The sequence below is a fragment of the Caballeronia sp. HLA56 genome, assembly GCF_054655155.1.
Genome location: NZ_BAAHOB010000002.1, coordinates 284,242 through 340,944, shown reverse-complemented (window position 1 = coordinate 340,944; position 56,703 = coordinate 284,242). Strand labels below are relative to the sequence as shown.

Genomic DNA, 56,703 nt, shown 5'->3' with positions numbered 1-56,703 from the left:
GTCGTCACGCGCTACGACGACATCAAGGCGATCTTCCGCGACAACCTCACGTTCAGTCCGTCGATCGCGCTCGAAAAGATCACGCCCACGGGTCCCGAAGCCAACGCCGTCCTCGCGTCCTACGGGTTTGCGCTCAACCGCACGCTCGTCAACGAAGACGAGCCCGCGCACATGCCGCGCCGCCGCGCGCTGATCGAGCCCTTCACGCCCGACGAGCTCGCGCATCACGCGCCGATGGTCCGCGCACTCACGCGCAGCTACGTCGATCGCTTTATCGACGATGGCCGCGCCGATCTCGTCGATCAGATGCTCTGGGAAGTGCCGCTCACCGTCGCGCTGCATTTTCTCGGCGTGCCCGAGGAAGACATGGACACGTTGCGCCGCTACTCGATCGCGCATACGGTCAATACATGGGGTCGTCCGAAGCCCGAAGAGCAGGTCGCCGTGGCGCACGCGGTCGGCAATTTCTGGCAGTACGCGGGCAAGGTGCTCGACAAGATGCGCGAAGATCCGTCCGGTCCCGGCTGGATGCAGTACGGCATCCGCAAGCAAAAGGAGCAGCCCGAAGTCGTCACCGACTCCTATCTGCATTCGATGATGATGGCGGGTATCGTCGCCGCGCACGAAACCACCGCAAACGCGACCGCCAACGCCATGAAGCTGCTGCTGCAACATCCCGACGCGTGGTGCGACATCTGCGACGACCCGAGCCTCATTCCGAACGCGGTCGAGGAATGCTTGCGCCACAACGGTTCGGTCGCGGCGTGGCGGCGGCGCGCGACGAAGGACGTGGTCATCGGCGGCATCGCGATTCCGGCGGGCTCGAAGCTGTTGATCGTGACCTCATCGGCGAATCACGATCAGCATCAGTTCGCCGACGCCGACCTCTTCGACATCCGCCGCGAAAACGCCAGCGATCAACTGACTTTCGGCTACGGCGCGCATCAATGCATGGGCAAGAATCTCGCGCGCATGGAGATGCAGATTTTCCTCGACGAACTCACGCGCCGTTTGCCGCACATGAAGCTCGCGGAGCAGCGCTTTACCTATGTGCCGAACACTTCGTTTCGCGGACCCGAGCACGTGTTCGTGGAATGGGACCCGGCGATGAACCCGGAGCGCGCGGACGCGTCGGTGCGCGATGCGCGCGAAGTGGTGCGGATCGGCGAGCCGTCGGCGCATGCGGTGAGCCGGCCGGTGGTCGTCGAAAGCGTGGAGGCGTGCGCGGATCGCGTCGTGCGCGTGCGTCTCGCTTCCGCCGATGGCCGCGCGCTGCCGCGCTGGACGGCGGGTTCGCATATCGATGTCGTCTGCGGCGACACGGAGAGTCGCGGCGGCTCGGCATGGGTGCACGGCAATGTGAAGCCCGGCGCGCATTGGCGCATTCGCGGGCCGCGCAATCACTTCCGGCTCGACGAGACCGCTGACAGGCTCGTGCTGATCGCGGGCGGTATCGGCATTACGCCGATCGGTGCGATGGCGCGGCGCGCGCGCGCCGTTGGCATCGAATACGAAGTGCACTACAGCGGCCGCTCGCGCGCGTCGATGGCGTTCGTCGATGAACTCACCGCGCTTCATGGCGACCGTCTGCGTGTGTATGTGTCGGCGGAAGGCGAGCGCATCGACTTCGCGTCGCTGCACGTCGATGGCGGCACGCAAGTCTATGCATGCGGTCCCGCGCGCATGCTCGATGCGCTCGCCGCAGTCAGCGACGCGTGGCCGGAAGACGCGCTCACCACGGAACATTTCGAATCGACACTCAGTGAACTCGATCCCGGCAGCGAGCACGCGTTCGAAGTGGAACTGAAGGACTCCGGCTTCACGCTGACGGTTGGAGCGGGGGAAACTTTGCTTGCGACACTGAGGCGCGCAAACGTCGATGTGCAAAGCGATTGCGAAGAAGGTTTATGCGGCTCTTGCGAAGTGCGCGTGCTCGACGGAGAAATCGATCATCGCGATGTGGTCCTGACTAGAGCAGAGCGGCAATCGAATCGCCGCATGATGACGTGCTGCTCACGCGCGAAAGGATCGCGGCTTGTTTTGGAGCTTTGATAATCGGCTGGGGCGAACTTTCTGTGCGGCGCTTGAGCGCATATAAAGAGGTCGCTCATACGCCCGATCTTTATCAATCGAAAAGCCGATTAACCCGAAGGTGAAATGTTGATATTCCGCTCCGTCATCGTTCGTATAAGTTTTCGGAAGGTTTTGTGATAACCAAAGCATATCTGTAACGATCCAAATAGTGAATTGTGATCACACGTCTTATTTGCAGATTGCCCGTCCTTATACGGACGGATTAATGTCATGCAAGACTTCGACTGAATAAGATGATTAATGAACGGCCGTGCGGTCCTTTAGACAATGCATCTGCTGCAACTCAAAGGACTTTTTACTCCAACTAGGGTTATTACCTAGTAATATGCAATTTATTGTCCACCTTTGTCGTTTAAAATCAGTGTCAATTGGTGCGACGCACAAGCACCATTCATCGAACAACTTCAAGTCTCCGTTTGCGCATTCGCACGATATCCGTGCGACGGAGTCGCTTGCTCGCGATTCTTGCACAGCCGGAGGTACACGAGGACAAACGCTGAACCTGAGAGATTTTCAATAAGGCCCATTAAATGGACCATTCGATTTTTGCAAGCTAGTTGGTGCACCGTTTGGTGCAAAACTTCCTTAATCGACATTACTGAATTTGTCGTTGCATCGACTGAATGCATAGGCGCGGCGTGCTAAAGGCTGCCACGCCAGCAACTGGAGGACGCTTTCCGAACATTTCGGGCAAGCATGCTTTTGCATGACATCTTCGCGCCGCGAGACTGCAAACCAAAAGTGCGGCGCGAGAAGCAGTTGAACATCATCGATCTGAGAGAAACGTAACGAGGGCTATCATCAATGACCAAGCGAATTGCAGTGGTAACGGGCGGCATGGGCGGACTGGGCGAAGCCATCAGTATCAAATTGCACGATGCGGGTTTCGCTGTCGTCGTGACGCATTCGCCGGGAAACGCGTCGGCGTCCGAGTGGCTCGCGAACATGGATCGTCAGGGCCGCGCCTTTCGCGCCTACGAAGTGGATGTCGCCGATTACGATTCCAGCCAGCACTGCGTCGCGAAAATCCAGCATGAAGTCGGTCCCGTCGATATCCTCGTGAATAATGCGGGCATCACGCAGGACACGACTTTCAAGAAGATGAGCAAGGTGAACTGGGATTCCGTCCTGCGCACGAACCTCGATTCCGTCTTCAATATGACGAAGCCGGTTTGCGAGGAGATGGTCTCGCGCGGCTGGGGCCGCATCGTCAATATTTCGTCGGTCAATGGATCGAAGGGGCAAGTCGGGCAGACCAATTATTCGGCGGCTAAGGCGGGCATGCATGGCTTCACCAAGTCGCTCGCGCTCGAAGTGGCGAAAAAGGGCGTGACGGTCAACACGATCTCCCCAGGCTATCTCGCCACCAAGATGGTGACCGCGATTCCGCAAGACATTCTCGACTCGAAGATCCTTCCGCAGATTCCAGCCGGGCGACTTGGCAAGCCGGAAGAAGTCGCGGCGCTCGTCGCGTTCCTGTGCTCGGAAGACGCGGGCTTCGTGACCGGCTCGAATATCGCCATCAACGGCGGCCAGCACATGCATTGATGAGCAAGGAGCGACGCGTCATGCGTTCAAGCGCGCGTGGCGCGTCGATGACGTCCGACATGTCGATACGGGTGAGTCCATGAACCAACTCAGCGCGGATGCCGCCGTCTACAACATCGGTCATCTCGATTCCGCGATCGAGCATCTCGAACAGGTGCTGAATCTCGAAGGCGCGAATTCGCTTTTTTCGAAGACTTACTGGCGCAACCGCGTCGTGCAGGCGCTATCGACGCCGGGACTCGCGCCGAGTCAGCATACGCGGCTTCAGCGGCTGCTCGATCGCATCGCGCAATCCTGAAGCGCAGGCGCTGTGTTTCCTCTGACCCGTGAAGAAAATCGCGGGCGCTTGTAATATGCGGGCCGTACATCAATCACGGCTCATTTCAAGCGTATGTCTTTACCATTCTTCACACTCGCGCGTCTGTGCGGCGCGCTCGCGTTCGCTCTTTCACTCACCGCGTGCGGGACCACGAGCGAAGTCACGGCCGGCTCGCAGCCAGATGTCTACACCGTGACCGGCAAGGCGACCGGCACTCGCATGTCCTGGTCGACCGCGCGCAGTGCCGCAATGGACGCCGCCAACGACTACTGCAAGCAACGCGATCAACGCGTGTCGATCCGATCCGAAGCGACGAGCGGCATACGCTCGCTCGAAGAACAGACTTCGACGGTATCGTTCAGTTGCGTGGCGCGCGCGGAGCAAGCAGCGCGCGATTAAACTCCCGCACCCGAAGGCGCGGGAGCTTCACAGCGACTTACTGGCTTGCGCCTTGTCCGATGCCCGCTTTCTTCTGAGCGTTCTGGACGTCTTGCGGATACGTGGAATCATCGCGCTTCGCGGGGTTGTAGCCCGCGTCTTCGAGCTTCTTCAGCTCGGCATTCTTCTTCGCGCGTGCCTGCTTGCGGGCGGCTTTACGTTGCGCCTTGGTCGACGGTGCGGCTTGAGTCGCGTCCGTCGTGCTGCTGGTCTGAGCAAAAGACAGCGGCGCGACGGAAACACCGAATGCAGCCACGATGACGGAAACGACGAGCTTACTGGCAAGCGTTGCTTTCATATCCTCTCCAAAAGTCGATTGATTCGTGCGGCCGGGACCGGCCGCCGAGGTCGGTTATAAGCACAGTCACAATCAGAAGCACCAGCGAACAGCCAAAGCCAAGCGACCGGCGTGCGCTCACCATTTGGATTGCGCCGCCCGCCGCTGCCGTGCATTGTAAGGTGGTCCGCGCAATTGTTCAGCAAAGTGAAAGAGCGCGAACGGACGTGCCGGTTTGGGCAACGTCGCGGATCGAAAGGCGCGTTCGTATTGGGCGATGCCATCAAGCGCCAATCAAGCGCCTTCAAGCGCCTTCAAGCGTTTCCAAGCGCCGACCGGTTATGATTCGCACCGGCCTGATTTGAAAAAATCTTCACATGCGCGTCGGCCGAAGCGCGCAAATACGTGCGCCGCGTACCGAGCGTCATTCACGAAACCATATCCATCGGAGTTGTCCATGCCATTGCGGTCCGGTGTCGATGAAACCACGTTTCGTCGCATTCTCTTGCGAAATATCGCGCTGCCGTTGGGGACGGGCATCGTCACCGCGGTCGCGTTCGTCGCTCTCGTGTTGTATCTGCTCTCGGGCATCGACTGGGTCGAGCACTCGGAACGCGTGATCGGCAATACGCAGGAAATCGGGCGGCTCGTCGGCGAGAAGGAAAGCGCGGTACGCGGCTATCTGCTCACCGGCGACGAGAGCTTCCTCGCGCCTTACGAGACCGCCAAACCCAAGCTCACCGCCGATATCGATACGCTCGCCGCGCTCGTCTCGGACAACACGCCGCAAGTGGACCGCATGATCCGCATCCGCGCGTTGCAGACGCAATGGGACAAGGTCGCCGATGCCGTGATCGCCGAGCGTCGCGCCAACGGTAATGCGCTCGCGCAGATGCGTGCCGGAGGCGGTGCGGCGGAACGCGCCGAGACGGTGCGCGAGCTGGACGCGTTTCTCAACATCGAGCAGACGCTGCGAATTCAGCGCGTGGAGTCGGCGAAGGAACTGACGTCCATTACCGTCATCGTGTTTCTCGTGCTGAGCCTGTCGCTTTCAGTGATTCTGGCGGTCTTCGGCCGCCGCGAGCTCTTGCAGCTTTCGAACGCGTATGGCCTGGCACTCAGCGAACACGAGAAGCAGACGCGCGCGTTGCAGGAGCAGGCGTGGCTGCGCGAGGGACAGACGCTGCTCGCGGCGCAGGTGATCGGCAGGCAGTCGCTCGACCAGTTGTGCCAGACGGTGCTCGACTTTCTGGCCGACTACCTCAAGGTATCGATAGGCGCGTTCTACGTCGTCGATGTCGACGGCGCGCTCCGGCGCACCGCGAGCTTCGGCTTCGACCCGGACAGCGAGACGTCGCCGCAGACGCTCGCGGGCGTGAAGAGTCTCGTCGGGCAGGCCGTGCATTCGAAGCGCCTGACGAACGTGGACGAAGTGCCGGCCGGCTATTGGAAGGTCACCTCTTCGCTCGGCTCGGCCACGCCGACGAGCCTCGTCGTCGTCCCGATCGAAAACGAGGGCGAGGCAAACGGCGCCATCGAACTCGGCGCGATGCACGCGCTCACGGAACGCGAGCGCCAGTTCATGTTGTCGGTGGCGGGGAATATCGGCGACTTCGTGGAGGCGGCGCAGTATCGCGAGCGCTTGCAGCAAGTGCTCGAAGAGACGCAGCAGTTGAACGAAGAGTTGCAGACGCAACAGGAAGAACTGCGCACGACCAACGAGGAACTGGAGCAACAGACCAACGCGCTGTCGCAGGCGCAGGTGTATCTCGCGAACCAGAAGGCCGAGCTCGAACAGACCAACGATCAACTCGCGGAACAGGCGCGCGTGCTCGACGAACGCAACGCGGCGCTGAACTCGGCGCAGGAAGTGCTGGAGCAGCGCGCCGAGGCCTTGCAGCGCGCAAGCCGCTACAAGTCCGAGTTCCTGGCGAACATGTCGCACGAGTTGCGCACGCCGCTCAATAGCTCGCTGATTCTCGCGAGACTGCTCTCGGAGAACAAGCACGGCAATCTCACGCAGGATCAGATCAAGTACGCGCAGACGATCTATTCGGCGGGCAACGATCTGCTCAATCTGATCAACGACATTCTCGACTTGTCGAAGGTGGAAGCGGGCAAGCTCGATCTGCACATCGAGCATGTGCCCGTGCAGCGCATCGTGGATACGCTTTCGCGCACCTTCGAGCCGCTCGCCCGTCAGAAGAAGCTGAAGCTCGAACTGCGCAACGACATCGAGCAATATCCGACGCTCACGACCGACTTCCGCCGGCTCGAGCAGATACTCAAGAACCTGCTCGCCAACGCGGTGAAGTTCACCGACTCGGGCACGGTCTCGCTCACGCTGAAGAACGCGGGCAAGGACGCGGTGCAGTTCGTCGTGACGGATACGGGCATCGGCATTGCGCCGGATCAGCAGGAAGCGATTTTCGAAGCGTTCCAGCAAGCCGATGGCACCACGAGCCGTCACTACGGCGGCACGGGTCTGGGCTTGTCGATCTCGCGCAGTCTCGCGCATCTGCTCGGCGGGTCGATTGCGTTGCAGAGCACGCCGGGCGTGGGCAGCACCTTTACGCTTACGATGCCGGTCATCTATGACGCCCTCACGCCGCCCGTGCAAAACGCGCTCGAACTCGTGGCGCCTGTGCCTGCACCCGCGCCCGTTTCGGCGGAGACGCCAAATGCGCCACTCGATGACGTGGCCGCGTTGGTCACACCGACGCCCGTGATCGACGACGACCGGCTCGACGCCGCAGCCGCCGGCCGGCGCCTGGTGCTCGTCATCGAAGACGAAGCGAGCTTCGCCCAAGTGCTGCTCGATCTGGCCCACGAGCTGGGTTATCGCTGCATCGTGAGCGGCACGGCGGGCGAAGCGCTGCGGCTGGCGCAAGAACGTTCGCCGAGCGCGATTCTGCTCGATATCGGCTTGCCGGATCGCTCGGGGCTCGTCGTTCTGCAAGAGTTGAAGGCGAACCCGAAGACGCGGCATATTCCCGTGCATGTCGTGTCGGCGTCGGACAGAAGCGAGGCCGCGCTGCACCTCGGCGCGATCGGCCACGCGGTCAAGCCGACCACGCGCGAACAACTCATGGGCATCTTCCAGCGGCTCGCCGACAAGAGCAGTCAGAAGATCAAGCGCGTGCTGCTGGTCGAGGACGATGCGCGGCAGCGGCAAAGCATCGTCGAACTCATCAGCGATCAGGACGTGGAAATCACGCCTGTCGAGTTCGGCAAGGACGCGCTGGAGTTGCTGAAGACGACCATCTTCGACTGCATGATCATCGACCTGAAGCTGCCCGACATGCAAGGTGGCGATCTGCTGCGGCAGATGGCGTCGACGGATGCCTTGTCGTTTCCGCCGGTGATCGTCTACACGGGCCGCAATCTGACTCACGACGAAGAAGCGGAACTCATGCGTTATTCGCAGTCGATCATCATCAAGGGTGCGCGTTCGCCGGAACGTCTGCTCGATGAAGTCACGCTCTTCCTGCACAAGGTCGAATCCGACCTGTCGGCGGATCGCCAGGCGATGCTGCACGTCTCGCGTTCGCGCGACCGCGTGCTCGACGGACGCCGCGTGCTGCTGGTGGACGACGACATCCGCAACATCTTTTCGTTATCGAGCGCGCTGGAGCATCAGGGTTTGAAAGTGGCGATCGGCCGCAATGGTTTCGAAGCCATCGAGGCGCTCGACCGGCACGCGGACATCGACGTCGTACTGATGGACGTGATGATGCCCGGCATGGATGGACTGGAAGCGACGCGACGCATCCGCGAAGATGCGCGCTTCAAGAAGCTCCCGATCATCGCGATCACCGCGAAGGCGATGAAGGACGATCAGGAGCAATGCCTCGCCGCGGGCGCGAGCGATTATCTGGCGAAGCCGATCGATGTGGATCGGCTGTATTCGCTATTGCGGGTGTGGATGCCGCGGCGAGTCTGAGCGGCTCTAGATGTTGAGCGCGCGCTTGTTCACCGCAAGCGCCGCTTCCCGCATCACCTCCGACAGCGACGGATGCGGGTGCGAGATCATGCCGATGTCTTCCGACGCCGCCTTGAACTCCATCGCCACCACGGCTTCGGCAATCAGATCCGACGCGTTTGCCGAGACGATATGCACGCCGAGAATCTCGTCGGTCTTCGCATCGGCGATCACCTTGATGAAGCCGTCCGTTTCACCAATGCCCATCGCGCGGCCGTTGGCCATCATCGGGAACTGGCCGGCCTTGAAGTCGCGGCCCTCGGCCTTCAGCGCCTGCTCGGTCTGACCGACCCATGCAATCTCCGGATGCGTGTAGATTACCCAAGGAATGCAGTTGTAATCGATGTGCGGCTTCTGACCGTTGATGATCTCCGCCACCAGCACGCCTTCGTCTTCGGCCTTGTGCGCAAGCATGGGACCGCGCACGACGTCGCCGATGGCATAGACGTTCGGCACCTTGGTCGCGCAATGGCCATCGACGGGGATGAAGCCGCGCTCATCGGCGGCGAGCCCGATCGAGTCGAGACCAAGATTGGCCGTATTCGGCACGCGGCCGATGGAGACGATCAGACGGTCCGCATCCAGCGTCGCCGCGTTGCCGTCCTTGTCCTTGTAAGACACGGAGACGCCCGCGTCGCTCGTCTTCACGCTGTCGATCTTCACGCCGAGGTGGATCGTCAAGCCTTGTTTCTTGAATTGCTTGGCGGCTTCCTTTTGCAGCGCGGTGTCGGTCGAGCCTAGGAAGTCCGGCAGCGCTTCGAGTATGGTCACTTCCGCGCCGAGCCGCCGCCACACCGAACCGAGTTCCAGACCGATCACGCCTGCGCCGATCACGGCGAGCTTTTTCGGCACGGAATCGAAGGCGAGCGCGCCTTCGTTGTCGGAGACGATGCGGTTATCCACGGGCACGTTCGGCAAATGACGCGCCTTCGACCCCGTCGCGATGATCACGTATTTCGCCGTGTGGCTGCCGTCCTTGTCGCCGCCGCTCACTTCAATAGTGAAGTTGCCGCCAGCCTTGCCCGCGAGCTTGCCGTGGCCCTTGAGCCAGGTGACCTTGTTCTTGCGGAAAAGGAACTCGACGCCACCCGTGATCTTCTCGACGATCGCTTCCTTGCGGCCGATCAGCTTGGTCAGATCCAAACTCACGTTCTCGACGTTCACGCCGTGATCGCCCAAATGCAGTCGCGCATTCTCGAATTCTTCCGACGATGCGAGCAGCGCCTTCGACGGAATGCAGCCGACGTTCAGGCACGTGCCGCCGAGCTTCGGCTTGCCGGCCGGGTTGATCCACTCTTCGACGCACGCGACCGAATAGCCGAGTTGCGCGGCGCGGATCGCGGCGATATAGCCGCCGGGACCGGAGCCGATCACGATGACGTCGTAATCGGCTTTCTCGCCGGATTCGGCTTGAGGCGCGGGCGCGGGCGCCGCGGCAGCGGCCGGTTGTTCGGCGGCGGGCTTTTCAGGCGCGGCGGCCGGCTTCTCGGCAGCCGGAGCCGGAGCGGGCGCTGCCGCGGCTTTTCCTTCCGTATCGATGGCGGCGAGGATTTCATCCGCGTGGACGATATCGCCTTCCTTCTTGAGAAGCTCGCCCAGCACACCGGACGACGGCGCGGGAACTTCCAGCACGACTTTGTCGGTTTCCAGTTCGACGAGGATTTCGTCTTGCGTCACCGGGTCGCCCGCTTTCTTTTTCCAGGGCAACAGCGTTGCCTCGGTGACAGACTCGGAAAGCTGCGGAACCTTGACTTCAACCCTTGCCATTCAGATTCTCCTTGTGAGCATGCTTGTGCGATGGAAACCGTGCGGCGGCGAGGGGCGGGGCGCTTGCCTCCGTTTGCATATGTTTGCATCCGTTTCGTCCGTCCCGGCCGCGCAGAAGCCACAGGATACGCCGTGTGCGGCACGCTCGCCGCACTGCCGCTTGCCGGACGGCCCTCGCTATATTCGGTGGTATATTGCGAAAACAGACGCGGACCGACCATTCCCGCCCGATCGAACATGAGGTGATCATGCAGGCCCCTCCGTTTCCACTTGCCCGCCCGACTCGCATCGACATGCACGCGCGCACGTCCGACGCATGTTGCGAGCCGCAGCCGCAGCCGCAACGAGTCGCGGCCGTGGCTGCGGACGCGCGCGGCGCGAAGAAGCGCGTGCGGCTCTCCGAGCTGGATTCGCATCTGCATTGCTCGATTATCGGTACTTGTCTCTCCACCAACGAGTTGCGCAAGCTGGTGCCGAAGTTCACGAACCTGGATCGTCATCACGCGAGCGATCTCGACATTCACCACGCGGCGGTCGAACTGGCGATTGCGGGCGGCGCGGGCGCGAAGGCGCTCAACAAGGCGCTCGACGAACGTTATTCAGGCGCGCTCCGCCGTTTCGATGCCGCGCGCAGCAGCGACGCACTCCTCGACCTTTGGTCCGATGCGCTCAAGTCCGGCGACATCCCGCCCGCCTACTGGGCGCTGATGACGCATCCGCACGCGAATATCGAAGTGCGGCAGTCGGCGTTTGGCGAGCTGCACATGCTCTCGCATCTCGTGGGCGCGGCGAATCGCGCGGATATCCGGCGTCTCGTGGCGCTCGAAAAAGAGAACGCGGAGCTGCGCGACAAGATCGAACGGCAGCAGACGCGTCTGCTGGATGTGAGCGGCGAGCGCGACGCGTCGCTGCGCCAGTTGAGCGAGTTCGCGGCGCAAGTCGAACGCAAGCCGGAGACGGACCCGAGCGAACTCGAGGAAGAAGTGCGACGCCTGCGCGAAAAGGCCGAGGAAGGCGAGCGCCGTCTCGCGCTGCATACGAGCCGTCGCGAAGTCGCGGAACGGCGCGCGCAGCAGGAAGAGGACGAAGCCGAGACGCTGCGCGCGCGGCTCGCCGAGGCACAAGCGCTATTGAAAGTCGTGCAGGCGGAATGCGCGGCGCTGGAACGCGCGACGCTCGATAACGCCGAAGCGTCCGACACGCGTCAGCGCGCCTTCGACTGGGTGAACGGCAAACGCATCGTCTATGTGGGCGGCAGACCGAACTCGAACGCCGTGTTGAAGTCGCTCGTCGAAACGGCAGGCGGCGCGCTCACCGTGCACGATGGCGGTATCGAGGATCGCAAGGGATTGCTCGCCGCCGCGCTGCCGAACGCGGACGTGGTGCTGTTTCCGGTGGACTGCATCGACCATGATTCGATGAACACGTTGAAGCGCGTCTGCGACCGTCACGGCGTGGACTACGCGCCGTTGCGCACGGCGAGCGTGGCGAGTTTCGTGGAATTCGTCGCGCGGCTGGACGTCGACGAGCGCGTGAGCCGCACGAGCGCGCCGCCGCGTTCGGCGTTCTGCCTGCGCCACGGTTAGGACTTGAGGAGCTTCGTCAGTGCGCCGATGTGTCCGGCGCACGCGGCGTGCGCTTCGGTTTCGATATCGCGGTAAAGCTGCACGATGCGTTCGCCCACGGGCGTCAACACGCAGCCGCCGCCGCTCTGGCCGCCTTGCTCGGAGACGGTCGCGGGCGACTTCAGCGAGCGGTTTAATTCGTCGATGAGCAGCCACGCGCGCCGATACGACATGCCGAGACTGCGCGCCGCCGCCGAGATCGAACCGTGTTCGCGCACGGCTTCGAGAAGCACCACTTTGCCCGGCCCGAGCGCGATTGCTTCACCTTTGCGGATGCGCATGCGAAAGCGCACTTCGACAGCTTCTTGGGCCGTCGCCGCAGGTTTCGTTTTGAGGGATGTGGCCATGCCCGAGAGAATACACGAACGAGACCCTCCGAACGCTACTGGCGAAACGGATAGCAGAAGCGGTAATCCTCGCAACCCGGACAGCCCGGCGCGCAGGTCGGCGCGACGCCGTTTGCGCTCGCCACCTCGTACGCCAGGAACTTCTTCCAGCGCATTTCGTCGACGTTGCGCGCGGCGAGCGCGGGGTAATGGCGTTCGAGCATGGCGCTGACATCGGCGCGGCCATCGAGTCCGAGATCGCGCCATAAATGGTCGGGACGCAGGCACGCCGTGGCGATGATCATCGCGAGACAATGCGCGTCGTCGGGAGAATGTGTCAGCGTCACGTCATGGTGCATCAGAAGCGCATGAAGATCGTGTACGAACACGCGGTGCGGCGTCGACGGCGGCGTATGATCGCCGTCGATTGTCTGCGTGAAATGGCGCGTGGTCAGGGCATCGAGTTCCGGCTTGTTAAGACCGAGCAACGATACATCGCCGGCTTCCATGCGCGCGCCGATCAACCGCGCGAACAACACCGTATCGGGCACGGCTGCGTGAGCCGCTCGGGCGAGAAGGGCGCGCGCCGCCGCGTTCACGTTCATGGCGAGTGGCCGCTGCCGAGCACGTGGGCATCCACGCGTACCAGCCGCTTCAGGTGGCGCGGCGCGTGCACCGTATCCGCGCCGGCCACCAGCACCGGCAGGCCATCTTCGACGCCGAGTTCGCGGTCCGCACACGCATACGCCACGATCACTTGCTCGCCCACGGGCGTGTTGAAAAGCTCATGCCAGGAAAACGTCACTGCATAGCCATCGTGCGCATGCGCGAGAAACACGGTGCGCTTGAAATCCGTGCTGCCGGGACGGCGCACGCCAGCGGCGTCGAGCAGCACGCGCAACTGCACGCCCTGATATCGTTCCACTGGTCGAATATAACGTCCGGTCGAAAAGCAGACGAGATCGAAGGGATCGATGCTCGCGCTCGCAAACTCGCGCAAGGCGGCGACATCGAGCACGAGCGGACGTTCGACCGCGCCGCCAATCTGAACGACAGGTGAAAGGCTGAGCGAATGCGCGTGATTCATGGCGATGACCGGGCGGATGCGATGTATCGCTGAATATATTACGGCAGATTGTACGATGCCATGCCTTTCGCGGCATGATGATCATGGATGCGGCATTATTCACAACTATCGTTTTCCGGCCAACGGGAGAGCCTTCATGAGCCGTCGTCCTGCGTGGATCGCGATTTTGGCGCTCGTCACCGCCGCATGCACTTCGGGCGGAGGCTCGGTCAGCGCGCCGCAGACGGTCCAGCTTTCCGGCTCGCCGAACGGCGTCGCGGTGCGCGCGTCGGATGGCGCGGTGTTCGTCACCGACGACAAGACCAACAGCATCGTGATGACCTCGAATCTCGACGCTGCATCGCCCGACTTTTCGCTCTACGCGCGCATTCCCGCGCAGGAAGGCGAGCGCGGCGCGCTCAGTCAGATTGCGTTTGCGCCGAACGGACATCTGCTCGTCGAGCGCTTCGGCTTCGGCAAGAACAGCGCGGTGTTCGACATCGCCGCGAGCGGACAAGTCGCACTTGCCGCCGATGCAAACCCGTCGCGACGCCGCCTCGGGCTCGTCGTGCTGGACAGCGGCACGTTTTTGTCGAGCTGGTTCGGCAAGGAAGGCGATGCGCCGTCGATGGGCGGCGTTAGCCTGATCACACGCGGCGCGACGCCGGGCAGCGTGACCGAGCGCGATCTCGTCATCGGCCTGAAGAAGCCGGTGGGCCTCGCGGTCGTCGGCGACACGCTGTTCATCAGCGATCAGGCGGCGAACCGCATCTTCAAGGTCGATCTGCAGGACGCGCGCACGGCGGGCGGCCCGGTGCAGGCCACCAATGTGTTCGCCACCGTCGATGCGCCCGATCTCATGGCCGCATCGCCCGATGGCACGCTCTACACGAAATGCGGCGCGCACGCGTTGTGCAGTGTGTCGAAGCGCGGTACGGCGGCGGTCATCGCCAGCGACTTCGACGCGCCTCGCGGCGTGGCCGTCGATGTCGCGCGCAAGCGGCTGATCGCGGTGGATCGCGCGGGTGCGTCGTCGGGCAAGACGAGCGCGCTGCGCGTGTTGCCGATCAGATGAGCGAGCGCAGGGGCGATCCGAAAAAAGAAGGCGACGCATTCGCCGCCTTCTTTCGCGCCTACGTCACGTCGAACCTCAACGCGGCGACGACCAGCCCTTGTAATTCGCCACGTTTTCGCGCGTGACGAGCGTCGACGGCATGAGGATCATCGTGCTGCTCGGCTTCTTGCCGTTCATCAAGTCATAACCGACGCTCACCGCCTGCTGCGCCATCGACCACGGGTCCTGACTCGCGGAAGCCTGAATCTGCGTATCGGTCTTGAGCGCGTTTTCGATATCCGGCGCGCCATCCACCGACGTGATCACGATATTGTTGCGACGCAGTTGCTTCGCCGCGAGATCGCTGCCGATGGCTTGCGGATCGTTAATCGCGAAGAGGCCGTCGAGCTTCGGAAACCGCGTGAGATAACCTTGCATCGCGTTCATGCCGCCTTCGCGCGAACCCTTCGCGTCCTGGTCGTCGGATAGCACCTTGATGCCCGGATTCTTCGCCAGTTCCGCCTTGCAACCCTTCACGCGATCCGTCACGGCCGAAACCTGCGGCCCGTTCTCGATCACCACGTTGCCCTTGCCGTTGAGCTTCTTCGCGAGGAAATCGCACGCGAGTTCGCCCGCCTGCACGTTGTTGGTCTGCACGGTGGCGTCCGTTCCGGCAGCGGCCACGTCGACCGCGACCACCACGATGCCCGCCGCCTTCGCCTTCTTCACGGCGGGTTCGATCGCCTTCGGATCGACCGCGTTGAGCAGGATCATGTCGACGTGCGCGGAGATGAAGTTGTCGATCTGCGTGAACTGCTTGTTCATGTCGTAATCCGACGATACCGCCGTGACCTTGACGCTCGGATTGATCTGCTTGGCCTTGGCTTCCGCGCCGCGCGAGATGGTCACGAAGTACGGATTGCCGAGCGAGCCGACCGTGATGCCGACCGACTTCAGTTGCTTGTCGGCGGCCTGCGCGGCGGGCAGCGCCGCGCAAAAACCGACTGCGAGTGCGACGCTGGCGAAAAGCTTGTTGTGTTTGCGCATGTTGTTGTCTCCAGTGGGTCCATTCGAGTTGGACGGGCGCAGGCGGACCTGCATGCGCCCGGTGTTTTCAAAGCGAAACTTCAGGTTCGGGCCGAACCGCGCTGGCGGTAACGGTCGAGCGCCACCGCGCCGATGATGACGAGCCCCTTGATGATGTACTGCCAGATATCCGACACGCCGAGCAGCACGAGTCCATTCGACAGCACGGCGATGATCAGCGCCCCGACCAGCGTCCCGACGATCGACCCCACGCCGCCCACGAAACTCGTGCCGCCGAGAATGACCGCGGCGATGGCATCGAGTTCATACGATTGGCCGAGTTGCAGACCGTTCGCCGCATAGAGCCGCGCCGCCGACATCACCGCGCCGAGACCGGCGAGCAGTCCCGACATCGCGTAGACGAAAAGCTGGATGCCCCACACCTTGATACCCGAGAGCCGCGCCGCCTCCGGATTGCCGCCGACCGAATAGATGCGCAGGCCGAGCACCGTGCGGCGCAGAATGAACCACGAAATGGCGACGACCGCAAGTGCGATGATCACGAGCCACGGCACGCCGAGCACCGTGTCGTTGCCGATGAACGCGAACGAAAGTTGCGGGTTGAAGATGGTCGTATCGTTACCGATGAGCCGCGCAATGCCGCGCACCGCCGTGAGCGAACCGAGCGTCACGATGAACGGCGGCAGTTTGAGCAGCGAGATCAGCAGCCCGTTGACCACGCCGAAGCCGAGACCGACGGCAAGCGCGGCCGGAATGCCGAGCCAGCCGAGATGCGGCAGGTTCGACGCAAGCAGCGCGGTGACAGCCGCCGCGGACAGGATCGAGCCGACCGACAAGTCGATGCCGCCCGTGAGAATGACGAAGGTCATGCCCGCCGCGAGCACGATGTTGATCGACGCCTGCTGCGTGACGATCGACATGTTCTGCAGGCTGAAGAAGCCGTCGGTGACGATGCCGAAGCCGATGCACAGCAGAATCAGCACCGGCAACATGCCGGCGGTGCGCATCAGCACCTGCATGCGCTCGCGATGTTCGATGCGCGTCTGCCGTTCCGCCGCGCCTGGCCCGACGTTGTCCTGCTTGGTGGTGTTAGCCATGTCTCTCTCCAATGTGCTTTTATGCGGCCTGATCGAGCTTGACCTTCGAGCCCGTCGCCAGTTCGATGATCCCTTCCTGCGAAATCGGCTTGCCGGAATGTCCGCCGAGTTCGCCCGCTATCAGGCCTTCGCGCATGACGAGCACGCGGTCGGCCACGCCGATCACTTCCGGCAACTCGCTCGAAATAACGATGAGGCCGACGCCCGAGCGCGCCAGTTCGTTGATGATTCGATAAATCTCCGACTTCGCGCCGATGTCGACACCGCGCGTCGGTTCATCGAGGATCAGCACGTGCGGTCGCGTTTCGAGCAGACGCGATAGCAGCACCTTCTGCTGATTGCCGCCCGATAACGCGCCCGCGTTCACCCGCATGTTCGGCACGCGGATGGTGAGCGCGGCGATTGCCTCGCGCGCGCGGTTGTTGCCGTGCGCGATGTCCATCACGCCCATCTTGGAATCGCGTCCGGCGACCGCGACGTTGATGTTGTCGCGCACGCTCATGTCGAGAAACAGGCCCTGACCCTTGCGGTCTTCGGTGAGATAGACGAGGCCAGCGTCGATGGCATCGCGCGGCGTGCGCACCTTGAGCGGCTTGCCGTGCATCAGGATGTCGCCGCGCGTGCGTTCCTCCGCGCCGAAGATGAGGCGCGCGAGTTCCGTGCGTCCCGCGCCGACGAGTCCCGCGATGCCGAGCACTTCGCCCGCGTGCAGTTCGAGACTGCAGCCGCGCACGCGGCGGTTGTCGGCGATATCGCGCACCGACAGCACGATCTTGCCGGGATCGTAAGGCGCGTGTTCCTTCTTGTAGAAGCCGGAGATGTCGCGGCCCACCATCATCTTCACGAGGCTCTCGGCGGAGAGTTCGTCGCGCTTGAGCGTGCCGACGTAGCTGCCGTCGCGCAGCACGGAAACGCGATCCGACAGCTCGTAAATCTCCGCCATGCGATGACTGATGTAGATGATCGCGATGCCTTCCGCGCGCAATGTGCGCACGAGCTCGAACAGCCGGTCCGTTTCGCGCGATGAGAGCGGCGTGGTCGGCTCGTCCATCACGAGAATGCGCGCGTGGGCGTGCACGGCGCGCGCGATTTCCACGAGCTGCCGTTCCGCGATGGAAAGATCGCCGACGAGCGTATGCGGCTTGAACGACGCGCCCAGCCGCTTCAATACGTCCACGCAGCCGCGCTCCATGCCGGCGCGATCCACGACGGACCACGGACCTCGGCCCTTGCGCAGTTCGCGGCCCGCGTAGATGTTCTCGGCCACCGAAAGATTGGGCGCGAGACTCAGTTCCTGATAAATCACGGCGACGCCGAGCGCACGCGCCGCGAGCGGACCGTCGATGACGACCGGCTTGCCATCGATGAGAATCTGCCCGCCTGCATCGGCCTGATACGCGCCCGACAGGATTTTCATGAGCGTGGATTTGCCCGCGCCGTTTTCGCCCATCAGCGAATGCACTTCGCCCGGAAAGACCGAAAGACGCACGTCGTTCAGCGCGCGCACGCCCGGAAACGTCTTGCTGATGCCGCGCATTTCCAAAAGCGGCGTACGCGGGTCCGCGGTGTCATGCGGCATGGTTCACCTCTTGCGTTTTGATGCCCGCGTGGCGAAAGCCGGCGCGCGGGGAGAAGTTGTAGAACATGGGCAACGTGGCGGCGCCGATCGCGCCCGCATCCGGGCCGAAGGTGCCGCGCACGAGCGCGGGCGTGCCGCGTGCCTCGGGCGCGTTGGCGGTCATCGTGGTCCGGAGGCGTGCAACGAGCCGGTCGAGCAGGCCGCCGTCGATGTCGGAATCGATCACGACCATCGGCACGTCGAGCACGCACAGGGTTGCGCGCAACGCGGGCGCGAGGGCTTCGATGCAGTCCTCGATCCATTCGTCGACGGCGGGCAGGCGTTGTTCGATGCACGCCTGCAAGTCGACGCGGTTGTCCGCCGCCGCGCCGCTGTAGTGCAGATGCCGCACGAGCGCATTGAGCGAGGCGCGCGACAGCAAAATGTCCCACTGCCCAGCGGGTTGCGGGGCGGAGGGCAGGCGGCTTGGCGGCACGGGAATCACGCCGATATCGCCCGCGTTGCCGGATGCGCCGCGCAGACAATCGCCGTCGATGGCAATGCCGCCGCCGATCGCCGAGCCCAGGAACAGGTAGATGAAGTCGTCGCACGTGCGGCCGTGACCGTAGAACAGTTCGGCGGTGGCGGCGGCGTTGCCGTCGTTTTCGCTGAAGACGGGCAGGTTGAGCGCGCGCGAGAGGGCGTCGGGGAAATCGGTTTCGTCCCAGGCGCGGAAGTTTTCGGCGGGCAGGCCGAGTTCGCGCAGCCAGCTGCCGAGATTGAACGGCTGCGCGATGCCGATGCCCGCGAGCCGTTCACGTTCGGACGCGCTAAGCAGCGCGAGCATCCGTTCGACATCGCGCCGCACGATTTCGAGCACGACCGACGGATGCGGCAGCACCATGTCGATGGCGCTGCGCCCGAGCACGTCGCCCGCGAAATTGACGAGCACCGTCTCGATGCCGGTGCGGTCCAGCCGCACGCCGATACCGAACGCGCCGCGCGGATCGAGCCGGATCAGCGCGGCCGGCTGACCGCGCTGGCCTTCGATCCGGCGTCCGGTGTACTCGATGAGCCCGGCCTTGCCGAGCGATTCGATGATGCTGCCAACCGCCGTGCTCGTCAGATTCGCGTGACGCGCGAGATCGGCCTTCGATGCGGGCTCGGTGCGCCGCAGCGCCTGCAACAGCAGGCGTTCGTTGTAGCGCCGGACGTTCGCGGAGTTGCTGCCTCTGCCGCTTGCTGGTTTCACGCGCCTGTCTCCTGTCGAGTCAGCACATGAAGCGCTGCTCGTTGTCTCGTGTCGCCCTCATGCGGGGCATTAATTAAATCAAGTTGATTTATTTAAAAACGGCGGCGCGTTCTTGTAAAGTGAGGGAATTCCCCAAGCCTGCTTTTAAGCAGCGAATGAAAACCATCCGTGGCATGCGATGCAAGCAACGCTCCCGACGAATGTGCGCCTTTCACACTAGGCGATAGACCCTTCAGTTCCAAGTTTCGGGCGTCCGTGCCTTTGCCTGCGTGGCGATGAGCGTTGTGCTATCGTCGGCGACACTTTTCGACATTGCGGTTGCGCCATCATGTTTTCGATCTCTCAGTCGGCCCACGCGAGTAAAACTGCCCAGTACGACGATCTGCTTCAACAGGTGCGCTCGCTGCTGGCGGACGAAAGCGATTTCATCGCCAACGCGGCTAACTTTTCGGCGCTGGTTTTTCACTCGCTGCCTGATTTGAATTGGGCGGGCTTTTATCTTTTCGACGGCGCCGAGCTCGTCGTCGGGCCGTTTCAAGGCAAGCCGGCGTGCGTGCGAATTGCGCTTGGACGCGGCGTGTGCGGCACGGCGGCACGCGACCGGCGCACGCAAGTCGTGCCGGATGTCGAGGCGTTTCCGGGTCATATCGCGTGCGACTCGGCGTCGCGTTCGGAGATCGTCGTGTCGCTCGTCGATGCCGCTGGCGCTCTGATCGGCGTATGGGATGTGGATAGCCCGATTCCCGGCCGCTTCGACGATGAAGACGCCACGGGCATGGAAGCGCTGTGCACGGCGTTCGTAGCGATTGCGTGGAGCAAGCGCGCGAAGAGCTGATGGCCGTTTCTTTGAAGCGCGCGGTTTTGCAATCGGCGCGGTATGCGCTTGCAGTTCCCGTTTAGCTCGACGCGAGACACGCTCCGGTCGAGATCACGCGGTAGCTCGCTGGACGCTTGCGGCTCTACTCCGCTCAACGCACCTCACGCAGTGGGAGCGATCACGCAATAGTTCGCTGGCCGTGCGCGTCATCACTCCGCTCAACGCAATCCATCCGTCGAACGTGGCCACGCGGTAGTTCGCTGCGTTTCGGCAAGCGTCTTCCCCGCCTGCGGCTACAATGGGGCGACCCTAACGCCCTCCATTCCGATGCCGAGCCTTGCCCGCCGCCGTCTGCTTGCCGCGTGCGCCCTGAGCGCGAGCGGCCTGGTACGTGTTCGCGATGCGCGCGCCGCCGATGGCCGCGCTACCATCGCGCTCGTGATGAAGTCGGTGAACGATCCTTTCGTCGTGTCCATGATCGACGGCGCAAACAACTACCAGCGCCATTTCGCGTCGCAACTGGATCTGATCGCGCGCGGCACGCAGGGCGACAACGACGTCGCCGCGCAAATTCAAATCGTCGAGTCTTTGATCGATGCGAAGGTTCAGGCCATCGTGATCGCGCCGACGGATTCGAAAGCGTTGCTTCCCTCGGCCACGAAGGCGATACGCGCGGGCATCATCGTGATCGCCATCGACAACGCATTCGACGACGACGCCGACGACCCGGCGTTCACCATTCCCTTCGTTGGTCCGGACAGCCGCCGGGGCGCGCGGCTCGTCGGCAATTATCTCGGCTCGAAGCTGAAAGCGGGCGATGAAGTCGGCATCATTGGAGGACCGGCGAACGACCGCAACGCGCAGCAGCGCGCCATCGGCTTCAGGGATGCGATGAACGCGGCGAACGTGCGCGTCGCGGCCGCCGACGCGGGCGACTGGAGTCTCGCGAGCGGCAAGTCCATTGCGCTGCAGATGCTCTACACGCGCCCGACCTTGCGCGGCATGTTGTGCGCGAACGATACCCTCGCGATGGGCGCGATCGATGCCATTCGCATCGCCGGGAAAAAAGGCCGCGTGCTGGTCACGGGCTATAACAACATCGACGCCGTGCAACCGATGCTGGAAGACGGGCGCCTGCTTGCGACGGTCGAGCAGTTCGGTGCGCGTCAGGCGGTATTCGGCGTGGATGTCGCGGTGAAGGCGCTACTGGAGAAACGGCGACAGCGGGATTTGTCGCCGTACATGGAGACGCCGGTGCAGGTGGTGGCGAAGGGGATGAAGCGCCCGCCGAGGCTGGGCGCGTGATCGTAATGCCTGCTGTCGCTCGATGACCTGCGCGTCGCCAGATGGGCCATGCGCGCAGGCTGAAGTTCAGGCGATCCTCTAACGCTCAACCCGCCGCCCCGCCCAACAACCCACGCGCCGCCAGACTCCGATACAACGCGCGCACCCCAAACGTCCAGGGCTCGACTTCCGTCGAAAGCTGCACCGTGTTCACGAGTGCGCCCAGACTCGGCGTGGCAATCGTCACCACGTCGCCGAGATGATGCGTAAAGCCGCCGCCCGGCGTGTCGCGGTCCTTGATCGGCGAAAACATCGTCCCGAGGAACAGCATGAAGCCGTCCGGGTATTGGTGATGCGCGCCATGCGTCTGCTTGACGAGGTCGGCGGGATCGCGGCTGATCTCGCTCATATGGCTCACGCCTTCGAGCACGAAATCGTCGTCCGCGCCTTCGATGCGCAGCGACAAAGTCGTGCCGCGCACCGTGTCCAAAGTGAAGCGCTCGTCGAACAGGCGCACGAACGGGCCGATCGCGCACGAAGCGTTATTGTCCTTCGCCTTGCCGAGCAACAACGCGCTACGGCCTTCGATATCGCGCAGATTCACGTCGTTGCCAAGCGTGGCGCCAACGATCTCTCCGCGCGCGTTCACCGCCAGCACGATCTCCGGCTCCGGGTTGTTCCATTGCGATGTCGGATAAAGCCCCACGTCCGCGCCAAAGCCCACCGACGACATCGGCTGCGACTTCGAAAACACTTCCGCGTCCGGCCCAATGCCCACTTCCATGTATTGCGACCACGCGCCGCGCCGCTCCAGCTCCGCCTTCAACTTGGCCGCGCTCTCCGAACCGGGCTTGATCTTCGAAAGATCCGCGCCGATCAATTTGTTGATGGTCTCGCGAACTTCCTTCGCCTTCGTCGCATCGCCGCCCGCCTGTTCCTCGATCACGCGTTCCAGCAAGCTCACCGCGAAGGTGACGCCGCACGCCTTCACCGCCTGCACGTCGCAGGGCGCGAGCAGGCGTGGACTGTCGGTTGCGGCATCGAGCGTGGCTTGCAGCAAATCTTCCACGGTGCCGAGGCGTTCGCCTTCAGCCGTGCGCGCGATGTTCACGGCGTCGGGATTGTCGAAGAGATCGGCTGTGGTCGGCGCGGCGCGCGTAATGTCGAACACTTCGCCCCGGCGCACGGCAATGACCGCTGGGCCGTTCACCGGCGCGGGACGCCATACGCGGCCGATCAGCAAGGCATCGGCAAAGTCTTCGGGCAGATACGCGGAAAGGGAAACGGGCTGCATGAGTGGGATCACCGTGCACGGGAAAAGGGAAAACGATCGTAGCCCGCAGGTGCGTTAGTGTCCATTGGGTTGCATGTTTATCCAACCTGTTGGAATATGCGTGGTCTCAATCTCGCTTCCGATTTAGTAATAACCGCGACCATCGACATGGATAAAGCCTACGACGTGCCCGCCCTGCGCCGCGCGAACGACATTCTTCAGACGCTCGCCGACGCCGCCAAACCCGTGCGCGCCGCCACGCTCGCCGAGACCACCGGGTTGTCGCGCAGCACGCTCTATTTGCTGCTGGAGACGCTTGCGCGCATGCAGTGGGTCGAGAAGCGCGACGATGGCTACGTGGTCGGCGTCGGCCTGTTCGAGCTCGGCAACGCGTACGTGCGTCACGACAAGCTGCAGGCGGCGTTTCGCGAGGGCGCGGGCGCGTTCATCAACACGCATAACGAGGTCGTGCAGCTTGCCGTGCTGGATGGCGTGCAGGTCGTGTATGTCGCGCGCGAGGACGCGCATCGGCCGGTGCGGCTCGTATCGGATCTCGGTTCGCGGCTGCCCGCGCATTGCTGCGCGCTCGGCAAGGCGCTGCTGGCCGGTCTCACCGACGATGCCATCAGCGAACGCCTGCCCGAGCGTCTCGAAGCGGTAACGCCGCGCACCATCACGCGGCGCGCGGCGCTGTTGCGCGAGCTCGCGTCCATTCGCACGAGCGGTCTCGCGCTCGAACGCGAGGAAGTGACGGAAGGGCTTGCGTGTTTCGCGGCTTATGTCGGCATGACGCCGGCGGGCAAGCGCGTGGCGGTATCGACGAGCGTGCCCATCGGAAGGCTCGATGCAAAGCGCGAAAAGCAGATTTCGATGGGCATCGTTCAGCTTGCGGCGTTGTTGCGCGGGGCGCTGTGAGCTTGTGTGAAGCGCGCTTCGATCGCCTGCATTTCGCCCGTATCGAACACGTGCCCCACGCCATGCGATGCAATCAGAACGTCGCATGCCGTATGCGTGCAGTTCACGTCGCGCATGCGCGCTTCGCCAAATCTCCAGCCGGTTTCCGCTTCGCCGCCTAAAACGATCAGGTCTGCGCCGATCTCGCTTGCAACATCGGCAATTGCCTCGCCGATGCTCACGCCATGCGGCGGCAGCGTGATGCTACGCGCGACGCCATCGATGCCCGCGCGCTCGATCATCCGGGCGCTATAGCGCGTGACAGCGCGCGCGTGATCGTCGATGACCGCGGCGGTCTCCGCGAAATTGCACTCGGCGGTGACGACGGCCCACCACGGCGTCTGATCGACCACATGCAGCGCGGTGAGGCGCGCGTTGCAGTCGCGGGCGCGCGAGATGGCAGTGGTCAGGGCGCTTTCGCTGAGGCTCGTGCTGACCGCGACGAGAATGTGCTTGTACATGATGGCCTCCGTTGCAGGGTTTCGATTCGATGAAACGCATGATCGGCGCACAGAGTTAGGAGCGAATGAGCGGCGTGGAAACTTCTACAACGCGCATTTAAAAGCTTCCGGCCGTCGCACTTACGCGGCAAGCGCAAATTCATGCCAACCCGCCCGCACGTTCGCGCCAGGCCGACAAATGCCATCGCGGAACACGATTTGCTTGCTGCCTGCCCTCGGATGATTCCGCTCGGGCGCCCCGCATACGCGGCGTCCGATTGCGCGTGGTCCATCCGCAGGTCCAGAACCCGAGGTTCCACCCGGCGCATCGTCCGGGTTTCAACCTGACAAGTGAGCGGCGATGCCAGATCAACACGATTCCGAAGCCCAAGACGACGACCGCGACGACGACCGCAAGCGCGACGACGACGGCGAGAAAGAAAAAGACAGCAAGGAAAGCAAGGACGGTAAAGACGGTAAGGACGATAAGGGCGAAAAGAAGGGGCCTGGCAAGAAACCCCTGATCATCCTTGGCGTCGTCGTGGTCATGCTGGCTATCGGCGCCTTCGTCTGGTGGTTCATGACGCGCAACGAGATCAGCACCGACGACGCCTACACGGATGGCGACGCCGTGACCATCGCGCCGAAGGTATCGGGCTATGTCGTGACGATGAACATCGACGACAACCGCTTCGTGCATAAGGACGATCTGCTCATCAAGATCGATCCGCGCGACTATCAGGCGCAACTCGATCAAGCCAACGCGCAGCTCGGGCTTGCCCAGGCGCAGTTGCATGCGCAGGAAACGCAGCTCGAAGTGGCGCGTGTGCAGTATCCGGCGCAGCTCGCGCAGGCACAGGCGCAGGAGCAGAACGCGCGGGCGAATCTCGCGCAGGCGAGCGCGGCGTATCAGCGTCAGCAATCAGTCGATATCCGCGCGACGTCGCAGCAAAACATCGATACCGCGACCGCGCAGCAAAAGAGCGCTGCGGCGAACGTCGCGCAGGCGCGTGCGCAAGTGCGCACGGCGAGCCTCGTGCCGCAACAAATAGCCACCGTGATCGCGGCCGTCGAAGAGAAGCGCCAGCAAGTGCGTCAGGCACAGGCGCAAGTCGAAGCCGCGCAACTGAATCTCTCGTACACGGAACTGCGCGCGCCCGCCGACGGCTGGATCACGCGGCGCAACGTGCAATACGGCACCTTCCTGCAAGCTGGAACGTCGATTCTCACGCTCGTCACCACGCGCGTCTGGGTCACGGCGAACTTCAAGGAATCGCAACTCGACCGCATGCGTCCCGGCGACAAGGTGAAGCTCGAAGTCGATGCCTATCCGGGCCTCGACCTGCACGGTCACGTCGACAGCGTTCAACTCGGCAGCGGCTCGCGTTTCTCCGCGTTCCCGGCGGAGAACGCCACGGGCAACTTCGTGAAGATCGTGCAGCGCGTGCCCGTGAAAATCGTCATCGACGATGGCATGAAGCCGGGCACGTCGCTGCCGCTCGGTCTGTCGGTCGTGCCGACCGTGATGCTCACGCACTGAGAACCGAGCCATGAGCGATACCGCCGCGCACGATCACAGCAACTGGAAGCCGAAGTCGAACCCGTGGCTGATCGCCGTCGTGGTGACGCTCGCGGCATTCATGGAAGTGCTCGATACGACCATCGTCAACGTCGCGCTGCCGCACATCTCCGGCACCATGTCCGCGAGCTACGATGAAGCCACGTGGACGCTCACGTCCTATCTCGTCGCGAACGGCATCGTGCTGCCGCTGTCCGCCTACTTCTCGAAGATCCTCGGGCGCAAGCGCTACTTCCTGATCTGCATCGCGGCGTTCACCGTGTGTTCGTTTCTGTGCGGCATCGCGACGAATCTCGGGCAGCTCATCATCTTCCGCATTCTGCAGGGCTTTTTCGGCGGCGGTTTGCAGCCGAGCCAGCAGTCGATCATTCTCGATACCTTCCCGCCCGAGCAGCGCGGCCGCGCGTTTTCGATCTCGGCGGTGGCGATCGTCGTGGCGCCCGTTCTCGGGCCGACGCTCGGCGGCTGGATCACCGACAACTTCACCTGGCGCTGGGTCTTTCTGCTCAACGTGCCGGTTGGCGTGCTGACGACCATCGCGGTCATGCAGTTCGTCGAAGATCCGCCGTGGGAAAAGAAGCAGAGCCACAAGGACGTGGGTATCGACGGCGTGGGCATCGGCCTGATCGCGCTCGGACTCGGCTGTCTGCAAGTGTTTCTCGATCGCGGCGAGGACGACGACTGGTTCCATTCGAACTTCATCATCACGTTCGCGGTGCTGGCGGCGGTCGGCATCGTCGGCGCGACATTCTGGCTGTTGTATGCGAAGCGACCCGTGGTCGACTTGCGCGTGCTCAAAGACCGCAACTTCGCGCTGGGGTCGGCGGCCATCGTCGGCTTCGCGTCGGTGCTGTACGGCAGCGCGGTGCTGATACCGCAACTCGCGCAGCAGCAGCTCGGTTACACGGCCACGCTTGCCGGTCTCGTGCTGTCGCCGGGCGCGTTGCTGATCGTGTTCCTGATACCAGTCGTCAGCAAGCTGATGAGCTACGTGCAGACGCGTTATCTGGTCGGCTTCGGCTTCTTTCTGATGGGCGTCGCGCTGCTCTACTCGCATCGACTGGTGCCGAACATCGACTATAGAACGTTGACGATGATGCGCAGCGCGCAGTCGGCCGCCATCGGTTTTCTGTTCGTGCCGGTGACGACGCTCGCCTATCTCTCGCTGCCGAAGTCGATGAACAACGACGCCTCCGCGCTCTTCACCATGTTTCGAAACGTGGCGGGTTCCATCGGCATCTCGCTTGCGACCGCGATGATCCGCGAGCGCACGCAGGCGAACATGGCGCATATGGTCGAGCATCTGACGCCGCTCAACCAGCCGTACAACGACGCGGTGCAGCGCATTGCGCGCACGCTGATGGACACGGGCCAGACCATGTCGCAGGCGATGACGGCCGCAACGGGTCAAATGTATAAGACGCTCGTTTCGCAAGCGACGATCCTCGCCTATCTCGATGTCTTCGCCGCATGCGCGATCTTTTCGTTCATGTTCATTCCGCTCACGTTTTTCTTCTCGCCGGTGAAAGCTGCTGGCGGTGCGGGAGGCCATTGAGATGAAGCCGCGTCTTTCCATTCTGATGCTCGCCTTGCTGACGAGCGCGTGTACCGTCGGACCCGATTACAAGGCGCCGAGCGCCGATGTCCCCGAGGTCTGGAGCGACACGCAGCGCTCGCAGAATCCGCAGAACGATCCGCGTGTGCCGCATGCGGATGCGCCATCGGTCGTGCAGACTGCCGCCGATCCCGATCCGCGCTGGTGGAAGCAGTTCAACGATCCGATGCTCGACTCGCTGATCGATCGCGCGGCGGCGGGCAACCTGAACTTTCAGCAAGCCGTGTTGCGGATAGCGCAGGCGCGCGAACAGAGCGTGTCGGCAGCGGCGCAGGGTTTGCCGCAGGTCAACGCGAGCGCCAGCGTGATGCGCGAGCAGCTCGGGCTCAAGGGCATCCTCCAGTCGCAAGGCGTCTATAACCAGATCGATCAGCTTGGCGCGCAAGGCGCGACGCTGCGTCAGGGTCTCGATTCGGCCACCGGGCCGGCGACGATCTATCAAGATGGCTTCGATGCATCGTGGGAACTCGATCTGTTCGGGCGCGTGCGACGTTCGGTGGAATCCGCCAATGCGCAGGCCGAGGCAGAGATGGAAAGCCGCAACGACGCGCTCGTCTCGCTCGAATCGGAAGTGGCGCGCACATATGCGCAGTTGCGCGGCGCACAGTCCATCAAGCAGATCACGCTCGCCGAGATCGACGCGGAGCAGCAAATTCTCGATCTCACGCGCGAGCAGGCGCGCGTGGGCCTGACGAGCCAGCAGGACGTGCAAAGCGCGAGTGCGCAAGTCGGCACGCTGCAGGCGCAACTGCCGACGCTCGACGCGCAAATCGCGCAGGCGCTGAATGGGCTCGCCGTGCTGATAGGCAGTCCGCCCGGTACGCTCGATGCCGAGTTGTCCGATGCGCGCGCCGTGCCGCCCGTTCCGCCGATGGTGCCGATCGGGCTTCCCTCGACGCTCGCGCGGCGTCGCCCCGACATCCGTCGCGCCGAAGCGCAGTTGCATGCCGCGACCGCGGAAGTGGGCGTGGCCGTCGCGCAGTTGTATCCGGATATCTCGCTGACGGGTCAGGTCGGCACGCGCGCGTTGAAGGCGAACTATCTCGCACGCTGGTCGAGTCTGTTCTGGTCGGTCGGGCCGAGTATCTCGCTGCCGATCTTCGAAGGCGGGGCGCTGCGCGCCAACATACGCATTTCGAAGGCCGAGGCCGCGCAAGCGGGGCTGGCTTATCGGCAGACCGTGCTCAATGCGTTGCAGGACGTGGATAACGCGCTGATTTCGTATCGCACGGAGCAGGACCGGCGTGCGGCGCTCGTGCGGACTGTCGATGCCAATCAGATCAGCCTGCAACTCGCGACCGATGCTTATCGCAAGGGCATCACCGCGTTCGTTACGGTGCTCGATGCGGAGCGCCAGCTTGCGCAGACCCGTGAGCAGCTTGCGCAATCGACGGTGAATGTGACGACCGATCTCATCGCGGTCTATAAGTCACTGGGCGGCGGATGGCAGGACGACGATCCGAACGTGGCCCAGGCGCAGAAGGACGCACGTTCGTAACGCGCAAGGCTTAGCGTCGACGTTTCTTCCATGCGTAATCGGCGGGTGGATCGGCGACTCCGGCTTTACCAACGGACTGCGGATTCTCGCTGCACAAAGTAACGAACGCGATGTCCTCGCCTTGCGCCTGTCGGCGGCGAAGTGCTTCGGCGTATTGCAGCGCATCCGCGAGCGCGGTAGGATCGAACCTCCGGTGTTCGGCGTGGGGCGTTGCCTCGTTCAATGTGCCGCTTAGCCAGTAGACGACGAACATCGTGTGAACCTCGGGTTGTGCGGCGACGTCATCGACGCGCCAATGTCGGGAGCGAAGGCGTCACGGCGGTGCAAAAAACGCTCGACGTGTCGCCTGACGGCGGGTGTCATTAGCATCGGGTATTCCCCGAGTGTAATCGCCGTGAGCCATATGCTGCCTGAGGACAGCCAATTGCTCCAAACAGGGAACGCGGGTTGCTTTCGTCCTTGCTTCCCTGAGGGCAACGACATGCAACGACTTGACCGTCTCACCGATGAAGCCGTTTGGCAGATGCCCGAACGCTCGGCCGACAGCGGCGAACCACGCGTGCTGATTGCCGACGACGACATGAACGCGACACGCGCCATTTGTCTCGCGCTCGAGGACGCCGATTTGACCGTGCGCGCCGCCCATACCGGGCTCGACGCCGTGACGGCCGTGCGCAAGTGGCGTCCTGGCGTGGTGCTGCTCGATCTGATGATGCCGCTCGGCGATGGCTGGGAAGTCGCCGAAGTCATCCGCGCCGCCGATCCCGCCATGCTGCTGATTGCGCACACGAGCCGCACGAGCCTGGAAGATCAAACGCGCGCGCGGCTGAAGGGCTTCAATGGATACTTCGTCAAGCCGACCGAACTCGACCGGCTGATCGCCGTGCTGCATGAGTATTATTCGATGCGCCAGGCATGAGCCTCTTCAATGCTCCAGAACCGTGTTGCGCAGAGCGTCCTGCCGCAGGCGCTTCGTTGCGATGCCCGAAGATTTGATCGGCCGTTCCACGGTCTCGGTCTGACGCGCCGGCAAGGTCCGCTGCAATCCCGCGCTATACCCTTTTCTGAAGGCACGGCGGTACGTCCTGCGATACGCTTCATCGGATGAAAACTCGCCTGCGTGGTCGCCGAGCGCAGCGGTCAGCGCGAGTTGCTCGTGCGTGAGCGTGCGCAAAAGCGCCATGAGCGACCGCTGTGTGGAACTGTCGGCGGCCGCGACGCTATCGGCGAGCGCGGCAATGGCCTGCGCGATATGGTTGCAGCGCTGTTCTATCGATTCCGAATGGCCGATGACGGGATGCCCGTCATTGTCGACCGTGACCTTTACTTCATCCATCGTTTGTTCCTTTACCTTGAAACTCGGGCTGAGCACGCCGATGCAGTGCGACGCGGCATGCCGTTCGAGCACGGCAAGGAAGCATTCCTCAAGGGTGATCGACTGCCGCGGGCGAGCGCGCGAGTGTGCCCGAGTTGCCCCTGGGCCGCAACCTGACGCTGTCGAGGCTCGCGGCGACTCACAGGTTCGCGCTCTTGCGCTGCAATCCATTGAGTTCGATGCTCAGTCTGTCGATGTCGCGCTGCACATGCTGCTTGAGCACGTCTTCCCAGTACTGACAATAGCCGGCCCAGAAGGGCATCTGGGTTTTGGCGCAGGCATCCGCCGGTAGCGGATGCGGTAACAGACGGCTCAGACGTCCGATTTCCTCATGCTTCCAGCGAAGCAGCGTGCGTCTCGAACCGCGTTGCGGCGGACACAATTCGTCCATGCGCGCGACCGCGAACCACAGACCTTCGGCGGGACGCGAGGCCATCTTGGTGAGGATGGATGTGTTGGGACGCGGCCCATGGTCGTGACAGATTACGGCACCGATCTGCCCGAGGATATACATGGCTTGCTCGACTGGTTGTTCGGCCTGGTTCTGCATGGCGCCTCTGTCTTTTGTGCGGATGGGAATGATATTGCTGGCGCTCAAAAGTGCCTCTCAGCATGATTTTTCGATGAAGTACGCGGCTTCGTCGTTCTTTATATTGCTAACGTGTTGCTAGCAGGGATTACGATACCGTATCGAAATTTATGTGCAGCATGTGCCGACAAAATAATACAAAGTAACGGTGTGCTGAAAACGGACGCGAAAATGAAAAAAGCCCCTGCTGGCTTAGGGCAGGGGCTCGGGTACTGCTGACTTTCTCGTACTGCGTTTTGCTACGGGTGCTGCTTTGCTTCTGATACTGCTTCACTTTCTCGTACGGCGGATACTGCGGGTGCTTCAGATGCTACTGGTACTGCGTTGCTACAGTTACTGCTCACTTCTCGTACTGCTGCTGCTTTACTTCCGACACTACTCGACTACCGCGTACTGCGGATGCGACCGGTGCTTCAAAATGCTAGTACCGGTTTGCATCCGATGCCACCTCAACTGCTTCAACGATCCATCCTTCCATTTGCAACAGGACAACACTGCCTTATTAATGCCGAACTTCTTCGAAAGCCGGCATTGAAATGTGCGGGTAGTCCGTTGATTCGACCGGCGGCGGTTCAGCGATTTCCGCTTGTTGCTGACGACTGCGATGCTCGAGCGCCGCATTCATGCCCTTCTCGTAATAAACCTGCGCCGTGTGTTTTTCGAGCGCCTCGACGAGCGGCATTTGTTCTTCCGCAAGCGAGTGCATGAGATGCAGAAGATCGCGCTGCATGACGTCCGAAAACATTGCGAATTGCTCGTAGGCACCGGGCGCGGCAATCATCTCGACCAGCGATGCAAGCAAACGCACGCGGCTCTTGCAGTGCTCGCTGATAGGTGTCGAATGGGAAACAATCGTGTTGCCTTGCGCATCTACCGTGACTTGAGGGGCTTTCATCGCTGACCTTGTTTGCTTGGGATGAGTGTCATTAAACTCGATTGGGATTAAGAATCTAATGAGACACATCCGAGTATCCGAATCGCTCGATGCAACGGAGCGAATTGTCGAAAGAGCGGGTGAAACATGCGCGATCCGGCTTCGACCAACGGACTGCTCATGATGTCGCCGTCGCTTCGACGCGTTCGACGCGTTCGACGAGGTTCGCGAATCCCTCGTACTAAATAAAATTAGCACATGAAAAACGGGACGGTAAGAAGCTGGCCATCGACTTTCGAGGCGACTAGCAACAAAGCCAAGCACACGCACGGCTGGCTGAAACGTGTTACACATGGAAGACAAAACGCGTTTCAAAAGCCTGCACCGAGGCATGTCTATTGCACGTTTGCGAACTTAAACCTTACTCAGCGAGCCCGACTCTGCCATGCGACGACTCGCCACCCTTTGGCGCCTAGGCCGTGCATTCATACGGGAAAGTCACCATAGCGAGGATGGTGCCTCGATGCAGCGCGTCGCCCGCTTCTTCGCGCTACATGGAGCGCGTGCCGCGCCGCTCGCGTCGAGCTTGCCCGTGCTGCGGCAGTTGCCGCGCGTCCTGAACGCGACGTCCGGCGCGCTCGCACGTCATCCCGCGCTGGCGGAAACGGCGGTGCGCGTTGCGCTGACCGAAATGGACGGGCTTTTCACGCCGTACGATGCCACGCAGTTCCGCGATGTGTCCGCCGCCGCTTTGCGCGCGCAAGGCGTTGCGCTGACGCAGGTGAGCGCCGCGCCGCTGCGCTCGGGCATCGCGGAGCAGACGCATGCGGCGCGCATCGGCGAAATGGCGGTGCGCGTAACGCTCCTGCGTCCGGATGCACGCCAGGAACTCGCGGATGATCTCGATCTCGCGCTCGCCGCCGCGCGTTTTGCGGAACGCCGTTCGGCCAAGGCGCGCGACATGCATCCGTCCGAATGGGTGCGTCGCGTCACCGAAACCGTCGACGCAATGATCGACCTACGCCAGCGCGCCGCCGACCAGAGCTTTTTGCGCTACCGGTTGCGTGACGATAACCGGCTCGCCGTGCCGGAAGTGCTCTGGGACTTTTGCAACGACGCCGTTCTGACCACGCGTTCCATCGCGACCATTTCTCTTTCGGACGCGCAAGCGCTCGCGCGTCACGGACTGGATCAGGCCGATCTCATTGCGACCCTCATCGAAGCGTTCTTCGAAATGGCGCTCGGCGCGGGCCTCTATCACGCCGGACTCGATGCCGCCGGCGCACGGGTGAGCATCGACACCGACACATTCGGCCAGATCGTCCTCGAAGCCGACAATCCGACGATGTTCTTCGCCGCGCACGAACGCGAGTTCATCGTCGGCGTGTCGGATGCGCTATTGCAGGGCGATCACAAGGCGGCTGCGCGCGTGCATCTGGAGCACGGACGGCCGGACACGCACTCCATCCATCACGAAGTACGTGTCGAGGCCACGTATCGGCGCGAGGCGGAACGTTTCTCCACGAAGCACACGCGGCATGGTGTGGGCGTGGCACATTTATTCGATGCCATCGGCAAGGCGCCCGTCGAGCACATGTACAGCGCGGCGCACGGGCGCATCGCGTCGCGGGCGATGCTGCTGTCGCGCACGATGGAAGCGGTCGAGCACATGGCGCATGACGTTGCGCCCGACATCGACGTGTGGAAGATCGCGCGCAAGGTCATCGCTCGGCTGGCGCGCGATCAGTTCGGCTGCCATAGTCTCGCGACGCGGCTCGCGCATGAAGCCACTCATTGGCCGCATATGCTGCCGCGTTTGCCCCGGCTTATCGCGCAGCGGGCGGGTGCGGAGCAGCGGTGAGCGAAGCAATCCGCGTGGCGATGCGCGGGCCACGCTGACGGTCATGCGCAGGCTCGCGCGCATCGGCACGGTGTCGCTTTTCATCGAAACGGGCGGAGTGATTCGATCTACAGGCGTTCCGAGTCTGCATGGCAGACATGACATCGAACGGTAAGACGTCTGCGATCGTTAACAAAATAAGCGAAGCTAATTTCATAAGTGATCCTAGGTAACGAGAATTTTATGGGGAACTGTGTCCTAGAATGACACGTGTCGCTTACACCCCGGTAAAGCACCGGAGATTCGTAACGATAAGCCGAAGTATTACTTGAACAAACGCCGGCATGAATACGACGCACCGGGGCGAGGCCGATTCGCATGAAAACACGTCGCGCTCGAACACGTCATTGCGCATCGTTCAACACGGGACTGCGTCCATTGGCGGCCGCCGTCCTGATTGGGTTCGCGGCGCCCTCCCAAGCGGGACAGGTTGCGTCGAGCACGACGGGCGCTGTCTTATCGGATGACAGCTCTTATGTGGTTCCTCCGGGCACGACTATCACAACGCAGTCCGAGAACGCAATCGATGTCACGGCCATCGCGCCTGTCACGTTCAACAACGCGGGAGTCATCGTCAGTGCGGTCGACAACCAGGCGGCCGCGATCAAATTCTATGTGCCCGCAACGCTCACCAATAACGCGGGCGGCGCGCTGCTCGGCAATACGTTCGGCGTGCTTTTCGACGGCGGCGGAAATTCCAACGATCTGATCAACCGGGGCGACATAAGCGCACGAACCAGTCACGGTGTCGCGTATATCGACGCGTCGGGTGGGACGTTCGACAACTTCGGCACGATCAATGGCGCGGTCGCCGGGCCCATCAAGCAAACGCCCAATGGCGTCTATATCGGCTCGACCGGAACGGTGATCATCAACAATCACGCGAAGGCATCGATTGCTTCCGGCGTGGGCGATGCGACCTATGGCGACGGAATATTCGTCGAGACAGGCTCGGTCGTCATCAACAACGATGGATCGATAACCGGTTATCAGGCTGGCGTGGTCAACACCGGAACGCTTCCGATGTCGGTCGTGAACAGCCCGACCGGAAGCATCCAGAGCACCGTTGGCGCAGGTGTTCAACTTCAACAGGACAGCACACTCGTCAATAACGGCAAAATCGCGAGTGCGGGATCGGCGGCGATTCTTCTCGTCGGTTCGAACAATCGCGTGACGCTGGGAACGGGGTCGTCGCTGCAAGGCGCGAATAACAATATCCTCGACATCGAAGGATTGGGAAACACCCTCGCGTTGACCGGCTCGGCCGTGCAGTCCGGGAACATCGCGACGGGCCGCGGGCCGGGATTGAGCCAGCTCACCTCCGGCGTGAAGAGCGTCTGGACGCTGACCGGCAACATCGCGATAGGTGGCAAGACGCCGGACGCGCTCAACGTGATCGGCGATCTGACGCTCGGCGGCACGCTTACGCAGCACGGCGGGGCAAGCACGGTGCAGAACAGCGGCAGCCTCACGATCGGTACTGGCAGCGCGGGCGGCTCGCTCGACGGCGACGTCGTGAACAACGGCATGCTCCGCTTCAATCGCAATACGGTGGCGACCTTCGCGGGGCAGATCGTCGGCAACGGCACGCTCATTCAGGCTGGCAGTGGCGCCACTCACCTGACGAAAGCCGGCTCTAGCCAAGGCACGGTGGTCGTCGAAGCGGGCACGCTCGGCTTCGACCATCCGGGTGCCTTCAACGCCGGCGTGTACACCACGCGCGTCGGTGGGACGACAAGCATCTCGGACAAGTCGAGTCTGCAAATCGCCACGAACTTCACGCAGGAAGTAGGCTCGGCGCTGAACGTGGGCATAGGAAAAGTGCAGCCGATCATCACGGCCAGCACGGCGACACTCAGGGGCGCGCTGACCGTGAGCGGTTTCGGAGCCGACGCGCCCAATACGGCCAGCGCGCTTACGAGCACGCAATTCAACATCATTCGGACGACAGGCGGGATCTCGGGCGATTTCGCCAGCGTCGGCTTCTCGGGCACGCAAGGCCCCGCCGATTACCTGACGCTCACCGGCGCGAAAAGCCCCGATGGCCTGAACTATAACGTTGGCTTCGGCCTGACGTGGCGCGCACCGGCCGCTATCGCCAACGGCATCTTCACTCTCGCCGATGCCGCGAGTACCTTCAACCTCGACGTGCCGCTGGCTGACCGGGTCGGTGTCTTCGCGAGTGGCTGGGACGGCCGCACCTTGACGAAGACAGGTCCGGGCCTGTTGATCGTATCGGCGCCGCTAATCCACACCGGCGGCACGCTGATCGACGGCGGCACGCTGAGAACCGATGTGAAGGACTCGCTCGCGACCAGCAGCAATGTCAACATCGCGAGCGGCGCCACGCTCGACATGAACGGCTTCGCGCAGCAAATCAACCAGTTGAGCGGCGCGGGCGCAGTCGCGCTCGGCGGTGCGGCACTCACCGCCGTCAATCTCGCCGATACCGCTTTCAGCGGCACGATCGGCGGTAGCGGAAGCGTGGTAAAAACCGGCCCGGCGACCCTGAGCCTAAGTGGCGCGAGCACGTATAGCGGCGGCACGACCATCGCTACGGGCAAGCTGATTGCGGCAACCGGGACCGCGCTCGGCGCAGGCGCGGTGACGAATAACGCCATCCTGCAACTGGATTTCGCCAACGACGCCCTGATGCTCAACACACTGAGCGGCTCAGGCGCGCTCTTGAAGACGGGCGTCGGCGCGGCGAATCTCGCCGCCTCTGGTTCGACGCAAGGCGCGGTCAGCGTCGAAGCCGGCACATTACGGCTTTTGCAAACGGGCGCGTTCACGACTGCGGCCGACTGGACGACCGCGTCCGGCGCGACCACCGCGCTGTCGAGCCGCAGCCAGCTCGAAGTCGGCCGCGCCTTCACCATGACCGGCACACTGTCCAGCATTGCGGGGGTTGCCGAACCGGTGATCTCGGCGAGCACGGCATCGATCGGTCCTGGCGCGATCTTCAACCTCGCGGGTTACACGGCAGCGCCCGCGACGAGCGCCGCGCAACTGGCAGCGGGCGCATTCACGGAAATCCATGCGACCACGCCCGGCGGGCTTAGTGGAACGTTCGCATCGACGCGCATCGGCGGCACGGCCAGTTCCGTCGATTTCCTGACGCTCTCGTCCGCTTATACCGCCCAGAACTACAACGTGGGCGTCGGGCTCACGTGGTATGCCGCGCACGGGACGACGCCCGCGACGGCGAACGGCGTCTTCACGCTCGTGCAACCCGGCGATTCGTTCGACATGGACGTCGTTCTCGCCAATGAGACGGCCAATCAGACGACGGGCTGGGATGGCAAGACGCTCACCAAGGCAGGCGCGGGCACGTTGCAATTGTCAAAGGCGAACACGTACACCGGCGCGACGCTGATCGAGGGCGGGACGCTGCAAGCCGGAGCGGAGAATGTCATCGCGCCGAGTTCGCGCGTGATGTTGTCGCCGGGCACGACATTCGATCTGAACGGTTTCAATCAGCAGGTCATGAGCCTCGCAGGCGCGGGCAACGTCTCGCTCGGCACGGCAACGCTCACGGCAAATTACAGTACGAACACCGTGTTCGACGGTGTCATCAGCGGCTCGGGCGGCTTCACGAAAACCGGTGCCGGCCGGTTGATTCTGAGCGCGGACCACACTTACACGGCGCCGACCACCATTGACGCGGGCGTGCTACAGCTCGGAACGGGCGGCGCGTCGGGCAGCGTCGCGGGCGATATTGTCAACAACGGCGCGCTGGTGTTCAATCGCAGCGATCGCTACGTCTATGGCCACTCGATCAGCGGAACCGGCGCGTTGACGCAGCAAGGTTCTGGCGCGCTATTGCTGCCGGGCAGCCAGACATACAGCGGGACCACTCAAGTGAATTCGGGCGCGCTCATCCTGACCGACAACGCGCAATTGCCGAACACGCCGCAAGTATCGGTGGCGCAGGGCGCGACATTCGGCGGTTATGGCGGCGTGGGCGGCGCGGTGCTGAACAACGGATTGCTCGCGGTCGCGGATGCGGCGCCCGGTTTCGCGAATGCCGAGGCTGGCGCGTTCAGTATCGGCGGCACGTTGACGAACAACGGCGAAATCCGCATGAGCAGCCCGACGCCCACGAGTACGTTGACGGTCGCGGGCAACTACATCGGCAACAACGGATTGCTGACGTTGAGCACGGCGCTGGGCAGCGACAGTTCCGCGACAGATCGCCTGATCGTGCATGGCGACAGTGCCGGTCAGACCGCCGTGAAAGTGCGGAACGCAGGCGGCGCGGGGGCGATAACGAGCAACGGAATCCGCATCGTTCAGGTGGATGGTCAGTCGAACGGCCAGTTCACGCTCGATGGCCGCGTCGTCGCGGGTCCATACGAATACAACCTGTACAAAGGCGGCACGAGCACACCCGCCGATGGCAACTGGTATTTGCGAACCTTGACGGACGGACCGTCGCCGACACCGACACCCGCGCCACGACCCGAGCCGGGCGGCTATCTTGGCAATCAGGCAGCGGCGCGCGACATGTTCGTCATGACCTTGCACGACCGCGCGGGCTTCCCCGATCCCTTCGCCGTGGATGGCATGAGCGGCAACGAATCGACGGCCTGGGTGCGCACTCGCGCCGCGCACACCGACGGCAACGCGGCCGGCGGGCGGCTTGCCGAATCCACCGACACCGCGCTCTTTCAGGCGGGCATCGACTTGCTGCATCGCATGTCGAACGCGCAGCATTGGCAGGCGGGCATCATGGCGGGTTATGGTTCGTCGACAACCGATGCCACCGCGCGTAACAATCCCGCCACCGCGCGAGGCAATGTGAACGGCGCGAGCGCCGGCGTCTACGCGACCTGGCGCGCGAATGCGCTTTCGCCTGTCGGACCTTACGTGGATACGTGGCTGCAATATGCGCACTTCGACAACACGGTCAAGGGCGCGCAACTGAATGGCGAGAGCTACGCGAGCCATACGTGGGGCGGATCGGTCGAAGGCGGATGGGCGTTCGCGGTAGGTCAGACGTCGAGCGGCCCGGTGCTGATCGAGCCGCAAGCGCAAGTCATCTATTCGAACTATGCCGCCGACGATCACGTGGAGTCTGGGGGCACGATCGTCCATGGCGGCAATATCAATGCACTGACGACGCGCGTGGGCATGCGCGTTTTTCACGCGCCGGGATCGGCCGCGGCGCCGGGCTGGCTGCCGTATCTGGAAGTCAACTGGTGGCACGACACGAGCGGCAATTCCATCGCCTTCAATCAGATCGTGGTGTCGCAGGACGGCCCGAGAAATCGCCTCGAAGTAAAGGTCGGCGCGCAGGCGCAACTCGCGCGGAACTGGCGTCTGTGGGGCAACCTCGGCTACCAGCAAGGCGACGGCGGTTATCGCAGCTATCAAGGTTTGCTGGGCGCGCGGTACATCTGGTGAGCACGCGCGCGTCAGCGCGTACCCGGACTCATGCGCTCCCCGATCGCGCGGCACGCGGCCTTGAGCGGTTCGATATAAGTTTCGACAGGCGTCGCGCTCTTTCTGAACAGCGGAATGCTCACGCTTACGCAGCCGAGCGTCGTGCCGTTCGCCCCGACGATCGCGCTGCCGTAACAAAAAATCTGCGCTTCGTTTTCCTCGCGGTCTTCCGCATAGCCGCGCGCGTGGCAGGCATCGAGCTCCGCATCGAGCGCGCGACGCTCGGTGATCGTATTCGACGTAAAGCGCTCGAACGCCATGCCTTGCAACAACGCATCGCGCTCGGCACGACCGAGCGTCGACAGATACGCCTTGCCCACCGAACTCGAATAGAGCGTGACGCGCGTGCCGATGCGTGAAGCCATGCGCACCGCATGAGGACTTTCGAGCTTTTCGATATACACCATCTCCGCGCCGCTGCGCACGGCGAGATGCACGGTTTCCTGCGTACTGTCGCGCAGAGCCTGCAACGCGTCGGTGGCGGCGATGCGCAGATCGGAGCGCTCCCAGCTTCGGCTCGCAAGCGACATCAGACGCGGGCCGAGCGCATAACTTCCACCACGTGCGCTCTCGACCGCGAGCCCTTCGGCAATCAGCGCGCCGACGATGCGATACACCGTCGGACGCGGATAACCCGATCCCGCCGTGAGGCTGGCGACGGTTGGCGGTTCGTCGGCATCGGCGATGAGTTGCAGCACCACCATGAACTTCGAGAACGCGGCGGTGCCGTTGGCTTTCGCCGCGTCGAAGGAGGAGGAAGAGGAGTCGGAGGCTGCGGACATTTTTGGAAACCTGAGTGCGACGGCGCGCCGAGTATATCGGCACGCCGCGTGATCCGTCGATTGGCGCGTCAGGCGATCAGATAGCCGCCATCAACCGGCACGACCGTTCCCGTCATGAACGACGCCGCCGGCGACGCCAGAAACGCCACCACGCGCGCGACATCCTCCGGCAAGCCCCAGCGCTTCATGGGCGTGCGCTCGAGAATGGCTTGCGAGCGGCCGTCGTCCTCCTGCAGCGCCTGCGTAAGCGGCGTGGCGATCCAGCCGGGCGCGACCGCGTTCACGCGAATGCCTTCCGCCGCGTAAGCAATCGCGAGCGACTTCGTCAACTGCGCGACGCCGCCCTTGCTCGCGCTGTACGCGGGCACGAGACCGCCGCCGAAGAACGTCAGCATCGACGCCGTGTTGACGATCGATCCCCGGCTTTTCGCGAGTAACGGTCGCGCCGCCGAGCACATCCGCATGGTGCCGTTGAGATTCACGGCGATCACGCGCTCGAAGGTTTCGATGTCGTGCTCGTCGCCACGCTTGATCATGCCCGCGCAGTTGACGAGCACGTCGAGCGAATCGAGACGCGCGAAAAGATCGGCGGTGCTGGCGGCATCGGCGACATCGAGCGCGGCGACTTCAATTTCCGCGCCGAGCGCGTCCTTCTGCGCTGCCGTCGGCGCGATACCCGCCGCGATGACGCGCGCGCCAAGCGTCGCGAATTCCTGCGCGATGCCCGCGCCGATACCTTGCGTGCCGCCCGTCACGACGACGGTCTTGCCTTTGTACAGATCAGGTTGAAAGGTCATGAGTAGCTTGAATGGTCAGACGACGGGAACGGCGGCGGCTTTCGCCTCGGAATCCTGAATCGGCGAGCGCACGACGAACATGTACACGAGCGCGGCGGCGAACGCCACGCCCGCGCTGATCAGGAACGCGTTGACGAACGAATGCGTCTTGTCGACCACGAGCCCGGTAATGAACGGCGCGAACGAACCGCCGAAGTAACCGCCGAAGTTCTGGATGCTCCCGAGCGAGGCCACCATATGACGCGGAGCCGCGACCGAGACGAGCGCCCACGCCGCGCCGCTCGCCATGTTGACGAAGAACATTGCCGCCGACAAATACACGATAGCGAGCGTGAGATTCGGCGTGAATGCGGCCGGCACCGTGAAGAGCGCGCCGCCGATGAGACCCGAGCAGATCGGCCACTTGCGGCTGCGAATGGGTGCGACGCCGCGCGCCATCAGACCATCGGCGATAAAGCCCGACGACAGCATGCCGAGCGTGCCGGCAAGATAGGGGATGGTCACGACCCAGCCGGTCTTCGCAATCGTCAGATGGCGCTCGTGTTCGAGATACGCCGGCAGCCACGTGAGATACAGCCACACCATGTAGATCACGCCCATGAAGCCGAAGATCATGCCCCAGGTCGTCGCCTTGCCGAAGAGACCGCGCCATTCCGCGAAGGTCATATTGCGTTCGGCGCGCTGTGCGGGTTCGCCTTCGGTCAGATGCGCGACTTCCTGCGCATCGAGCGTGATGTCCTTGCGGTTCCGATACACCACATACCAGCCCACCGACACCATGATGCCGAGTACGCCCATGATGACGAACATGTTGCGCCAGCCGAAGTTGAGCAGCAACACGGTGAGAATGGGCGGAGCGAGCGCCGGGCCAATGGTCGACGACGTCACGAAGATGCCGGTCGGCTTGCCGCGTTCGCGCTGCGCGAACCATTCGCTGACGACCTTGGCGCCCGCCGGAAATTGAGGCGCCTCGCCGATACCGAGTGCGATGCGGGCCGCGAGAAACTGATGCAGCGTCGTGACGAGGCCGCCGAACAACTGCGCCACCGACCACACGAACATGCCGAGCCCGAGCATGATGCGCGCGCCGAAGCGATCGAGCATCACGCCGATGGGCAACTGCGAAAACGCGTACGCGAACGAGAATGCTGAGAGCAGCAAGCCCATCTGCGATGCGGACAGGCCCAGCTCCTGGGTGACCGAATGATTCGCGATGGAAAGCGTGCTGCGGTCGAGATAGTTCACGATCCCGGCAAGCGTCAGGAACGTGAGCGCGACCCACTGTATGCGCTTCAGGCGCGGCGATTTACTCTGCATGTTGTCTCCTCCGAAAGCCTTGTTTTTATGCTTCGGTTCGGTTGGCGAAAGGTGCTGCGGAAATTGCGTTGCTTCAGACCGTGCTTCAAGCCGTTGCTTCAAGCCGTTGCTTCAAGCGTTATTCAGCGAATGAACTGATCGGCGAAATCCGCGCCCAGGCCAACGGCTTCGTAATGCTTGCGGCACATGTCCACCTTCGTGAACACGTCTTCATAACCGGTGTAGTTGCCGTACGGATCGCAATAGAACATCACGCCGTTCACCTGAAAGTAGGTGATCATTTCCTCGACGTCTTCGGGCACGTAAAGCGTGTGCGTTTCGCCGGGCGGCTCGAACACGTAGCTGCCTTCTGTTGCAACCCAGTCATGCTCCAGATAACGCCAACGCCCCTTGAGCACCATGCCATGCACGGCTTGCGGATGACGGTGACGCGACAGCACGCCCGACTTGCGCACGCGCAGCAGGTTCATCCAGTAACCGGTCGACACATTGAGGCACAGCGGACGAAACCAGACATTCTCGGCTTGCGGGACCCACTCGCGCTCGTCGGTTGGAATCGCGTGACTCACGACGATTTCCTTCTGCGCTTCCTTGGGATTGGGATATTGATACGGCGTGAGGGCATCCGCCGAATTCTTGGGCGCGGGCATTCGCGTCTCCTTGTCCATATTGTGGATGGTTAAACCAAATTATGGACAGATATTCACGCGGCTGCGACAAATTGTCAAGATTCATCACGCGCTTAAAAATAGGGATTCGCACCGACGAAAAAAAAGCGGACCTGCGAGGCAGGTCCGCTTTGACGCAGTAATACGGTTCCTTGGGAAGGACCGATGGGCTTAACGCGCCATCATCAGCATGTGGACGTTATGCATGACCCACACCGTTCCGACGACAACGACGAGCGACATCAAAATCGTATAGGCGAACGACAAGGCGTGCCAGCGCTGCCCCTTCGATGCGTTCACGTGCAGGAAGAAAACCACGTGGACGATCATCTGCACGGCGGCCAGCACTGCAAGCGCCGTGATCGCGCGCTCGCCGCTGAACGTGCCCGACATCACGAGCCAGAACGACGCCAAGGTCAGCACGACCGCCAGCACGAAGCCGATCAGATAGCCACGCACGCTGACATGCGGGATATCGCCATGTGTTGAATGCGTATGTGCCATTAGACGAGGCTCGCAAGGTAGACGAAGGAGAACACGCAAATCCAGACGATGTCCAGGAAGTGCCAGAAAAGGCTCAGACAGGCGAGCCGGCGCAGTTCGCGTTCGCCCATGCCCGGCTTCGCGATCATCTGCACCGCAAGCACGATCAGCCAGATCATGCCGAGGGTGACGTGCAGACCATGCGTGCCGACGAGCGTGAAGAACGACGACCAGAACGCGCTGCGCTGAGGGCTGGCGCCTTCGGCGATCAGATGCGCGAACTCGTGCAGTTCCAGCCACAGGAAGCCCGCGCCCAGCAGAAACGTGACGATGAGCCACGCGAGCACGGCACCCGTCTTCTTGCGTTGCGCAAAAATCATCGCAAAGCCGAACGTCAGACTGCTCGTGAGCAGCAGCGCGGTTTCGATCGCGACATCGTTGAGATTGAAGAGATCCTTTGCCGTCGGGCCGCCCGCGAACTGATGCCCCATCATCGCGAAGGTCGCGAAAAGGGAGGCGAACAGCACGCAGTCGGTCATCAGGTAGGCCCAGAAGCCGAACACGGAATGCGACGAGTGTTCGTGCTCATGGTCATGCGCGTGATGCGCGGATAGTGTCGATTGCGACATTTACAGCACCTCCAGTTCCAGGTCGCGCGCGACGCCGGTCTTTGCAGGCGACTTCGGCGGACGGTTCCGCTCTTCGGTCGCCTTGACGGTCGCGGCGGGGATCATGTAGCCAGCGTTCGCACGGAAGCTGTAGCCGATGACGGTCGCGGCAATGCCGACCAGACCGACGATAGCCATCCACCAGATATGCCAAATGGCGGCAAAGCCGAGCACCAGCGCGAACACGCCGACGACAAGACCCGCGCTCGTGTTCGACGGCATGTGGATGGCGCGGTACGGTCCCTGATCGGCCATGCTGCGGCCGGTTTCCTTCATGTGGGCGAACTCGTCGAGTTCACGCACGGCTGGAATATGCGCGAAGTTGTAGACCGGCGGCGGCGAGCTGATCGCCCATTCGAGCGTGCGGCCGTTCCACGGGTCGCCCGTGACATCGCGATACGCCGGCTGGTTGCGGCGAATCACGCTGACTACGATCTGCGCGACCTGGAAGGCCACGCCCAACGCGATGATGCCGACGCCCGCAGCCGCGACCATCAGATACGGCTGCCATGCGGGGTTGTCGTAATGGTTGATACGGCGCGTCATGCCCATGAAGCCGAGGATGTAGATGGGCACGAACGCCACGAAGAAGCCCACGAACCAGCAAATGAAGGCGTTGCGGCCGAGCTTTTCGTCCAGCTTGAAGCCGAACACTTTCGGCCACCAGTACTGCACGCCGGCAAAGTAGCCGAACACCACGCCGCCGATGATAGCGTTATGGAAGTGCGCGATCAGGAAGAGGCTGTTGTGCAGCACGAAGTCCGCGCCGGGAATGGCCAGCATGACGCCCGTCATGCCGCCGAGCGTGAACGTGATGATGAAGCCGATGGTCCACAACACCGGCGTCGTGAACTGGATGCGGCCACGGTACATCGTGAACAGCCAGTTGAAGATCTTCACGCCGGTCGGGATGGAGATGATCATCGTCATGATGCCGAAGAAGGCATTGACGTTGGCGCCCGAACCCATGGTGAAGAAGTGGTGCAGCCACACGAGGAACGACAGCACCATGATGCAGCACGTCGCGTAGACCATCGTCTTGTAGCCGAACAGCGGCTTCTTCGAGAACGTCGAGACCACTTCCGAATAAATGCCGAAAGCCGGCAGAATCAGAATGTAGACCTCGGGGTGTCCCCAAGCCCAGATCAGGTTCAGATACACCATCGGGTTGCCGCCGCCGTCGTTCGTGAAGAAGTGCATGCCGAGGTAGCGGTCGAGACCGAGCAGCGCGAGCGCGACGGTCAGGATCGGGAACGTCGCCATGATCAGCACGTTCGAGCAGAACGCCGTCCATGTGAACACCGGCAGCTTCATCCACGTCATGCCGGGTGCGCGCATCTTCACGATGGTGACGAAGAAGTTCACGCCCGTCAGCAACGTGCCGACGCCGGAAATCTGCAAGGCCCAGATGTAGTAATCGACCCCGACGCCCGGACTGAATTGCGTCTCGGAGAGCGGCGGATACGCGAGCCAGCCCGTCTTCGAAAACTCGCCGATGAAGAGCGAGAGATTGATCAGGACGGCGGCCACGGCCGTCATCCAGAACGATAGCGAGTTGATGAACGGAAACGCCACGTCGCGCGCGCCGATCTGCAAAGGCACCACGAGGTTGAAGAATGCGACCAGCAGCGCCATGGCCATGAAGAAGATCATGATGGTGCCGTGGGCCGAGAAAATCTGGTCGTAGTGATGCGGCGGGAAGATGCCGGGATTATTCAGCGCGATGGCTTGCTGCACGCGCATCATGATGGCGTCCGCGAAGCCGCGCACCAGCATGAGACCCGCCACGACGAGATACATGACGCCAATGCGCTTGTGATCCGTCGACGTCAGGTACTCGTTCCAGAGCCAGGCCCATTTGCCGAATTTAGTGAGAAGGGCGGCCGCACCGATCACCATGATCGCCATGAGGACCGTCGCCCCCATGATGATGGGTTCGTGGTACGGGATCGCCTCGAGCGTTAATTTGCCAAACATGGCTTACCCCTTGGTTACGCAGTTTTCGCCGTTGACATCGAAACGGCCGTTGTTGTACTTGCCGACGATGTTGTTGAAGAGCTTGGGATCGACGGTGGAAAAGTACTTCACCGGATCTTTCTCGCTCGGTTTCGCGACGCCGGCGTAGACGTCCATGTCCAGACGCGCGGGCGCGGTCTTGACCTTCTTCTGCCATGCATCGAAATCGGCGGAAGACATGGCGAGAGCGCGGAACTTCATGTCGGAGAAGCCTTGGCCGCTGTAGTTCGCGGAGATGCCCGCATAGTCGCCCACGTGATCCGCTTGCAGATGCAGCTTCGTCTGCATGCCGGCCATTGCGTAGATCTGGCCGCCGAGTTGCGGGATGAAGAACGAGTTCATCACCGAATCCGACGTGATGCGGAAGTTCACCGGCGTGCCAACGGGAATGGCCAACTGGTTCACCGACGCAATGCCGAGATCCGGATAGATGAAGAGCCACTTCCAGTCGAGCGCGACGACTTCTACGTTGATCGGCTTGACATCCGATTGAAGCGGCTTGTACGGATCGAGTTCATGCGTGGTTTTCCACGTCAGAATGCCGAGGTACAGGATGATGACAGCGGGAATCGCCCAGACGACGATTTCGATTGCCGTGGAGTGCGTCCATTTGGGCGCGTAGGTAGCGTTCTTATTCGACGCGCGATAGCGCCACGCGAAGAACAGGGTCATCAAAATGACCGGGATGACGACGAGAAGCATGGTGTAAGTCGAAAGAGCGATCAACGAAGCTTCCGCTTTGCCGATGCTGCCCTTCGAGTCCAACACTTCCAGCTTGCATCCCGAGAGACAGAGACTGGCCACCCCCGCTAACAGTGGCGCTGCTAAACGTTTGGTTTTCTCATTCATTGCATTCGCTGGTTTCTTTGATCGAAGCGTTCTGAAAGAACGCCGTGCACGGCGTTGCGCCGCGCCACGATGATGCCATGCAGCATTGAGCACGAAAACGCTAATCTATGGAAAAGCGTTTCATTTGAAGTGCGTGCGACGCTGTGTCACGCGAACGCTTATTGCCCGCTTAATTTGTGACGAATTTATATGTCTTGGACTCTTGATTTTTCGCAAGCGAGGCGCTTGTTTTAGCGGCTTTTATTGTTATTGAGCGGTTTTGTCCAAGGCCTAAGCATAACGAATTAACCAGACGGTGTGCCATGCTGACAGACGACTGGCAATCGTGTGTCAAATCATGTTGCAAGAGGTGATGGTGCCGGTTGGGATGAGTAGAAAAGCGGTCTCGCAAGACGCGCAACCTCGCGCATACCCGATCCAAAGAAAGGCCTCGTGTGACATTCGTCAATATCAGCGCGTGACATGCGATTGTCGAGCGAGAAAGCTGCCCATACCATCGGGTGCAAGCGCAGGTGGAATCGAATCACGCAGCGCATTTCATTCGGGCAGTCCAATCATGAATCGACATCAAGCTGAAAACGGCGCGTCGCGCGCTTCCTCACACTTGTTTGCGCCGCTCGTCATTCGGGGTCGCACGCTCTTGCCTATCGTGCAGGGCGGCATGGGCGTTGGGGTGTCGGCGCATCGGCTGGCGGGCAGCGTCGCGCGAGAGGGCGCGCTCGGCACGATCGCGAGCATCGACCTGCGGCATCATCATGAGGATCTTCTCGCCATGTGCCGCGCCGATCCGTCGCGCGATACGCTCGAACGCGTCAACCTCATCGCGCTGGAACGCGAGATTCAGGCCGCGCGTGAACTGTCGCAAGGGCGCGGCATGATCGCGGTCAACGTCATGAAAGCCGTGCGCGCGCACGCCGACTACGTGCGCGTCGCGTGCGAGCAAGGCGCGGGCGCAATCGTCATGGGCGCGGGCTTGCCGCTCGACCTGCCCGATCTCACGCAAGGCCACGACATTGCGCTCATTCCCATACTTTCGGACAGTCGCGGCGTCGCGCTCGTGCTGAAGAAGTGGATGAAGAAAGGCCGCCTGCCCGACGCGATCGTGATCGAACATCCCGCGCATGCGGGCGGACATCTCGGCGTCAACGACGTCGCCGACATGCACAACGAGCGCTTCGGCTTCGAACGTGTACTCGGCGAACTGCAGACCGTGTTCGAATCGCTCGGGCTGAACCGAGGCGAAGTGCCGGTGATCGTCGCGGGCGGCATAAACAGTCATGAAGCGGTGAGCAAGTGGCTGGCGGCGGGCGCGAATGGCGTGCAGATCGGAACGCCCTTTGCCGTCACCAAGGAAGGCGACGCGCATCCCGAGTTCAAGCGCGTGCTCACCGAAGCGACGCCGGAAGACATCGTGGAGTTCATCAGCGTGACGGGGTTGCCCGCGCGTGCGGTCAAGACGCCGTGGCTCATGCGCTATTTGCGCAACGAGGAACGCATCCGCATGAAGATCGGCGCGCGCGAGCAGACATGTCCGTCGGCGCTCGAATGTTTGAGCGCATGCGGTTTGCGTGATGGCATCGAGAAGTTCGGGCACTTCTGTATCGATACCCGGCTCGCGGCGGCTTTGCGTGGCGATGTCAACAACGGCCTCTTCTTCCGTGGACGTGAAACCTTGCCATTCGGTCCGGCCATTCGCAGCGTGCGCGACTTGATCGAGCTTCTTCTGACCGGAGCGACGAAGCCGTTACTGAGCCTCCGATAAATTCCGCCGAAACGATGTTCTTCGCGCCGCGCAACGAAGCTCGGCCCTGCTCCTATTGATGCGCGCGGGGCTTTCGACCTAACCTGCGTGACCATTGCAACAGGAGCATGTCGACCATGGCGAAGCGATTTCCCCTTCACCCCAGCCACCCGGAGCGTAACTGCTGGGGCTGCGACCACTACTGCTCCGAGAAAGCGATGCGCTGCGGCAATGGCTCGAACCGCACGCAGCATCCGGCCGAATTGCTCGGAGACAACTGGTACGAGTTCGGCGACTGGGATCTCGGCGTGCTCGAAAACGCTACTTCCGTGGCGCCATCCGCCAAGTAACGCGTTCTCGAAATAGATCAATCGACGCGGCGACCAGCGCTTTAGAACTAATCCGAACCTCAGGCGCAGGCTGCATCCCTAGAATTCGGGCATCTCATAAACACAGCGATGCCCGACATGTCCACGAAGCTCGAATTCGAATCTCCCGAAGGCCGTCTTTCCCTGTCTATCGACGATGTCGAATTCATGGCTTACGGTGCCGGTGAACTCGCCATGCGCTCGATGCGCGAGCTCGTCGAACGCATGCGCCGCATGGGGCTTGGCGCAATTGCCGAAGCACATGCACGCGTGCAGGCGCAGAGCAAGGTGACGATCATGGAATTGCGCGAGATGCGCGAGGACGCGGAAGCCATCCTTCTGCTGGGAAGCCAGGGTGAGACGATAGACGACACCATCACGCCGCGGCTCGACGCATTGCGTCAAACGATCGCGCAGACGCAGGTGGACATGCGTGCAAGCGTGGACCGTCTCGCGGCGCTCGCCGTCTCGTGCCACGAAGCGCTGATGCGTATTCCCGGCTACCGTCCGCCTTCGGGACCGCGCGGCTGAGCCGATCTTATCGAAAGTCTGTCGCGGAACTTAACTGCCTGAATACTTCCGCAACAGCGCATTCACGTCGATGCGCTGACCTTGCAGCAGCATGATGCGCGCGTGCAGCACGAGGTTTTCGAGCACGAGCAGCGCGGTGGTGAGCATGTAGGTGAGGCTGACATCGCCGGGATTGAGGCCGCTGTCTTGCAGACCGCGATGCCGTTCCAGAAGCGAAGTCAACACGAGACGGCGCAGTTCCGGTTCGCCGAACGGCAGGTCGCCGTAATCGACCGGATCTTCTTGTTCCAGTTCTTCGAGCAGGCCGGCCAAATCGTTGATGGTCACTTCCATGGCTTCTCCGACGTCGACTTGCGTGAGCGGTGAGCTAGCAGTTCCATGGTGCCACGTCCGGCCAGAAAACAAAACAGCCTCGGCGTACACTCGAAACGATCAGTTCCAACGCAACGACGCAGCGCCAGAAAAGGAGCCGAATGGCAAAGCCCGCGCCCGAACCGTGGTATCGGCCGTTACCGGAAGAAACGTGCGCGCTATGCGGGCGGCCCGTGCCCGCGTCCGAGCGCGACCTGCATCATCTCGTGCCGAAGTCGCAGGGCGGACGGCAGACGGCGGTGCTGCATCGCATCTGTCATCGGCAACTGCATGCGCTCTTTACCGAGAAGGAACTCGCGCAACGATTCGCCACCATCGACGCGCTCATGCAGGACGAAGCAGTGCGCAGCTTCGTCGACTGGGTGCGCACCAAGCCGAATAGTTTTTATCAGCGCACCCGACGCTCGGCGCGCAAGCGGTGACGCGGACCGCGTCTGCGTCATTGCGCCATCGAGACATCCGCGCGCAGCGCCGACATCCCGAAGCGCTGCATGATGTAACTCTCGACGACGAGTTGCAGGTCGCGCTCGCGCGGCCGCGTGCCCCAGCGGCTGTTCCCCGCCACCGATGCGATGGTGAACCACGAATGCGGCGGAAATAGTTCCACGCGCAATAGCCCGCGCTCCAGTATTCTCAACCGCCCCGTGTCGACGTGAAACTCGGCGCTTATCGTGCCGCTCTGCGTGTCGATGCTCGCTGTTACCGCCTTCGAATTCATGGTCTCGCTCTCGTGTGATATCGATTCGATGCCGACGCCCCGACGTCAGCTACTCCGTTGCTTTCGGAAGCGCCCCGAACGTTCCTTGGCTTCCGCGCTTACCCAAACCTTAGATCTGCAACTTTTGCACGCATAGTCCCGCTTGCGCGGGGAGACGGACGGGGGAGGTCCCCATCGGTCGTGCAGAAAGATGCTTATAGGCATACAGTACTGAAGTTGCGATTTGCCGCCGAAACATCGGCGCGATCGGCAAGATCACCGCAACGCGTGTGCGAGAGCGCGGCGAACGTTCGCTGTCGCACATAAAAAAACGATGCGCGCTCTCGCGCGCACTTCCGTTTCGACCGTGTCCCCGAGGTGTCGCAAGGACGCGGTTCCTGTCATAAGCCTGAAACTCAAGAGGGAAAACAATCATGCGCAAGGCGTATTCCTATGCAGCATCCGCCGCCGACAAACCGCTCGGCCCGCTTGAAATCGAGCGTCGCGATGTCGGCCCGAACGATGTCCGCATCGACGTGCTGTTTTGCGGCGTCTGCCACTCGGACCTGCACATGGCGCGCAACGAGTGGGGCGGCACGAACTATCCGGTCGTGCCGGGCCATGAGATTGTCGGGCGCGTGGCGGAAGTCGGCGCGGAGGTGACGAAGTTCAAGGTGGGCGATCTGGCGGGCGTCGGCTGCATGGTCGATTCTTGCCGCGTGTGCCCGTCTTGCAAGGAAGGCGAGGAGCAGTTCTGCGAGAGCCCGGAAAGCTTCGTGCAGACGTACAACTCGCCCGACAAGAAGTCGGGCGGCGTGACGTACGGCGGCTATTCGACCTCGATGGTCGTCGACGAAGCCTTCACGTTGAAGGTGCCTGACAACCTCGACCCGGCGGCCGTCGCACCGTTGCTGTGCGCGGGCATCACCACGTACTCGCCGTTACGTCACTGGAACGTGCAGCCGGGCGACAAGGTGGGCGTCGTCGGACTGGGCGGCTTGGGCCATATGGGCGTGAAGCTGGCGGCGGCGATGGGCGCGCATGTCGTCTTGTTCACGACATCACCGGGCAAGATCGAGGATGCGAAGCGTCTCGGCGCGAACGAGGTGGTGATCTCGAAAGACCCGGAGCAGATGGCGGCGCACGCCAACAGCTTCGATTTCATTTTGAACACGGTGGCGGCATCGCACGATCTCGACCAGTTCATGGTCTTGCTCAAGCGTGATGGCACGATGACGCTGGTTGGCGTGCCGGAGCATCCGCATCCTTCGCCGGCTGTGTTCAACCTGATCTTCAAGCGCCGGTCGATTGCGGGTTCGCTGATCGGCGGTATTGCGGAGACGCAGGAGATGCTGGATTTCTGCGGCAAGCACGGGATCACGTCCGACATCGAGATGATTCGCATGGATCAGATCAACGACGCCTACGAGCGTATGTTGAAGAGCGATGTGAAGTATCGGTTCGTGGTGGATATGGGGACGTTGGCGCAGTAGGGGAGTTATTTGGTGAGGTAACGGAGAGCCCGCGTGAGCGGGCTTGTTCCGTGGTGTTTAGCGACCTTCGCGAACGCGACGTTCCAGGCGGAATACGCCCGGCGGAACGAAGTACGTGCCAAAGCGCACGAGCCCTGTCTTTTTCAAATGACAAGTCATTTCGAAGCTTACCTGCAAGCCGGGATCGTCGTTTTGCAAGATGCCGATATCGATAGAACGAATCCGCGGCTCATACTTCAAAAGCGTTGCTTCCATTTGCTGCTTGAGCGCGTGTGACGAGCCGGGCAACTCCTTATAAACATTGGTCAGATCCGGCAGACCGTAGTCTGGTAGATGCTTCAGTGCGCCCGCACGCGTATTGAGAATACGCCGCACGTTTTGCTGCACGCTCAAGGCTTCGAGCGTGCGGTCGTCGAAATGGTCGATCGACTCCCCGTCAATCTGACCGAGGAGCATGTCGTAGAGCGATGGGCCGGCCGCCATGACGCAGCGCTCAGCCGTGTGCAGCGGCAACTTCGCCGCGATCGACGAATTCGATCGTCAGATTGCCTCCTTCGGAACTTGCAAGGCGAACCTCGGCCGGCGTGGTGCCGGTGGCCATGCGTGTCAGAAGTTCGCGCGAAACGGTCGGCAGGATGCGCTGATCGAGGAACGTGTCGACATTGCGCGCGCCGGATTCGCGGGCGAGGCACAGTTCTGCGAGTGAGGCGATGAGCGTGTCGTCGCAAACGAGATTGACGTCATGCTGCTTTTGCAAGCGGTCCGAAATCTTGCCGAGTTTCAGCCGAACGATCTGCGCCAGAGCGTCGGCGGCCAATGGCCGGTAGACGAGCGTCTGGAAGCGCGCGAGCAAAGCCGGTTGAAAATGCTTGACGAGCGGCTCGTGGATCGCATCGAGGAGCGCCGCCTGGGCAATGTCCGGATTGTCCGTCGTCACTTCGTCGATCTGCGCGCTTCCAAGATTCGACGTCATCAAAATCACGCAGTTGCGGAAGTCGATTTCGCGACCTTCGCCATCGCGCATGGTGCCGCGGTCGAACACCTGATAGAAGATATCGAGCACGTCGCGATGCGCCTTCTCGACTTCATCGAGCAATACGACGCTATAAGGGCGTTGCCGCACCGCTTCGGTAAGAATACCGCCGCGTCCGTAACCGACGTAACCTGGTGGCGAACCCTTCAGCTGCGAGACCGTGTGCGCCTCCTGATACTCCGACATATTGATCGTCGTAAGGGCGGCCTCGCCGCCAAAGAGGACATCGGCAAGCGCGAGCGCGGTTTCGGTCTTGCCGACACCCGAAGGTCCTGTCAGCAGGAACACGCCGAGCGGCGCGTGCTCGCTCTTGAGTCCCGCCTTCGCCGTGCGCAGGCTTTGCGCAAGTGTGCCGAGCGCGTCGTTTTGCGCAACCACGCGTGCGGCCATGCGCTCCTCCAGCGCGAGCAGGCTCAGAAGCTCGTCTTCGACCAGACTGCCCACCGGCACACCTGTCCACTCCGCGACGACGCGGGCAATGGCTTGGGCGTCGACATCGGCGAAGATGAGCGGAGTCTTGCCTTGCGCGTCGGCGAGCGCGTGGCGGGCTTGCGACAAGGCATCGGCATGCGGCTTAGTGCTGCCGTCACCCCGCTGTTCCAGCAGACTCCGCACGAGCGTCAGTTCTCGTTCATAACGCGCTTGCAGGTCACTCGCTTCTTGCTTCGCGTGCATGATCGATACATCGAGTGCCGCGCGACGGGCCGCCACGTCGGCAACGCCGGCGCGCTCGTCGGCATCGAGCGTCGCGCACTCGAGTTCCAGCGCAGCCACTGCCGCTCGCGCGCGTTGCAGTTCGACCGGAGGCGAATCGAGTCCCATGCGAACCCGTGCCGCTGCGGTGTCGATGAGATCGACGGCCTTGTCCGGCAACTGCCGCGACGGAATGTAACGGCGCGACAGCTTGACGGCGGCGACGAGTGCCTCGTCGCGAATATGCACGTGGTGATGCCGTGCGTAACGCGTGGCAAGGCCGCGCAACATGAGACATGCGGCATCGTCGCCGGGTTCTTCGACCTTGACGAGCTGGAAGCGCCTTTCGAGCGCTGCATCGCGTTCGAAATACTCCTTGTATTCGGCCCAGGTCGTTGCTGCAATCGTGCGCAGTTCGCCACGCGCGAGCGCCGGCTTGAGCAGGTTCGCGGCGTCCGATCCGCCTGCTGAATTGCCCGCGCCGATCAATGTATGCGCTTCGTCGATGAACAGTAGAACCGGCGTGCTCGATGCGCGCACTTCGTCGATCACGTTCTTCAGACGCTGCTCGAATTCGCCCTTCACGCCAGCGCCCGCCTGCAGCAGGCCGAGGTCGAGCGTGAGAATGCGTACGTCGCGCAGGATTGCGGGCAAGCTGCCGTCGATGACACGAAGGGCCAGCCCTTCGACAATCGCGGTCTTGCCTACGCCCGGATCGCCGACGAGGATCGGGTTGTTCTTGCGACGGCGCACGAGCACGTCGATCATTTGTTGAATCTCGCGATCCCGTCCGAACACGGGGTCGATGTCGCCACGGCGGGCCTTTTCTGTCAGATCGATAGCAAAGCGCGCAAGGGCTTCGCCTTCGGTCGAGCGTGGCGGCGCGGGTGTAGCAGATGGCAGATTTTCTTCGGATGCCGACGCTGCCTGTTCGCGCGCCTCGTCTTCCGCTTCCGGTTCCTCGACGCGGTTTTCGCACGACAAACGGCCAAGACGCGGCAGCAACCGCTCGATCTGCATGCTGGACAGCGACAGCAGCGGCCAAGCGTCTTTCGTACGCAGCACGTGCGGCGCGTCGATGATCGCCCGCAGCAAGTGCGCCGAGCGAATCTTGCCGTCGATATCCTCGCGTGACGCCAAGGTCCACGCGTCTTGCAGCACGCTCGCGAGCTGAATTGAAATCGAAGGCATGCCCCGCAGATTGCGTGGCAGCCGATCGATGGCTGCGAGCAGTGCGTTCCACACCGCATCGATATCGATATCGTAGTGTTTGAGGATCGCCGGAATGTCCCCGTCATCGGCCTCGATCAGCTTCAAAAGCCAGTGCTCGACCGTGATTTCGTCGGATAGACGCGTTTGGCAAAGGCTCGCGGCCGCTTCAAGCGTACGTGAGCAGTGCGGGTTGAGCCGGCGAAGCAGTTGCGTGGAATCTCGGGATGTCATAACGGGAAAGCGAAGAAAACCGAAGGAGGCGAAATATGAAAAATCGCCGGCCCATTCGATATGGACCGGCGACGGACCCGATCAGCGGATCAGATCCGTTTGCAACTCAAGCGCCTGAATTACGAGCGCTCGTTCCACGTGTCAGCGTGAATGATGTTGCCGTCCTTGTACGCCCACGTGATTTTCTCGTAGCGCAGTTCCACCTGTTCGAGGTGGTTGTGCTTTTCGTAGTCGGGAACCTTGATGTCGTGCATCTTCGGTCGCACAGCGACGACCTTGACGTTCTCGAGCTTGGTGTTGAAGTATTCCTTCTCCTTGCCCGCGTCGTCGATCTTGTACCACTTCATCTCGACCGACTTCAGCGTCTGACCGCTCGTCACAGCCTTGTACAGATAAGGCGTCGACGCGTCCGTTTCCTTCGTGAAGGTGATCGGCGCGTGCACGCGCGTGCCGGTCAGCTTGCCGGTGTTGCCGTCGGTCGGGATGTGGATGCCGTGATCGAAAGCGACGACTTCGACGCTGCCTTCACGATCTTGCACGGTAACGGAACCCTTGATGTCGGCGCCACCGTCATCCTTGAGCCACATGTATGCGGGAATTGCCATTTACTGCTCCTTCTTAGTACAACAAAACGTGCTCGGGAGAGCGTTCTCCCGGGCCTCAAGATCCCAAGGCCGTAGCCCCGGGGATTCTAAAATCTACTTGTTCGTATCAGGCACAAGCGTAATTTCCACGCGTCGATTCTTCGCACGCCCTTCTGGCGTGTTGTTATCGGCAATCGGGCGCGTGTCGCCGTATCCTTGCGTAGCGAACTGCGTGGCGGAGATACCCGACGCGTCGATTAACCAGTCACGTAACGCCGCTGCACGCGCCATGGAAAGTGTCAGGTTGCTACGCGGATTGCCTGCGTTATCCGTGTGTCCCGCGACCAGAATACGCTTGTCCGGATGCGCCTTGATCATCTCCACGGCGTCGAACAATGCCCGATTCGAACCAGGCTTAAGCATTGCCTTGCCGCTATCGAACAACGACATACTGTCGAGTGTCACGACCGCAGGCGGCGGTTCAGGTGGCTGATATGCGGCGATCGCGGTATTGAGCGAAGGCATGAGCGGCGCACCGTGATATTCGCCGAGCGACAGCCGCAATGGGACACCCGAACGCCCGTAACGATCGAGTTCGTCGCGATCGGCGATAAGCGCGTGCAGCGCGTCGCGGCGACCGGCATCGTGCTCGGGCGCGATGCCCGCATAGCGCTCCATATGTCCGCCGATACGTGTCAGCAACGCGGCGTTGTTCCGGCCTGCGCCCCAAAATGCGGCGGCCAGCGCGAGCGCGCACATTGCGCCGACATGCGCGAGTGCTACGTGCCGCGGCGACGCTCTCACGCGCTGCGACATAGCCGCGATCAACGGCTGTGGCAGAGGCCACGGCGCAGGCGAGCCCGCGACGACCGCCGGTATAACGCGCGTCTGCATCTGGACGTCGCGCTCCCACGGTTTATCGGCATTGCTTGCGGGACCGCAGTCGATCCACCCGGCGCCGTGAAGCGCCCACGGGGCTGCCGGCTGACGGGAATCGGCTAGTGTGTCGAATATCACGCGCTGGGTCCATCCGATAATCGAAGCCAGTCCGGCAACGCTTGCGGCAGCATATGGG

The 56,703-nt window shown here is 62.3% G+C and carries 50 protein-coding genes and 1 pseudogene (2 of these 51 cut by a window edge); 21 read left to right on the top strand and 30 right to left on the bottom strand.

Annotation, left to right across the window (positions count from 1 at the left end; translation table 11 throughout):
* From ACYQ47_RS07975 to ACYQ47_RS07960, 4 genes are all read left to right on the top strand, one after another.
* A protein-coding gene (locus tag ACYQ47_RS07975; protein ID WP_459905017.1) for a cytochrome P450 crosses the window boundary here: on the top strand, window positions 1-2,052 show its 3' portion. The gene continues 186 nt to the left of window position 1, outside the view; only the last 2,052 of its 2,238 coding nucleotides appear in the window; its start codon lies off the left edge, out of view; it ends in the stop codon at window positions 2,050-2,052.
* 846 nt (window positions 2,053-2,898) lie between these two features.
* Complete coding sequence (gene phbB, locus ACYQ47_RS07970) at window positions 2,899-3,642, top strand: acetoacetyl-CoA reductase (RefSeq protein ID WP_244829882.1); 744 nt, start codon at window positions 2,899-2,901, stop codon at window positions 3,640-3,642.
* A 79-nt stretch (window positions 3,643-3,721) separates the two neighbouring features.
* Window positions 3,722-3,940 carry a hypothetical protein gene (locus ACYQ47_RS07965; RefSeq protein WP_244829883.1) on the top strand — a complete coding sequence of 73 codons (219 nt, stop codon included), beginning with the start codon at window positions 3,722-3,724 and terminating at the stop codon, window positions 3,938-3,940.
* 93 nt (window positions 3,941-4,033) lie between these two features.
* Window positions 4,034-4,360: a hypothetical protein gene (locus tag ACYQ47_RS07960; protein ID WP_244829884.1), complete on the top strand. Its 327-nt coding sequence runs from the start codon at window positions 4,034-4,036 to the stop codon at window positions 4,358-4,360.
* Between the two features lie 37 nt (window positions 4,361-4,397).
* On the opposite strand, the gene ACYQ47_RS07955 is transcribed toward ACYQ47_RS07960, so the two are convergent.
* Window positions 4,398-4,697, bottom strand: coding sequence for a DUF4148 domain-containing protein (locus ACYQ47_RS07955; protein ID WP_244829885.1), 300 nt, complete (start codon window positions 4,695-4,697; stop codon window positions 4,398-4,400).
* Window positions 4,698-5,133: 436 nt separating this feature from the next.
* Here ACYQ47_RS07955 and ACYQ47_RS07950 point away from each other — a divergent pair, with 436 nt between their 5' ends.
* On the top strand, window positions 5,134-8,619 hold the full coding sequence (locus ACYQ47_RS07950; RefSeq protein ID WP_459905016.1) for a response regulator: 3,486 nt from the start codon (window positions 5,134-5,136) through the stop codon (window positions 8,617-8,619).
* Between the two features lie 6 nt (window positions 8,620-8,625).
* On the opposite strand, the gene lpdA is transcribed toward ACYQ47_RS07950, so the two are convergent.
* The gene (gene lpdA / locus ACYQ47_RS07945) at window positions 8,626-10,035 is read right to left on the bottom strand and encodes a dihydrolipoyl dehydrogenase (RefSeq protein WP_459905480.1); all 1,410 of its coding nucleotides are present in this window, start codon (window positions 10,033-10,035) and stop codon (window positions 8,626-8,628) included.
* Between the two features lie 171 nt (window positions 10,036-10,206).
* Window positions 10,207-10,425 (bottom strand): annotated as a pseudogene (locus ACYQ47_RS07940) (biotin/lipoyl-containing protein); the annotation flags it as partial.
* Window positions 10,426-10,673: 248 nt separating this feature from the next.
* On the opposite strand from ACYQ47_RS07940, the gene ACYQ47_RS07935 reads away from it, so the two are divergent.
* Window positions 10,674-12,011, top strand: coding sequence for a DUF2325 domain-containing protein (locus tag ACYQ47_RS07935; protein ID WP_459905015.1), 1,338 nt, complete (start codon window positions 10,674-10,676; stop codon window positions 12,009-12,011).
* Here the strand turns inward: ACYQ47_RS07935 and ACYQ47_RS07930 are convergent.
* From ACYQ47_RS07930 to ACYQ47_RS07920, 3 genes are read right to left on the bottom strand one after another with little or no spacing between them, the layout of a single operon-like run.
* On the bottom strand, window positions 12,008-12,397 hold the full coding sequence (locus ACYQ47_RS07930; RefSeq protein WP_244829888.1) for a winged helix-turn-helix domain-containing protein: 390 nt from the start codon (window positions 12,395-12,397) through the stop codon (window positions 12,008-12,010). The two genes, ACYQ47_RS07935 and ACYQ47_RS07930, sit on opposite strands and share 4 nt — an antisense overlap.
* A gap of 35 nt (window positions 12,398-12,432) precedes the next feature.
* Window positions 12,433-12,981: a nitrogen fixation protein NifQ gene (locus ACYQ47_RS07925; RefSeq protein ID WP_309958278.1), complete on the bottom strand. Its 549-nt coding sequence runs from the start codon at window positions 12,979-12,981 to the stop codon at window positions 12,433-12,435.
* Window positions 12,978-13,463 (bottom strand): molybdopterin-dependent oxidoreductase, encoded by a 486-nt coding sequence (locus tag ACYQ47_RS07920; RefSeq protein ID WP_459905014.1) that lies wholly within the window; start codon window positions 13,461-13,463, stop codon window positions 12,978-12,980. Before ACYQ47_RS07920 ends, ACYQ47_RS07925 begins: the two co-directional genes overlap by 4 nt.
* A 136-nt stretch (window positions 13,464-13,599) precedes the next feature.
* Between ACYQ47_RS07920 and ACYQ47_RS07915 the strand changes: the two genes are divergently transcribed.
* Window positions 13,600-14,517 (top strand): NHL repeat-containing protein, encoded by a 918-nt coding sequence (locus tag ACYQ47_RS07915; RefSeq protein ID WP_250528035.1) that lies wholly within the window; start codon window positions 13,600-13,602, stop codon window positions 14,515-14,517.
* Between the two features lie 75 nt (window positions 14,518-14,592).
* On the opposite strand, the gene ACYQ47_RS07910 is transcribed toward ACYQ47_RS07915, so the two are convergent.
* The 4 genes from ACYQ47_RS07910 to ACYQ47_RS07895 form a co-directional block, all read right to left on the bottom strand.
* On the bottom strand, window positions 14,593-15,543 hold the full coding sequence (locus ACYQ47_RS07910; protein ID WP_244829892.1) for an ABC transporter substrate-binding protein: 951 nt from the start codon (window positions 15,541-15,543) through the stop codon (window positions 14,593-14,595).
* 80 nt (window positions 15,544-15,623) lie between these two features.
* On the bottom strand, window positions 15,624-16,640 hold the full coding sequence (locus tag ACYQ47_RS07905) for an ABC transporter permease subunit (RefSeq protein WP_244829893.1): 1,017 nt from the start codon (window positions 16,638-16,640) through the stop codon (window positions 15,624-15,626).
* Between the two features lie 19 nt (window positions 16,641-16,659).
* Window positions 16,660-18,219 carry a sugar ABC transporter ATP-binding protein gene (locus ACYQ47_RS07900; RefSeq protein WP_459905013.1) on the bottom strand — a complete coding sequence of 520 codons (1,560 nt, stop codon included), beginning with the start codon at window positions 18,217-18,219 and terminating at the stop codon, window positions 16,660-16,662.
* Window positions 18,209-19,450: an ROK family transcriptional regulator gene (locus ACYQ47_RS07895; RefSeq protein ID WP_250494370.1), complete on the bottom strand. Its 1,242-nt coding sequence runs from the start codon at window positions 19,448-19,450 to the stop codon at window positions 18,209-18,211. Before ACYQ47_RS07895 ends, ACYQ47_RS07900 begins: the two co-directional genes overlap by 11 nt.
* Before the next feature lie 328 nt (window positions 19,451-19,778).
* Here ACYQ47_RS07895 and ACYQ47_RS07890 point away from each other — a divergent pair, with 328 nt between their 5' ends.
* Together ACYQ47_RS07890 and ACYQ47_RS07885 are read left to right on the top strand one after the other, a co-directional pair.
* A complete protein-coding gene (locus ACYQ47_RS07890) occupies window positions 19,779-20,285 on the top strand; it encodes a GAF domain-containing protein (RefSeq protein WP_459905012.1) in 507 nt (168 codons plus the stop codon).
* A 309-nt stretch (window positions 20,286-20,594) separates the two neighbouring features.
* Window positions 20,595-21,572: a substrate-binding domain-containing protein gene (locus ACYQ47_RS07885; protein ID WP_244829897.1), complete on the top strand. Its 978-nt coding sequence runs from the start codon at window positions 20,595-20,597 to the stop codon at window positions 21,570-21,572.
* A gap of 85 nt (window positions 21,573-21,657) precedes the next feature.
* On the opposite strand, the gene ACYQ47_RS07880 is transcribed toward ACYQ47_RS07885, so the two are convergent.
* Window positions 21,658-22,845, bottom strand: coding sequence for a fumarylacetoacetate hydrolase family protein (locus ACYQ47_RS07880; RefSeq protein WP_310391554.1), 1,188 nt, complete (start codon window positions 22,843-22,845; stop codon window positions 21,658-21,660).
* A 147-nt stretch (window positions 22,846-22,992) separates the two neighbouring features.
* Between ACYQ47_RS07880 and ACYQ47_RS07875 the strand changes: the two genes are divergently transcribed.
* A complete protein-coding gene (locus ACYQ47_RS07875) occupies window positions 22,993-23,739 on the top strand; it encodes an IclR family transcriptional regulator (protein ID WP_250494366.1) in 747 nt (248 codons plus the stop codon).
* Here ACYQ47_RS07875 and ACYQ47_RS07870 read toward each other — a convergent pair.
* Window positions 23,706-24,239: a universal stress protein gene (locus tag ACYQ47_RS07870; protein WP_459905011.1), complete on the bottom strand. Its 534-nt coding sequence runs from the start codon at window positions 24,237-24,239 to the stop codon at window positions 23,706-23,708. The genes ACYQ47_RS07875 and ACYQ47_RS07870 overlap by 34 nt on opposite strands.
* Window positions 24,240-24,579: 340 nt before the next feature.
* Between ACYQ47_RS07870 and ACYQ47_RS07865 the strand changes: the two genes are divergently transcribed.
* The 3 genes from ACYQ47_RS07865 to ACYQ47_RS07855 are packed head-to-tail and all read left to right on the top strand — an operon-like array spanning window position 24,580 to window position 28,910.
* Entirely contained in the window at window positions 24,580-25,758 is a 1,179-nt protein-coding gene (locus ACYQ47_RS07865) for an HlyD family secretion protein (protein WP_459905010.1), read from the top strand.
* Window positions 25,759-25,768: 10 nt separating this feature from the next.
* Window positions 25,769-27,352, top strand: coding sequence for a DHA2 family efflux MFS transporter permease subunit (locus ACYQ47_RS07860; protein WP_244829902.1), 1,584 nt, complete (start codon window positions 25,769-25,771; stop codon window positions 27,350-27,352).
* A complete protein-coding gene (locus tag ACYQ47_RS07855) occupies window positions 27,336-28,910 on the top strand; it encodes an efflux transporter outer membrane subunit (protein WP_459905008.1) in 1,575 nt (524 codons plus the stop codon). Before ACYQ47_RS07860 ends, ACYQ47_RS07855 begins: the two co-directional genes overlap by 17 nt.
* Window positions 28,911-28,920: 10 nt before the next feature.
* Here the strand turns inward: ACYQ47_RS07855 and ACYQ47_RS07850 are convergent, their stop codons facing one another.
* Window positions 28,921-29,163: a hypothetical protein gene (locus ACYQ47_RS07850; protein ID WP_459905007.1), complete on the bottom strand. Its 243-nt coding sequence runs from the start codon at window positions 29,161-29,163 to the stop codon at window positions 28,921-28,923.
* A 228-nt stretch (window positions 29,164-29,391) separates the two neighbouring features.
* Between ACYQ47_RS07850 and ACYQ47_RS07845 the strand changes: the two genes are divergently transcribed.
* Window positions 29,392-29,829, top strand: a complete 438-nt coding sequence (locus ACYQ47_RS07845) for a response regulator (RefSeq protein ID WP_244829905.1) — start codon at window positions 29,392-29,394, stop codon at window positions 29,827-29,829.
* Between the two features lie 6 nt (window positions 29,830-29,835).
* Here ACYQ47_RS07845 and ACYQ47_RS07840 read toward each other — a convergent pair whose 3' ends face one another.
* The 3 genes from ACYQ47_RS07840 to ACYQ47_RS07830 form a co-directional block, all read right to left on the bottom strand.
* Window positions 29,836-30,246 (bottom strand): hypothetical protein, encoded by a 411-nt coding sequence (locus ACYQ47_RS07840; protein ID WP_244829906.1) that lies wholly within the window; start codon window positions 30,244-30,246, stop codon window positions 29,836-29,838.
* 178 nt (window positions 30,247-30,424) lie between these two features.
* Window positions 30,425-30,835: a hypothetical protein gene (locus ACYQ47_RS07835; RefSeq protein ID WP_244829907.1), complete on the bottom strand. Its 411-nt coding sequence runs from the start codon at window positions 30,833-30,835 to the stop codon at window positions 30,425-30,427.
* A gap of 541 nt (window positions 30,836-31,376) precedes the next feature.
* On the bottom strand, window positions 31,377-31,769 hold the full coding sequence (locus tag ACYQ47_RS07830) for a hypothetical protein (RefSeq protein ID WP_250468858.1): 393 nt from the start codon (window positions 31,767-31,769) through the stop codon (window positions 31,377-31,379).
* A gap of 502 nt (window positions 31,770-32,271) precedes the next feature.
* On the opposite strand from ACYQ47_RS07830, the gene ACYQ47_RS07825 reads away from it, so the two are divergent.
* Complete coding sequence (locus tag ACYQ47_RS07825) at window positions 32,272-33,609, top strand: AarF/UbiB family protein (RefSeq protein WP_250494359.1); 1,338 nt, start codon at window positions 32,272-32,274, stop codon at window positions 33,607-33,609.
* A gap of 357 nt (window positions 33,610-33,966) precedes the next feature.
* Window positions 33,967-39,054 carry an autotransporter outer membrane beta-barrel domain-containing protein gene (locus ACYQ47_RS07820; protein WP_459905006.1) on the top strand — a complete coding sequence of 1,696 codons (5,088 nt, stop codon included), beginning with the start codon at window positions 33,967-33,969 and terminating at the stop codon, window positions 39,052-39,054.
* Window positions 39,055-39,065: 11 nt separating this feature from the next.
* Here ACYQ47_RS07820 and ACYQ47_RS07815 read toward each other — a convergent pair whose 3' ends face one another.
* From ACYQ47_RS07815 to cyoA, 8 genes are all read right to left on the bottom strand, one after another.
* Window positions 39,066-39,875, bottom strand: a complete 810-nt coding sequence (locus tag ACYQ47_RS07815) for an IclR family transcriptional regulator (protein ID WP_244829911.1) — start codon at window positions 39,873-39,875, stop codon at window positions 39,066-39,068.
* 68 nt (window positions 39,876-39,943) lie between these two features.
* Entirely contained in the window at window positions 39,944-40,672 is a 729-nt protein-coding gene (locus tag ACYQ47_RS07810; protein ID WP_244829912.1) for an SDR family NAD(P)-dependent oxidoreductase, read from the bottom strand.
* A 15-nt stretch (window positions 40,673-40,687) separates the two neighbouring features.
* The gene (locus ACYQ47_RS07805) at window positions 40,688-41,989 is read right to left on the bottom strand and encodes an MFS transporter (protein ID WP_250528023.1); all 1,302 of its coding nucleotides are present in this window, start codon (window positions 41,987-41,989) and stop codon (window positions 40,688-40,690) included.
* A gap of 122 nt (window positions 41,990-42,111) precedes the next feature.
* Window positions 42,112-42,639, bottom strand: coding sequence for a 2,4'-dihydroxyacetophenone dioxygenase family protein (locus ACYQ47_RS07800; protein WP_244829914.1), 528 nt, complete (start codon window positions 42,637-42,639; stop codon window positions 42,112-42,114).
* Window positions 42,640-42,828: 189 nt separating this feature from the next.
* Window positions 42,829-43,161, bottom strand: a complete 333-nt coding sequence (cyoD, locus tag ACYQ47_RS07795) for a cytochrome o ubiquinol oxidase subunit IV (protein ID WP_250468828.1) — start codon at window positions 43,159-43,161, stop codon at window positions 42,829-42,831.
* The gene (cyoC, locus tag ACYQ47_RS07790; RefSeq protein ID WP_244829916.1) at window positions 43,161-43,769 is read right to left on the bottom strand and encodes a cytochrome o ubiquinol oxidase subunit III; all 609 of its coding nucleotides are present in this window, start codon (window positions 43,767-43,769) and stop codon (window positions 43,161-43,163) included. The genes cyoD and cyoC overlap by 1 nt, the downstream gene beginning before the upstream one ends.
* On the bottom strand, window positions 43,770-45,785 hold the full coding sequence (gene cyoB, locus ACYQ47_RS07785; protein ID WP_244829917.1) for a cytochrome o ubiquinol oxidase subunit I: 2,016 nt from the start codon (window positions 45,783-45,785) through the stop codon (window positions 43,770-43,772).
* Window positions 45,786-45,788: 3 nt separating this feature from the next.
* Window positions 45,789-46,673, bottom strand: a complete 885-nt coding sequence (gene cyoA / locus ACYQ47_RS07780) for a ubiquinol oxidase subunit II (protein ID WP_244829918.1) — start codon at window positions 46,671-46,673, stop codon at window positions 45,789-45,791.
* Window positions 46,674-47,229: 556 nt separating this feature from the next.
* Here cyoA and ACYQ47_RS07775 point away from each other — a divergent pair.
* From ACYQ47_RS07775 to ACYQ47_RS07765, 3 genes are all read left to right on the top strand, one after another.
* Entirely contained in the window at window positions 47,230-48,435 is a 1,206-nt protein-coding gene (locus tag ACYQ47_RS07775) for an NAD(P)H-dependent flavin oxidoreductase (RefSeq protein ID WP_459905005.1), read from the top strand.
* Between the two features lie 116 nt (window positions 48,436-48,551).
* Complete coding sequence (locus ACYQ47_RS07770; RefSeq protein ID WP_309848223.1) at window positions 48,552-48,764, top strand: DUF3079 domain-containing protein; 213 nt, start codon at window positions 48,552-48,554, stop codon at window positions 48,762-48,764.
* Between the two features lie 117 nt (window positions 48,765-48,881).
* Window positions 48,882-49,313 (top strand): hypothetical protein, encoded by a 432-nt coding sequence (locus ACYQ47_RS07765; protein WP_244829921.1) that lies wholly within the window; start codon window positions 48,882-48,884, stop codon window positions 49,311-49,313.
* 30 nt (window positions 49,314-49,343) lie between these two features.
* Here ACYQ47_RS07765 and ACYQ47_RS07760 read toward each other — a convergent pair whose 3' ends face one another.
* Entirely contained in the window at window positions 49,344-49,646 is a 303-nt protein-coding gene (locus ACYQ47_RS07760; protein ID WP_459905004.1) for a hypothetical protein, read from the bottom strand.
* A gap of 140 nt (window positions 49,647-49,786) precedes the next feature.
* Here ACYQ47_RS07760 and ACYQ47_RS07755 point away from each other — a divergent pair, with 140 nt between their 5' ends.
* Entirely contained in the window at window positions 49,787-50,107 is a 321-nt protein-coding gene (locus ACYQ47_RS07755) for an HNH endonuclease (protein ID WP_244829923.1), read from the top strand.
* Between the two features lie 17 nt (window positions 50,108-50,124).
* Here ACYQ47_RS07755 and ACYQ47_RS07750 read toward each other — a convergent pair whose 3' ends face one another.
* A complete protein-coding gene (locus ACYQ47_RS07750) occupies window positions 50,125-50,403 on the bottom strand; it encodes a hypothetical protein (protein WP_244829924.1) in 279 nt (92 codons plus the stop codon).
* 413 nt (window positions 50,404-50,816) lie between these two features.
* Between ACYQ47_RS07750 and ACYQ47_RS07745 the strand changes: the two genes are divergently transcribed.
* Window positions 50,817-51,875, top strand: coding sequence for an NAD(P)-dependent alcohol dehydrogenase (locus tag ACYQ47_RS07745; RefSeq protein WP_244829925.1), 1,059 nt, complete (start codon window positions 50,817-50,819; stop codon window positions 51,873-51,875).
* A 57-nt stretch (window positions 51,876-51,932) separates the two neighbouring features.
* Here ACYQ47_RS07745 and tssE read toward each other — a convergent pair whose 3' ends face one another.
* From tssE to ACYQ47_RS07725, 4 genes are all read right to left on the bottom strand, one after another.
* Window positions 51,933-52,358: a type VI secretion system baseplate subunit TssE gene (gene tssE / locus ACYQ47_RS07740; RefSeq protein ID WP_244831024.1), complete on the bottom strand. Its 426-nt coding sequence runs from the start codon at window positions 52,356-52,358 to the stop codon at window positions 51,933-51,935.
* Window positions 52,359-52,368: 10 nt separating this feature from the next.
* Window positions 52,369-55,044 (bottom strand): type VI secretion system ATPase TssH, encoded by a 2,676-nt coding sequence (gene tssH / locus ACYQ47_RS07735; protein ID WP_459905003.1) that lies wholly within the window; start codon window positions 55,042-55,044, stop codon window positions 52,369-52,371.
* A 119-nt stretch (window positions 55,045-55,163) separates the two neighbouring features.
* A complete protein-coding gene (locus tag ACYQ47_RS07730; protein WP_244829927.1) occupies window positions 55,164-55,649 on the bottom strand; it encodes an Hcp family type VI secretion system effector in 486 nt (161 codons plus the stop codon).
* A gap of 93 nt (window positions 55,650-55,742) precedes the next feature.
* Window positions 55,743-56,703 carry the 3' portion of an OmpA family protein gene (locus ACYQ47_RS07725; protein ID WP_459905479.1) on the bottom strand. It continues 713 nt past the right edge of the window, so 961 of the gene's 1,674 nt are visible here — the last part of the coding sequence; its start codon lies off the right edge, out of view — the gene reads right to left on this strand; its stop codon occupies window positions 55,743-55,745.

What these genes read in the sequence shown, in the direction of transcription:
- phbB (WP_244829882.1), top strand. Translation starts at nt 2,899, where the DNA reads ATGACCAAGCGAATTGCAGTGGTAACGGGCGGCATGGGCGGACTGGGC.
- ACYQ47_RS07965 (WP_244829883.1), top strand. Translation starts at nt 3,722, where the DNA reads ATGAACCAACTCAGCGCGGATGCCGCCGTCTACAACATCGGTCATCTC.
- ACYQ47_RS07960 (WP_244829884.1), top strand. Translation starts at nt 4,034, where the DNA reads ATGTCTTTACCATTCTTCACACTCGCGCGTCTGTGCGGCGCGCTCGCG.
- ACYQ47_RS07955 (WP_244829885.1), bottom strand. Translation starts at nt 4,697, where the DNA reads ATGAAAGCAACGCTTGCCAGTAAGCTCGTCGTTTCCGTCATCGTGGCT.
- ACYQ47_RS07950 (WP_459905016.1), top strand. Translation starts at nt 5,134, where the DNA reads ATGCCATTGCGGTCCGGTGTCGATGAAACCACGTTTCGTCGCATTCTC.
- ACYQ47_RS07935 (WP_459905015.1), top strand. Translation starts at nt 10,674, where the DNA reads ATGCAGGCCCCTCCGTTTCCACTTGCCCGCCCGACTCGCATCGACATG.
- ACYQ47_RS07930 (WP_244829888.1), bottom strand. Translation starts at nt 12,397, where the DNA reads ATGGCCACATCCCTCAAAACGAAACCTGCGGCGACGGCCCAAGAAGCT.
- ACYQ47_RS07925 (WP_309958278.1), bottom strand. Translation starts at nt 12,981, where the DNA reads ATGAACGTGAACGCGGCGGCGCGCGCCCTTCTCGCCCGAGCGGCTCAC.
- ACYQ47_RS07920 (WP_459905014.1), bottom strand. Translation starts at nt 13,463, where the DNA reads ATGAATCACGCGCATTCGCTCAGCCTTTCACCTGTCGTTCAGATTGGC.
- ACYQ47_RS07915 (WP_250528035.1), top strand. Translation starts at nt 13,600, where the DNA reads ATGAGCCGTCGTCCTGCGTGGATCGCGATTTTGGCGCTCGTCACCGCC.
- ACYQ47_RS07910 (WP_244829892.1), bottom strand. Translation starts at nt 15,543, where the DNA reads ATGCGCAAACACAACAAGCTTTTCGCCAGCGTCGCACTCGCAGTCGGT.
- ACYQ47_RS07905 (WP_244829893.1), bottom strand. Translation starts at nt 16,640, where the DNA reads ATGGCTAACACCACCAAGCAGGACAACGTCGGGCCAGGCGCGGCGGAA.
- ACYQ47_RS07900 (WP_459905013.1), bottom strand. Translation starts at nt 18,219, where the DNA reads ATGCCGCATGACACCGCGGACCCGCGTACGCCGCTTTTGGAAATGCGC.
- ACYQ47_RS07890 (WP_459905012.1), top strand. Translation starts at nt 19,779, where the DNA reads ATGTTTTCGATCTCTCAGTCGGCCCACGCGAGTAAAACTGCCCAGTAC.
- ACYQ47_RS07885 (WP_244829897.1), top strand. Translation starts at nt 20,595, where the DNA reads ATGCCGAGCCTTGCCCGCCGCCGTCTGCTTGCCGCGTGCGCCCTGAGC.
- ACYQ47_RS07880 (WP_310391554.1), bottom strand. Translation starts at nt 22,845, where the DNA reads ATGCAGCCCGTTTCCCTTTCCGCGTATCTGCCCGAAGACTTTGCCGAT.
- ACYQ47_RS07875 (WP_250494366.1), top strand. Translation starts at nt 22,993, where the DNA reads ATGGATAAAGCCTACGACGTGCCCGCCCTGCGCCGCGCGAACGACATT.
- ACYQ47_RS07870 (WP_459905011.1), bottom strand. Translation starts at nt 24,239, where the DNA reads ATGTACAAGCACATTCTCGTCGCGGTCAGCACGAGCCTCAGCGAAAGC.
- ACYQ47_RS07865 (WP_459905010.1), top strand. Translation starts at nt 24,580, where the DNA reads ATGCCAGATCAACACGATTCCGAAGCCCAAGACGACGACCGCGACGAC.
- ACYQ47_RS07860 (WP_244829902.1), top strand. Translation starts at nt 25,769, where the DNA reads ATGAGCGATACCGCCGCGCACGATCACAGCAACTGGAAGCCGAAGTCG.
- ACYQ47_RS07850 (WP_459905007.1), bottom strand. Translation starts at nt 29,163, where the DNA reads ATGTTCGTCGTCTACTGGCTAAGCGGCACATTGAACGAGGCAACGCCC.
- ACYQ47_RS07845 (WP_244829905.1), top strand. Translation starts at nt 29,392, where the DNA reads ATGCAACGACTTGACCGTCTCACCGATGAAGCCGTTTGGCAGATGCCC.
- ACYQ47_RS07840 (WP_244829906.1), bottom strand. Translation starts at nt 30,246, where the DNA reads ATGGATGAAGTAAAGGTCACGGTCGACAATGACGGGCATCCCGTCATC.
- ACYQ47_RS07835 (WP_244829907.1), bottom strand. Translation starts at nt 30,835, where the DNA reads ATGCAGAACCAGGCCGAACAACCAGTCGAGCAAGCCATGTATATCCTC.
- ACYQ47_RS07830 (WP_250468858.1), bottom strand. Translation starts at nt 31,769, where the DNA reads ATGAAAGCCCCTCAAGTCACGGTAGATGCGCAAGGCAACACGATTGTT.
- ACYQ47_RS07825 (WP_250494359.1), top strand. Translation starts at nt 32,272, where the DNA reads ATGCAGCGCGTCGCCCGCTTCTTCGCGCTACATGGAGCGCGTGCCGCG.
- ACYQ47_RS07820 (WP_459905006.1), top strand. Translation starts at nt 33,967, where the DNA reads ATGAAAACACGTCGCGCTCGAACACGTCATTGCGCATCGTTCAACACG.
- ACYQ47_RS07815 (WP_244829911.1), bottom strand. Translation starts at nt 39,875, where the DNA reads ATGTCCGCAGCCTCCGACTCCTCTTCCTCCTCCTTCGACGCGGCGAAA.
- ACYQ47_RS07810 (WP_244829912.1), bottom strand. Translation starts at nt 40,672, where the DNA reads ATGACCTTTCAACCTGATCTGTACAAAGGCAAGACCGTCGTCGTGACG.
- ACYQ47_RS07805 (WP_250528023.1), bottom strand. Translation starts at nt 41,989, where the DNA reads ATGCAGAGTAAATCGCCGCGCCTGAAGCGCATACAGTGGGTCGCGCTC.
- ACYQ47_RS07800 (WP_244829914.1), bottom strand. Translation starts at nt 42,639, where the DNA reads ATGCCCGCGCCCAAGAATTCGGCGGATGCCCTCACGCCGTATCAATAT.
- cyoD (WP_250468828.1), bottom strand. Translation starts at nt 43,161, where the DNA reads ATGGCACATACGCATTCAACACATGGCGATATCCCGCATGTCAGCGTG.
- cyoC (WP_244829916.1), bottom strand. Translation starts at nt 43,769, where the DNA reads ATGTCGCAATCGACACTATCCGCGCATCACGCGCATGACCATGAGCAC.
- cyoB (WP_244829917.1), bottom strand. Translation starts at nt 45,785, where the DNA reads ATGTTTGGCAAATTAACGCTCGAGGCGATCCCGTACCACGAACCCATC.
- cyoA (WP_244829918.1), bottom strand. Translation starts at nt 46,673, where the DNA reads ATGAATGAGAAAACCAAACGTTTAGCAGCGCCACTGTTAGCGGGGGTG.
- ACYQ47_RS07775 (WP_459905005.1), top strand. Translation starts at nt 47,230, where the DNA reads ATGAATCGACATCAAGCTGAAAACGGCGCGTCGCGCGCTTCCTCACAC.
- ACYQ47_RS07770 (WP_309848223.1), top strand. Translation starts at nt 48,552, where the DNA reads ATGGCGAAGCGATTTCCCCTTCACCCCAGCCACCCGGAGCGTAACTGC.
- ACYQ47_RS07765 (WP_244829921.1), top strand. Translation starts at nt 48,882, where the DNA reads ATGTCCACGAAGCTCGAATTCGAATCTCCCGAAGGCCGTCTTTCCCTG.
- ACYQ47_RS07760 (WP_459905004.1), bottom strand. Translation starts at nt 49,646, where the DNA reads ATGGAAGTGACCATCAACGATTTGGCCGGCCTGCTCGAAGAACTGGAA.
- ACYQ47_RS07755 (WP_244829923.1), top strand. Translation starts at nt 49,787, where the DNA reads ATGGCAAAGCCCGCGCCCGAACCGTGGTATCGGCCGTTACCGGAAGAA.
- ACYQ47_RS07750 (WP_244829924.1), bottom strand. Translation starts at nt 50,403, where the DNA reads ATGAATTCGAAGGCGGTAACAGCGAGCATCGACACGCAGAGCGGCACG.
- ACYQ47_RS07745 (WP_244829925.1), top strand. Translation starts at nt 50,817, where the DNA reads ATGCGCAAGGCGTATTCCTATGCAGCATCCGCCGCCGACAAACCGCTC.
- tssE (WP_244831024.1), bottom strand. Translation starts at nt 52,358, where the DNA reads ATGGCGGCCGGCCCATCGCTCTACGACATGCTCCTCGGTCAGATTGAC.
- tssH (WP_459905003.1), bottom strand. Translation starts at nt 55,044, where the DNA reads ATGACATCCCGAGATTCCACGCAACTGCTTCGCCGGCTCAACCCGCAC.
- ACYQ47_RS07730 (WP_244829927.1), bottom strand. Translation starts at nt 55,649, where the DNA reads ATGGCAATTCCCGCATACATGTGGCTCAAGGATGACGGTGGCGCCGAC.